Raw genomic sequence first — 55,580 nt, forward strand, 5'->3', positions numbered from 1 at the left:
TCTGAAAGCTTAATTGCTCATTTTCGTTGCTAGCGAGATTTTGCAATCTCTTTTTTGAACGATTTCTCGTTCGTGCTTACTCACTCGTTGTTCAGTTTTCAAAGATCAATTTCTTCCGTTTTGTTCGTCATCCGTTTAGCGGCGACTTTTTAAATATATCACAGTCTCACCGAAGATTGCAAGTCTTTTTTCGAAAGATTTTTGAGAACATCTTTTTCCGATCCGACTCACTAGCTTTGTTTCGAAGGGACGAGTTATAAAATAACACAGGTAGAGAGGGTAAGTCAAGCACTTACCCCCTATTTTTTCTGAGCTTGGTAATTACGGTTTCTGGCGTACTTCGATATTTCCTTTGGTGTCGCTAGGCGAGCGTACATCCTGAAGATAACCTTATATCTAGATTCTATAGCTCCCTTTATCTCTTGATCAATTCTCTTATCATTGAGATCGAATAGCATTTCGTCTAATTCTTTGCGTAATACATAATCTAATTCTCTGCATTCTCTCTCATTGAACAAAAATCCGAGCATACATCCATCCAAACCCCTCTCGACTGTAGAGATTCATGGCACTAACAGTTCGTTAGACAGATATGTGGGGCTAATCCTGCCCTTCTTCATTTCCGCCTTATTGTTATGCTCAGATTTTGCCAGTTTTATGACAATGAGACTGAAAATATTTTACAAATGCACCAACCAGTAGGTAAGCGTACTTTCAATTATAGCTGCAATCAAAAGAAGGAAGACGATTCCAAGACTGAGGGGTTTGGTTAATTGCAGAATTCTGACCATTTCACTTCGGGCATTACGTTTCTCAGCTGGGACAAGTAGCTGTATCCCCATCTTCCAAACCAGCATTCCTAATTTCAGCCCATAAGCACACGCAAGTAATATGACAGGGATCTCAATAATGCCATGAGGTAATATTCCCTTTAGAACAATAGATATTGTACTTTCATTCGTCTGTAACGAGAGTACATAACCTAATATCATGCCATTTGCAATTAACATAAAGAGCGGCAATACACCAAAGAAAAGCCCACAGAAAACAATAAGTACAGACTTAATCGCATTATTTAAGAAGATGAAAATGAATAGCCAAACCTGCGGATTTTCTTTGCCGCTTATTGATTTGATCATAGGTTGTAGTCCTTCTAACTGCTTTTCTAAGAAGTGTGAAAACTGCTCAGAGTTTGCCCAACCCATGTAAAAACTAAAGCCAAACACGAGTACAACCACGATGAAGTAATGCTTCATTTCTTTGAAATGTCTAAGTAATGCCTGAAAATTCATTTTCTAATTCCTCCAATTTCGGAAGCATAAGTACCATGTGTACGAGCATACATTATTTACTAAAGGTAATACAAGCTGCTCATTTGCTTGACATAAAGGAGGTACAAGCTATTCATGAACTATTTTTTTGTAATCAACGCACGGAAGTTTAAGCAATATTTATTCATTGCTCTCGCCATTATCTTCTCCGCGGCCATTGTATATTCCGAACAAAGCAATGTATCTGTCTTTATGAACTCCGAGCCCTCAGCCATTTACAGCGTACAAACCGAAAAGAAAGTCATTTCCCTTACCTTTGATATCTCCTGGGGGGATACTCGAGCTGAACCCATCTTGAAAATCCTAAAGGATAATGGTGTAAAAGATGCGACATTCTTCTTATCTTCCCCTTGGAGCAAGAGTCATCCCGATATTGTTTCACACATCAAAAGCTATGGCTTTGAGATTGGCAGCCACGGGAATAAATTTGACAATTATAGTACGCTTAGCGACGAGGAAATCCGTAACGAAATTTCTACAGCACATGGCATTTTGACAGAGTTAATCGGAAAAGAACCTAACCTCATTCGTCTGCCCAATGGCGATTTCGACAAACGTGTGTTACGGATCGCCGATGACCTTGGTTATTCAGTTATCCAATGGGATACAGATTCTCAAGATTGGTTGAATAAAGGTGTTGATACACTTGTAAACCGCGTTGTAAGTAAAGCTCATCCCGGAGATATTGTCTTACTCCATGCGAGCGACTCTTCTCAACAAACACATGAGGCATTGCCAACGATCATCCAGCAGCTTCGAGCAAAGGGTTACCAATTTGTAAGTGTCAGTGAGCTCATTAAACAAACTCAAGTTGAGACAACCCCTGTCGAGGATCAAGCAATGAAACAAATTCATTAAAATAACTTGAATAGATTTGAAAAAAAGAGCTAATTTGATTAGCTCTTTTTGGTATCCAATATTTTATGTAGGGTCAGTATTTGCCATGCATTACATACGAATAACGGTGCCAACATAAATAGACTTGATGCCGTGTTATCCAATTTCAATGCTGGTACAGCCTCAAGTACGGTGACTGCAGTCATGAAGAATAATGTAGGAATGAATGCATTCCGATTCGTCATTTTCACCTTCCAATAGCTAACTGCTAAGGAGATCACTAGTACGCAGACAGGTAATATGAAGTAACCAAGTAACGATTCCGAGCTGTTAAAATTAGTTTTCCTCAAGTAAACGAGATCGAATAAAACAACTATGACAACGGCAAGCTGTAACAGGTCCCAAACTGTTTTGGAGCGTATAATACCAACAGCAATGAACCTTACTATTAAATAAGCGAAGAAGCCCATTTGACTCAACACGCTTATAGTTGCCCCACCAAGAATCATATTAATCAGATTAAATCCAACCGCTGATAAACCCATTACTGAAAATTCTTTGTCTGAAAATTGAAGGATAAGTCCAACCCCAGTGGAAACAACTACACCTAAAACCAGTGTTGTCCAAAATAAGTGAAACCATTTACGTAATGTCACGTTTAATTACCTCCACACATCAACTCTAATTGTTAATTGTACCAACCTTTGCGATAAAAAGCCAATAATGTCCCCTTATATTCTGACCCTAACCACACATACTAACAGCATTAAAGTTAAGGGAAGGGAGCATGTAGTTATGTTAAAGACAAGACTTAGAAAGCTTCAAGTCCTACCGGTCATTTCAATGGCTTTTCTTCTCGCTTCATGTGGAACCGATAATTCTTCACAAGGGCAATCACAAGCTAATACGTACAAAGAACAGAAGACGATGATCCTGGATATTCTTAAATCAGATGACGGTAAAAAAGCGATCAGCGCAGCAAATCGAAGTATTATGAATGGCGACGTTGGGACAAATAGTGTTGCAGGTCAATCTCAAATTAAGCTGCTCTCTGCAAATGAATCCCTCCAGCTTCAAATGGCTGTCAAGGATGTGCTGACTGCTAAGGAAAATAATATGTTTTTGACTGATATGATGAAGGACCCTAAATTCGCAGGTGACTTCGCTAAAGCAATTCAAAAAGAAACCAAGCAGATGTTCAAGGAATTACTGAAGGATCCCACTTACCAAAAAGCGCTGATTGATGTCATGAAAAACCCGGACTATGAGAAAATGGTTCTTGATGTCATGAAAACAGCACCTTATCGCCAGCAAATGATGACTGTCATGGAAGAATCCATCCAGAGTCCACTCTTCCGTGCGCAACTGGTAGAATTACTTAAGTCTGCTATTGCCCAACAAAGCAAACCTGATCAAATGCCTTCTGCGAAAAGTACAGAAAAGAGTGAAGACAAAGCTAAAGAAGGAGAGAAAAAAGCAGAAGAAGGCGGGGATGAAAAGAAGAAAGATGACTCCTCAGGGGACTCCGAAAAACAAGGTGAAGAGAAGAAAGATGGCGGTTCTGATTCCGGTTCTTAAACGAAAAAGGAAGAGTTTGCAGAGTTATTCTGCTTCCTCTTCCTTTTTTACTATTTTTCTAGCTTCGCAATCATTCTATCTGCTATTTCCAAATAAATTTGCCCAGCTTTGGATTCTGCTTTATACACAGATGGTGAGTAATCCTTTTCGGATATATGGTTGTCAGGAGCTCCTAATGGGATTTGCGCCAACAGCTCACTATGTAAATCTTCTGCAAGCTTAGCTCCTCCACCTTTACCAAAAATGTAATCAATGCTGCCATCCTTACTTTCATAGTAGGACATATTCTCAACAATACCTAGAATTTCATGATTCGTTTGAATGGCCATCGCACCTGCTCTAGCGGCTACAAAAGCAGCAGTAGCATGTGGTGTCGTAACTATAACTTCTTTACTTTGCGGGATAAGCTGATGTACATCTAGCGCAACATCACCAGTGCCTGGAGGAAGATCTAGTAAGATGTATTCCACATCTCCCCAATTCACTTCATTGAAGAAATTACGCAGCATCTTACCAAGCATAGGTCCACGCCATACAACAGGTGCGTTATCTTGGACAAAGAACCCCATCGATATCACTTTTACCCCGAATTTCTCAACAGGAATAATCACATTCTCAACGAGCTGCGGCTGTTCTTCAATCCCCATCATATCAGGAATACTAAAACCATAAATATCCGCATCGATGATCCCTACCTTTTTCCCCTTACGAGCTAACGCGACTGCTAGATTAACCGTGACAGTTGATTTACCCACGCCACCTTTACCACTCGCAACTGCGATAAACTCAACCGTAGAGGATTGTCCAAGAATCGGTTGCTGAATAGGAGGTTGAACTGGCTTCGGCGGTGTTGCTTGATCCGACTGTTGCACAGGCCCTTCCAAACGACTCCGCTCATGGTCCGTCATCAATCTAAATCTGATATGAACTTGAGATACTCCTATATTTGCTAACGATTGTTGAATGAATGCTTTGGCTTGCTCCTTGTACCCTTCATCCTCTGTTACTACGATCAGACTTAAGGACACCGCATCTTCCTTCACCATTACATCACGAATCAAATTTAATTCTACTACACTTTTTTTGAACTGAGGTTCCATTAGCGTGTTCAACGCTTCTAGGATTTGATCTTTATGTACCATAGCCACATCACACCTTTATTGGGACATTGTCTTAGCGGCTTTTATTATAACACATTATGAAGCAGAACCCACTTTTTCCCCTGCAAAATATCTTAAAATCCCTTGATACACGGAAGCAGCCAGCATCTTCTGATAATTCTCGTCAGCAAGTAATTTGGCTTCTTCGGGGTTTGAAAGGAAGCCTACCTCAACGAGTGCGCTAGGGATTTTCAATGTTTTTAACAGATACACCGTCTTATCAGCTAACTTGGCAACACGATCGGTATTTTCCAGATTACGCTTAAGCTCAGCTTGAATTAATGCAGCTAAATTAGGATTATCAGGATTGTTCAAATAGTAGAACGTTTGTGCGCCTCTCCATTTTTCAGAAGGTATACTGTTCAAATGGATACTCAAAAACATATCGGCATTATTATTTTGAATCAAGTCCGCGCGGTTGTGGAGATCCTGCGTCTTACGCTTGCTATAGCCTTTCGTGCCGGACTCCGCAAGATCCGTATCCGTTTCTCTCGTTAAAACAACGACAGCACCGGCTTGTTGCAAATAATCACGCAGCCGCAGGGTAATTGCCAAATTGATATCCTTCTCAATAATACCATCCTTGCTCTCTGCCCCACCATCTGGCCCCCCATGACCGGCATCTAACGCAATTGTTTTACCCGATAAAGGGAGCGTCCAATCTGACCAGGTCTTCGTTGTAGGGAGCTCGTACGCATAAATAAAGACAACCAATGCAACCAACATGGCTGAAAGCATCAGCTTCAAACTACTGTGAAAGGTCAGCCATACCACTAACCTTTTCTTCCTTTTACGCATAAAAAAACCACCTCTGTTCCCCTATAGACTCTGTAACATCTATATGGGACAGGGTGGACAAATATACCAGGCTTACACTTGATATTCAGTATCTCTTAAAACTTCGATAAGTACTTCCGCGACTTCAGGACGCGTAGACTCCGGAGGCAAACATTGAACTTCTTGCTATAGACCACGAACAGAAGAAGATGTGCACAAGGAATAATGGGGTAATCCCATTTCTTCGCCCGTAAATTGCTGAAAATCTCTTGCGCTTCATACGTGCCGTACTAGTCACCAACGCCTGCGTGATCACGTCCAACGATGAAATGCGTGCAGCTATAGTTTCTACGTACAATCGCATGTAGAATCGCTTCATGAGGGCCTGCGTTGCGCACAGCAGACGGATCACGATAGACTTGGTGGCTAATAAGCTCTCCACCATGTGGTTTATAGTCCTAATCACCGAATCCTACATAATCCTATTCTAAGACTAAACCACCTCTAACTTACTTATGAAGACCACATTCTGTTTTTTCAATACTTGCCCAACGTCCTGCTCGCGGATCTTCACCTTCAGCTACAGGGCGCGTGCAATGTGTGCAACCAATACTTGGGTAGTTGCGATCATGAAGTGGGTTGTAGATTACATCGTTATCACGGATATATTGCCAAACATCTTCTGATGTCCAACCTGCTAGTGGATTGAATTTGATTAGACCAAATTTCACATCATACTCCACTCTTTTAGCATTCGCACGAGTAGGCGCTTGATCGCGGCGAATACCCGTAATCCAGGCATCATAGTTTTTAAGAATGTCTGTCAATGGATCAACTTTACGAATGTTGCAGCATTGGTTCGCATCACTCTTCCAAAGCTCATCCCCGAATTTCTCTGCTTGCTCTTCAAGCGTTAGTTTCGGCAAAACTTGAACGAATTTCGTGCCATAGTGTTTCTCAAGGCGTTCTTTCGTTTCATACGTTTCATCAAAATGTACATTGGTATCTAAATAGAATATATCTACATTTGGGTTAATTTTTTGTAGCATATCAACTAGGACAACATCTTCAGCCCCAAAACTACAAGCAAGCGTTAAGCTTTGAAAAGTATCTACAGCTAATTTCAATATGGCTTCAGGCGATTGATTTTCGAATTCTTCCGCAGCTTTCGTTACAAATGCTTCTTTTTCAAATAGATTCATCGTACGATTCCTCCAATAGTCGATAATCCCGACTGTTATTGTATGATTTATATTTTATTATATCCGACTTCTACAGGGTGTCAATGACTTTTTCTCATTTTGGTATTAACTTATATTTTACGGGTAAAAATACGACTTCTGAGGTAAAAAAAAAGAAAAACCCTTCCAGCATAAGCCGAAAAGGTTTTTCTCGCGTGCCAGAGGCACAAGATCTTAACGTTTGGAGAATTGAGGAGCACGACGTGCTGCTTTCAATCCGTATTTTTTACGCTCTTTCATACGGGAATCACGTGTTAGGAATCCAGCTTTTTTCAAGGATCCACGGTATTCCGGATCAGCCTTCAACAATGCACGGGAGATACCGTGACGAATTGCTCCAGCTTGTCCGCTGATTCCACCGCCATTTGCAAGAACTAGAACATCGTATTGACCGATAGTTTCAGTTAGAGCAAGTGGTTGTTTAACGATTAGTTTCAACGTTTCTAGACCGAAATACTCATCTAGATCACGTTTATTGATAATGATGCGTCCTTCACCCGGTATTAAGCGAACACGCGCTACCGAATGTTTACGACGACCCGTTCCATAATATTGAACTTGTGCCACGAAACGTTCCTCCTTATATTAACCGCGAAGATTCCAGACTTCTGGTAGTTGTGCTTGGTGCGGATGCTCTGCTCCACCGTAGACTTTTAGCTTAGTTTTCAAGCTGTCGCCTAGACGGTTCTTAGGAAGCATACCATGAACTGCGAATTCGATCATACGATCAGGCTTAGTGTTAAGTAGGTCCTGAGCGGAAGTCACTTTCAAACCACCTTGGTACAAAGAGTGACGGTAGTACATTTTGTTTTGCATTTTCTTACCTGTAAGCTTAATTTGGGAAGCATTGATAACTACTACGAAATCACCAGTATCTACGTGTGGAGTGAACTCCGGTTTGTGCTTACCGCGGATAATGCTAGCAACTTCACTTGCAAGACGACCAAGTGTTTGGCCTGCAGCGTCAACAATGTACCATTTACGCTCAACTTCATTTGGCTTAGCCATATATGTGGTGCGCATGCTTAATCCTCCTAAAAATATATCTGAAATACATAAGTTATAGTTGTGTTAATTTAACATAAGCGATGGATTGTTATGGTCATTTGTGATCAGGGGCTGTGGGGTAGCCGATCACGAAACGCCAAGTTATATTTTACACGATAACGTCTTAAGAATCAAGTGCTGATGTCAACTTTTTAATAGTCGACTTTCCACAAGGTCAAACCCATAGCTTCGGCTGTAGGACCCGCCTGAGACCGATCTCTGGCCTCGAGAACACGTTGCATGTCGCTAGATGGTCTCTTACCCTCACCGATCTGAATCAACGTCCCTACGATGATCCTCACCATGTTATAAAGAAAACCGTTGCCTGTTATAATCAACCGAATACGATCTACTTTACCAGTCGCCACCAACTCGTCGGATTCCGTCACCATACGAACCTCATATAAGGTTCTCACTTTGATTTCCTTATCCGTTCTCACTGTGCAAAACGAAGTAAAATCATGCTCACCTAGCAGGCAAGGGAGCGCCTCTCTCATGGCTTCCACATTTAAATGTGTGGGGTGATGATACTCGAAGTTGCGGTGAAAGACATCAGGGAAGCGCGCCGAACGAATCGTATAACAATAGGTTTTACGTTTCGCGGCTTTGCGAGAGTGAAAAGTAGGGAGGACTTCTTCCGCCGTATGTGCGACGATGTCCCTGGGTAGTCTAGCATTTAGAGCTAAGCACCATCGTTCCACTGGAATCTTAGAACTCGTTGTAAAATTGATAACTTGCGCCTTCGCATGAACACCAGCGTCTGTACGCCCTGATGAAATGACTTTCACCGTCTCACCTGTCAGCAAAAAGACAGCCTGTTCTAACCGATATTGTACCGTGTCTGATCTCGGCTGTATCTGGAAGCCAGAATAAGATGTGCCATCGTAGCTTATGGTAAAGCGTAGATTTCTCAAGGCTTGTTCCTCCATGAGACATCCTTTCTACCTAGTTCAAGTTGCTTGCGCAACTCTTTTCACTAGAATGCGATCCAAGACTGCAAAAAAAGGGCTTCACCAGAATCTAGTGATTCCGTCCACCCTTTCCCATCCGTCTTCTATGCGCGATCTACTAGCTCTAGGTAAACCATTGGTGCTGCGTCACCGCGGCGTGGTCCCAGCTTTAGGATACGAGTGTATCCACCTGGACGCTCGGAGTAACGAGTAGCCAAATCAGAGAATAGTTTTTGAATCGCATCTTGATTTTCGTTAGCAGCTTCTCTACGAACAAAAGCAGCAACCTGACGGCGTGCGTGAAGATCTCCGCGTTTCGCAAGAGTAATTAACTTCTCAGCGATTGAACGAATTTCTTTTGCTTTTGCTTCTGTTGTTTGAATGCGCTCATGTATGAACAGATCCGTTACCAGATCACGAAATAATGCTTTACGATTACTGGAATCGCGGTTCAATTTTCTGTAGTTCATTGAGTTAACCTCCTTCTGACAAGATTATTCCTCGGTACGTAGACCCAGACCCAGCTCTTCGAGCTTCTCTTGAACTTCTTCAAGGGATTTGCGACCTAAGTTCCGAACTTTCATCATGTCTTCTTCTGTTTTGGTAATCAGCTCTTGTACGGTATTAATCCCTGCACGTTTGAGACAGTTGTAAGAACGAACGGAAAGATCTAGTTCTTCGATCGTCATCTCAAGAACTTTTTCTTTCTTATCTTCTTCTTTTTCAACCATAATCTCAGCGTCTTTTGCTTCATCCGTCAATCCGACGAATAAGAGCAAATGTTCAGTTAAGATTTTAGCGCCCAAGCTTACTGCTTCTTCTGGACGAATACTTCCATCGGTCCACACTTCGAGGGTCAACTTATCATAGTTAGTCACTTGGCCGACGCGAGTATTCTCAATAGCATAGTTTACCCGAGTAATAGGCGTGTAGATTGAATCAATTGGAATTACACCAATTGGTTGCTCTTCATGCTTATTCTTGTCTGATTGGACGTAACCGCGCCCTCTGCCCGCATGAATCCTCATGTGAAGACGTGCATCTGGAGACAAGGTAGCGATGTGTAGATCCGGGTTAAGGATTTCAACATCACTATCACCACGGATATCAGCCGCAGTAATATTACCTTCTCCTTCTGCATCAATTTCTAGCACTTTCTCCTCATCGGAGTGAATCTTCAACGATAAGCCTTTGAGATTAAGGATAATTTCCGTAACATCCTCAAGCACGCCAGGAATCGTTGAAAATTCGTGCAAAACGCCATCGATTTGGACAGAGGTTACTGCTGCCCCCGGTAAGGAGGACAGTAAGATACGACGTAGTGAGTTTCCTAAGGTTGTACCGTAGCCACGCTCCAAAGGCTCAATGATAAATCTACCATAAGCGCCATCTTCACTTAATGCTACAGTTTCTATTTTTGGCTTTTCGATTTCGATCATGAAATGTACCCTCCATTCAATACGTCGGTTCCCTCTGGATACTTCGTTGAAAATTTCATAGTATGCCTATCCTTCAAACCATTATTCACGATTTTGGAATAATTATACTACAAAGTGATCCTGAATTATACGCGACGACGTTTTGGAGGACGGCAGCCATTATGAGGAACCGGCGTCACGTCTTTAATCAGGTTTACTTCAAGACCTGCTGCTTGCAAAGAGCGGATTGCTGCTTCGCGGCCAGCGCCTGGACCTTTAACCATAACTTCAACAGTTTTCAAGCCGTGCTCCATTGCTGCTTTAGCTGCTTTTTCAGCTGCCATTTGTGCTGCGAAAGGAGTGCTTTTACGGGAACCTTTGAATCCAAGGTTTCCTGAACTTGCCCAAGAAATTGCGTTACCATGCGGATCCGTGATCGTTACGATCGTGTTGTTAAATGTTGAACGGATATGTGCTACACCGCTCTCAATATTCTTCCGGTCACGACGTTTCGTACGGACGACTTTTTTAGGTTTTGCCATTAGCTCTAACCCCCTTTATTATTTCTTCTTATTAGCTACTGTACGACGAGGACCTTTACGTGTACGAGCATTTGTTTTAGTACGTTGACCACGAACAGGAAGACCACGGCGGTGACGAAGACCACGGTAGGATCCGATTTCGATTAGACGTTTGATGTTAAGGGAAATTTCACGGCGAAGATCGCCTTCTACTTTAAGGGTTTTGTCAATTACATCACGGATTTTGCTCACTTCATCTTCAGTCAAGTCACGAACGCGAGTACTCGCATCGATACCTGTGGAAGCAATGATTTTCTGAGCAGTTGTAGTGCCGATACCGAAAATGTAAGTCAACGCGATTACAACTCGTTTGTCACGAGGTAAGTCAACTCCAGCTAAACGTGCCATCTACAGAATGCACCTCCTTTTAACCTTGTTTTTGTTTGTGCTTAGGTGTTTCACAAATTACCATTACTTTGCCTTTACGGCGAATAACTTTACATTTCTCACAAATCGGTTTTACTGACGGTCTTACTTTCATTTTAAGCCCTCCTTTTCATCGTAAGCAACCATGTTGCGTTTTCGTTAGAAAACTTGCTTCGTAAGCATACGTCTTGAGAGAGTATTACTTCTAAGCCGAACATTTATTTGAAACGGTAGGTTATACGGCCTCTCGTCAAATCATAAGGCGATAATTCTACGGTAACCTTATCTCCAGGCAAAATGCGGATAAAATGCATTCTGATCTTTCCTGAAACATGGGCTAGGATTTTATGACCATTTTCCAATTCAACTTTAAACATTGCATTCGGAAGAGGTTCAATCACTGTACCTTCTACTTCAATTACATCTTCTTTGGCCACAGTCATTCTCCTTTCTCTTGTGCTTCAACTTGCATAAGTTCAACGAATTTGGCGATTGCAAAGCGCAATTTCCCATTAGTCACACGACCTGTATCCCTAATGCTTGACGCTACTTCACTGCTAATCGTTTCTTGTAAATGAAGATGATTCAGGTTCTTCTTCTTCGGTTGATCGAATTTGCGATGATCGCCGTCGGCAAGCCAGACAAAACGATGATCAACAATGCCAATCACGACCGCATATTCTCCGGGATCTTTACCGCGAAGCACCTTTACGATTTGACCCACTTGCGGAATCTTACCATCCACTCAATTCACCTACGATCTAGGCAAAGTTAATATTTCATAACCAGCTGCCGTTATAGCAACCGTATGTTCGAAATGAGCACAAAGGGTACGATCTGAAGTGACTACGGTCCAATCGTCTTCGAGTGTTTGGACAAATCTTTCGCCAACAACCACCATGGGTTCAATGGCTAGGACCATGCCTGGTTTGAGCCTGGGACCTTTGTCAGGTATACCATAGTTCGGAATTTGTGGTTCTTCGTGAAGATCCGTTCCAATACCATGACCGACATACTCTATAACCACGGAGAAGCCTGCGTCTTCAATACAAGTTTGGATTGCATGCGACAACGTGTAGAGTCTAGCATCCGGTTTAGCTTCTGCAATGCCTCGATAAAGTGATTCTTCTGTTACTTTCAGCAAACGCTGAGCAGTTTCAGAAATTTCACCGACAGGATATGTCCAAGCAGAATCTCCATGATAACCTTTATATTGAGCACCAATATCAATACTGATAATGTCGCCCTCAACGAGCTTTCTTGGACCAGGAATACCATGAACTAATTCTTCGTTGACTGAAACACATATGCTTCCAGGAAAACCATTGTAACCTTTGAAAGATGGAATTGCTCCCTGACTGCGAATGAATTCCTCTGCGATCTGATCAAGTTCTTTCGTTGTAATGTTCGGACGAATCGCCCTTGCCAATAAGCGGTGCGTTTCGGCTACGATACGACCAGCTTCTCGCATTAGGTCTAGTTCAACCTCGGACTTACAAATGATCATTACGCTAGACCTCGTAGCAGTGAGCTAATTTGTTCAGTTACCGCATGAATGTCTTGTTCCCCGTTAACCTCACGCAATAATTCCCTCTTTTGGTAGTAATCCAGAAGCGGAGCCGTTTTGTTGATATATTCATCCAAACGTGTTCCGACTTTCTCTTCCGTATCATCAGATCGTTGGTACAACTCACCGGAACATTTATCGCATACGCCTTCTTGCTGAGGTGGGTTGAAGATGACATGATACGTAGAACCACAGGATTTACAAATTCTTCGGCCGGTTAGTCGTGCCAACAGAAAACTGCGATCAACAGCAAGATTGATAACAATCTCAATCTTCTTACCAAGTGAATCTACGATTTCGGATAATGCATCTGCTTGAGCTACCGTACGCGGAAACCCATCAAGCAAAAATCCTTTATCGCAATCCGGCTGGGCAAGACGCTCTTTCACAATACCGTTCGTAATTTCATCTGGAACCAAAAGTCCCTTATCAACATACCCTTTAGCTTCAATACCCATTGGAGTACCTTGGCTCATAGCTGCGCGAAATGCGTCGCCTGTCGAAATATGTGGAATTTGAAATTCAGAAACGATTTTCTCTGCTTGCGTACCTTTGCCTGCACCAGGAGGCCCCATAAATATTACGTTCACAATTAAAACCTCCCCATCGCACTCGGCATTACGAACAGCACAATAGGTGCCGATGTCGCAGAACTTGCCCCATCAGAACCTATTAGCTATTTATTGATGAACCCTTTGTAATGACGCTTAATCAATTGGCTCTCGATTTGCTTCATTGTCTCAAGACCAACGCCTACTACGATAAGTAAAGATGTACCACCTATTTGAACCGAACTAGGCAATCCAGCGAGTCCTCCAAATAACATTGGAAGAATAGAAATTGCTGAGAGAAACAGAGCTCCAGAAAGAGTAATTCTAGTCATTACGCGTGTCAGATAAGTCGACGTCGTTTTACCTGGTCTGATACCTGGTATGTAACCGCCATTCTTCTTCATCTGATCAGCCATTTGAACTGGATTAATTTGTACGAAGGTGTAGAAGTAGGTGAAACCAATAATCAGCAGTACATAAAGTACAATCGCTAATGGTGCAGTTTGGTTAATACTCAAGTTGTTAATAATCCATTCTGCAACTACATTTCCTCTCCAGTAACTAGCAATGGTTGGAGGAAACATCAAAAGTGACAATGCAAAGATTACAGGGATAACACCAGCAGCATTCACTTTAAGAGGAATGTGTGTTGTTTGCCCACCATACATTTTACGACCAACTACTCGCTTAGCATATTGTACAGGTATCTTACGAACACCTTGTTGTACGAATATAACTCCAGCAATAATCAGAATAACAACTAAAGCAATAATGATAAGTTTCACAATGTTCAGGAACAGCGCTGCATCGGCTGTAAAGAGTGATTTGTAGATTTGTTGAATGCTCGTTGGAATCGCAGAGACGATCCCAGCAAAGATGATAATAGAAATACCGTTACCAATTCCGTACTCCGTGATTTGCTCACCTAGCCACATCAAGAAAGCTGTACCAGCGGTCAACACGATAGCGATTAAAGCAAAAGTTGTAAACCCAGCATCAATAACTAAACCACTGTAAAGGCGGTTAAAGCCAATTGATAAACCGAAAGCTTGAATCAACCCTAGAACAATCGTACCGTAACGAGTCACCTGCGTCATTTTCTTTCTTCCGACATCTCCTTCTTTCGCCCATTGCGCGAAGCGCGGGACTACATCCATGGACAAAAGCTGAACAATGATCGAAGCCGTGATATAAGGCATAATTCCCATCGCGAAGATGGAGAATTGGAAGAGCGCACCGCCGGAGAACGTGTTAAGCAAACCAAAGACATCGCTCTGATTCGCTTGATCTTGAAGTTTCAGAACATCTGTATTAATGTTTGGAACCGGAATGAAGGCACCCAAACGGTAGACGATTAGCAAGATAAGCGTGAAGAGAATCCTTCTGCGTAAATCTTCTACTTTGAAGATGTTGGCTATGGTATTGAACATTAAATCACCTCGGTTTGACCGCCGGCAGCTTGGATTTTCTCAATCGCTGATTGAGAGAACTTATTCGCTTTAACGGTTAATTTTACTGTGATTTCACCGTTTCCTAAAATCTTAATGCCGTCTTTAGGAGCTTTAACAATACCAGTCTCCATCAATACTTCTGGAGTAACTTCAGTACCAGCTGCGAAATTGTTCAAATCTTCAAGATTAACGATCGCGTACTCCGTACGGAAACGGTTCGTGAATCCACGCTTAGGTAAACGACGGTACAATGGGTTTTGTCCACCCTCAAATCCAGGACGAACGCCTCCACCGGAACGTGCGTTTTGACCTTTATGTCCGCGAGTTGATGTTTTACCCATGCCGCTACTTGTACCACGGCCAACACGTTTACGAGTGTGACGAGAACCAGTAGCAGAACTTAGCTCATGTAACTTCATCGTTGCACACCTCCTCTAGATCTTAAATTCGTATTTCTATGCTTCGATTTCTTTAACTTCTACCAAATGGCTCACTTGATTAACCATACCTCTGATTGCAGCATTATCTTGGTGAAGAACAGTTTGGTTAATTTTACGAAGACCAAGTGTTTTCACAGTAATGCGTTGCGTTTCAGGGCGGCCGATCAAGCTGCGTTTTAGGGTAACCTGTAATTGTTTAGCCATGTTTACCCCTCCTAACCTAATAGCTCTTGAACAGTTTTACCGCGAAGCTTTGCAACTTCTTCCGCTTTTTTCAAGCGGCTTAAGCCTTCAAGCGTAGCGTTAACCATGTTCATGGAGTTCGATGAACCTAGGGATTTTGTCAAGATATCGCCTACACCAGCAAGTTCAAGTACTGCACGAACTGGTCCGCCTGCGATAACTCCTGTACCTTGGGATGCTGGTTTCAATAGAACGCGTCCTGCGCCAAATTTACCAGTAACAAGGTGAGGAATCGAAGTGCCTACGATAGGAACATGAATCAAGTTCTTTTTCGCATCTTCAATACCTTTACGGATTGCATCTGGAACTTCGGAAGCTTTACCGATTCCTGCACCAACCCAGCCATTGCCATCGCCAACGACAACAAGTGCGCTGAAGCTGAAACGACGTCCGCCTTTTACTACTTTAGCTACGCGATTAATATTTACAACTTTTTCTGTTAGCTCTAAAGTATTAGGATCTACACGCAAGTCTTTTACCTCCTTATTAATGTATTTCTAGAATTCAAGACCAGCTTCACGAGCTGCGTCAGCCAATGCTTGAACACGTCCATGATAAAGGTATCCACCGCGGTCAAAAACCACTTTGTCTAAACCTTTTTCTTTCGCACGTGCTGCGATTAATGCGCCAACTTTACGAGCAGCTTCAACGTTACCACCGTTACCAATATCACTTTTCAGCTCTTTATCTTGAGTCGAAGCTGCAACGATTGTTACACCAGTTGTATCATCGATTAGTTGAGCATACATATGTTTGGATGAACGGAAAATGTTCAAACGTGGGCGAAGAGTTGTTCCTTCAATTTTCTTACGAACACGAAGGTGTCTTTTCAGACGAGCTTTATTTTTATCGCTTTTAGTAATCATCTATACTTACACTCCTTTCATCATCTTATGATGCGAGGCTTATGCTTACGTAGCAAGTTTTCATTCGAAAACTCTTAGCTATTACCCGCGATCTTTCGATCTTATTTCTTCTTACCAGCTTTACCTTCTTTACGAAGAATGCGTTCGCCTTCATACTTGATACCTTTACCTTTATACGGTTCTGGTTCACGTACGGAACGAACTTTCGCTGCCATTGCGCCAACTAGTTCTTTATCAATACCTTTAACGATGATTTTCGTGTTCGTAGGAACATCGAACTCAATGCCGTTTTCAGGGTTGATCTCAACTGGATGGGAGTACCCAACGTTAAGAACTAATTTGTCACCGCTTTTGTTTGCACGGTAACCAACGCCTACTAGATCCAACGATTTCGTGAACCCTTCCGTAACACCACTTACCATGTTGGCAACAACACTACGTGTTGTACCATGCAGGGAACGGTGGAGTTTGTTATCGGAAGGACGCTCAACGGAAATCTCGTTTTCTAGAACGTTAACTTTCATATCAGTATGAAGTACACGGGACAGGGAACCTTTTGGTCCACTAACCGTGATTTGAGTATTGTCTAGTGTTACATTTACACCACTTGGAATGGTGATTGGCTTACGACCAATACGAGACATGTTTGCACCTCCATTCAATTACAATTGTATTACCAAACGTAGCAGATAACCTCTCCGCCAGCTTTGGATTGACGAGCATCTTTATCCGTCATAACTCCTTGAGACGTGGAGATGATGGCAATCCCTAATCCGCCCAGAACACGAGGGACTTCTTGTGATTTAGTGTAAACGCGTAGACCTGGTTTCGAAATTCTTTTCAAACCAGAGATAACACGCTCATTGTTTGAACCGTATTTCAGGAACAAACGAATGATACCTTGTTTGCTATCTTGAACGTACTCAGCATCACGGATAAATCCTTCTTTTTTAAGGATTTCAGCGATCTCCCTCTTCACTTTTGAAGCTGGGATTTCAACTGTTTCATGACGTACGATGTTCGCATTACGAATGCGTGTTAGCATATCTGCAATTGGATCTGACATGACCATTTTGTGTAAACCTCCTTCCCGAAAATAGGGTGATTACCAGCTTGCTTTTTTCACGCCTGGAATCTGACCTTTATGTGCTAATTCGCGGAAACAAATCCGACAAATTTTGAACTTGCGAAGCACTGAATGCGGACGTCCGCAGCGCTCACAACGTGTGTATGCTTGCACTTTAAACTTCGGGGTACGTTGCTGTTTGACTTTCATCGAAGTTTTTGCCACTTAATATAACACCTCCTGATAGGTACGACTGGTAACCTATTTTACGAAAGGCGCTCCGAGTTGTGTTAAAAGCTCGCGAGCTTCCTCGTCGGACTTAGCCGTCGTTACGATAACAATATCCATACCACGAACTTTATCGATTTTATCATACTCAATTTCAGGGAAAATGAGTTGTTCTTTCAAACCAAGCGTGTAGTTACCGCGACCATCAAATGCTTTGTTGGAAATACCGCGGAAGTCACGTACACGTGGAAGTGATACGTTAAATAATTTGTCCAAAAAGTGGTACATGCGCTCACCGCGAAGAGTTACTTTCGCACCAATCGGCATGTTTTCACGAAGTTTAAAACCCGCGATCGCTTTTTTGGATTTTGTTACAACTGGTTTTTGACCAGAGATCTTTTGAAGATCTTCAACCGCAGTATCAAGTACTTTGGAGTTTGAAACAGCTTCACCAACACCCATGTTGATTACAACTTTCTCAATTTTCGGTACTTGCATAACTGTAGTGTAGTTGAACTTTTGAATTAATGCTGGTGTAATCTCGTTCAAGTAACGATCTTTCAATCTTACTGCCATGACTTAGTTTCCTCCTTTCCATACATGTGTGTATTAGTCGATAACTTCGCCGGATTTTTTCGCAATGCGAACTTTCGTTCCGTTATCCAATACTTTGTATCCTACGCGAGTAGGTTTGCCGCTCTTAGGATCAATCAGCATCACGTTAGAAACGTGAATCGCAGCTTCTTGATTCAAGATACCGCCTTGTGGGTTAAGTTGGGATGGTTTCGCATGTTTCTTAACCATGTTTACACCTTCAACAAGAACACGATTTTGACGAGGGTAAGCAGCGATAACGCGGCCTTTCTTACCTTTGTCTTTGCCAGTGATAACGAAAACAGTATCGTCTTTTTTCACGTGCAATTTATTGTTATGAGATTCTAGTCTCTTTTTAAGTCTTGGCATTAGCTTCTACACCTCCTGGGGTTCTCCGGTTCGGAAAACAACATCGTAACACGTCTTAGATAACTTCTGGAGCCAAGGATACGATCTTCATGAAGTCTCTATCGCGAAGTTCGCGAGCAACTGGTCCGAAGATACGAGTACCACGTGGGCTCTTATCTTCTTTCACGATAACAGCTGCATTCTCATCAAATGAGATATATGAACCGTCTTTACGGCGAGCACCGCTCTTTGTACGAACGATAACTGCTTTAACAACGTCACCTTTTTTGACAACGCCACCTGGTGTTGCTTCTTTTACTGAACATACGATCAAATCACCAATGTGACCAACGCGACGACCAGTACCACCCAAAACGCGGATACACATCAATTGTTTCGCACCTGAGTTGTCAGCGACAGCCAAACGAGTAAATGGTTGAATCATCGTATTCCCTCCTTTCGGGGTTCATATCTAGAATATTAGATAACAACTGCCACTTCAAGAATTTCAACCAGTCTCCAGCTTTTATCTTTGGACAACGGTCTAGTTTCACTGATTTTCACAGTGTCACCAATCTTAGCTTGGTTGTTTTCATCATGCGCTTTGAATTTCTTTGTAGATTTAATTCTTTTGTGGTAGAGTTCATGTTTTTTGTAAGTTTCAACAGCAACAACAATGGTTTTATCCATTTTATCGCTGACAACTTTACCGATCAGAACTTTACGATCGTTACGTTCAGTCATCTAAGGAACACTCCCTTCTAGATTTGGTTACCCAATACCCAGTTCTCTTTCACGCAAAATAGTCTTGGCACGAGCGATCTCTTTACGCAAATCACGAATCTGAGTCGGGTTGTCCAATTGACCAGTAGCTAGTTGAAAACGGAGGTTAAAGAGTTCTTCTTTAAAACCATTAACTTTTTGCTCGATTTCAGCAGTGGTTAAGTTCCGGAATTCACTACCCTTCATTTGCTTCACCGCCTACTTCTTCTCTTTTCACGAACTTCGTTTTGATTGGAAGCTTGTGAGCTGCAAGACGCATTGCTTCGCGAGCAACCTCTTCGCTTACACCTGCTAGTTCAAACAAAATTTTGCCCGGTTTTACTACGGCAACCCATTTTTCCACGCTACCTTTACCACTACCCATACGAACTTCAAGCGGTTTTTGTGTAACTGGTTTAGCTGGGAAAATTTTAATCCATACTTTACCGCCACGTTTGATGTAACGTGTCATGGCAATACGTGCTGCTTCGATTTGACGGTTGGAAACCCAAGCCGGTTCTACCGCTTGCAGACCATATTCGCCAAAAGCAACTTCCGTACCGCCTTTAGCGCGACCTTTCATGTTACCGCGGTGTTCTTTACGGTGTTTTACACGTTTAGGTACTAACATGATTTAATTTCCTCCTTCCGGCTGAGCCTTTTTCTTAGCTGTCGGAAGCACTTCTCCACGATAAATCCATACTTTTACACCAATACGTCCATAAGTAGTGGCTGCTTCAGCCGTACCATAGTCAATATCCGCACGAAGTGTATGAAGTGGAACAGTTCCTTCGCTATATCCTTCCGTACGAGCAATCTCAGCACCGCCAAGACGTCCGCTAGTTGCAACTTTAATACCTTTTGCTCCGGATCTCATCGTTCTTTGCATAGCTTGCTTCATAGCACGACGGAATGAAACACGACGTTCCAATTGAAGTGCAACAGCTTCAGCTACTAGGATAGCATCAAGATCTGGGTGTTTGATTTCAGAAATGTTGATATGAACTTTTTTGTTCGACATAGCTGCGATGTAGTTACGAATAACTTCAACTTCAGCTCCGCCTTTACCAATAACCATTCCTGGTTTAGCAGTATGAATCGTCACGTTAACACGGTTAGCCGCGCGCTCGATGTCGATATGGGAAACTGCAGAATCTTTAAGTTTATTCTTTAAGTATTCGCGGATTTTGACGTCTTCAAGCAGCAGAGTTCCGAAATCTTTTTCTGCGAACCATTTGGACTCCCAATCACGAATGACACCAATTCTAAAACCTATCGGGTGTACTTTCTGACCCACACGTTACCCCTCCTTATTTTTCAGATACCACGATTGTAATGTGGCTGGTACGTTTTTTGATCGCGCTAGCGCGGCCCATTGCACGTTGTTGGAATCTTTTCATTGTTGGCCCTTGATTTACGAAAGTCTCGGAAACAACAAGTTTGTTTGGATCAAGTGAATAGTTATGCTCTGCATTGGCAATTGCGGAATTCAATAGTTTCTCCAGAATTGGAGAAGCTGCCTTCGGTGTATGACGCAAAATTGCGATCGCTTCACCTACCGCTTTTCCCCGAATCAAGTCAACAACTAGCTTTGCTTTACGAGGAGCAATCCGAGCGTGGTTCAATATTGCTTTAGCTTGCATGGTAGTACCTCCTCTCGGTTAAAAATGAATTAACGTTTTCCGGTTTTCTTATCGTCATCGTGACCTTTATACGTACGTGTTGGAGCAAATTCGCCAAGCTTATGCCCAACCATATCTTCCGTTACATATACTGGCACGTGCTTTCTTCCGTCATAAACTCCGAAAGTGTGACCAACGAATTGCGGGTAAATTGTAGAACGACGGGACCACGTTTTGACAACTAGTTTCTTGCCAGAAGTATTCAAGTCTTCTACTTTTTTCAGTAAGTGTCCATCGATAAATGGACCCTTCTTTAAGCTGCGACCCATGGGTGTTCCTCCCTTCCTTGAACCTCAAGAGAATTCATATATCCTAGATTACTTCGTACGACGACGTACAATGTATTTATCGGATGCTTTACCTTTTTTACGAGTTTTGAAACCAAGCGTCGGTTTACCCCATGGAGACATAGGTGATTTACGTCCGATTGGTGCGCGTCCTTCACCACCACCGTGTGGATGATCGTTCGGGTTCATAACAACCCCACGAACTTGTGGACGATTGCCTTTCCAACGATTACGTCCTGCTTTACCGATTTTCACTAGTTCGTGATCTTCGTTACCAACAGAACCGATTGTTGCGCGGCATACTTTTAGAACTTTACGAACTTCACCGGAAGAAAGGCGAATTGTTACGTAAGACTCTTCTTTACCAAGCAATTGAGCTTCTGTACCAGCAGCGCGCACTAATTGTGCACCTTTACCAGGTTTCAACTCAATGTTGTGGATAACTGTACCAACTGGAATATTTTCCAATGGAAGTGCGTTACCTACTTTGATATCAGCTTGTGGTCCAGAAACGATACGATCGTCAACTTTAAGACCTTTAGGAGCGATGATGTATGTTTTTTCGCCATCAGCATAATGAATCAATGCGATGTTTGCGGAACGGTTAGGATCGTATTCAACTGTAGCAACGCGTCCTGGTATTCCATCTTTAGTACGTTTGAAATCGATAATACGGTATTTACGCTTGTGTCCACCACCGTGGTGACGAACCGTAATTTTACCTTGGTTGTTACGACCAGCATGCTTGAACAAAGGAGCAAGCAATGATTTCTCGGGTGTTGATGTTGTGATTTCTTCAAAAGTAGAAACCGACATCGCACGACGAGCTGGTGAGGTTGGTTTGTATTTTTTAATTGGCACTCTGTTTCCTCCTTACTTTAAGAAATGGGTTATACAGTTTCGAAGAATTCCAATTCTTTGCTTTCTGCGCTTAGGGACACGATAGCTTTCTTCCAGATGGAAGTGTAACCAGAGTGTTTGCCATAACGTTTAGGCTTAGCTGGCATTCTGAGTGTGTTTACATTTGTAACTTTCACTTTGAAGATTGCTTCGATAGCTTGTTTAATTTCTGTTTTGTTAGCGCGAAGATCCACTTCGAAAACATACTTTTTGTTAGCCATTAGGTCGCTTGTACGCTCAGTGATGATCGGGCGCTTGATAATGTCGCGTGGATTTTTCATTGTGCAAGCACCTCCTCAACTTTCTGTACAGCTTCTTGTGTTAAGATCAATTTGTCATACAACATGACATCAAGAACGTTAACTCCATCAGCAGCAACAAATTTCACACCTGGGATATTACGAGCAGACAAAGCAACATTGGAGTCGTTAGGAACGCCTACAACTAGTACTTTTGTATCTACTTTCAGGTTATTCAGAATAGCAACGAATTCTTTCGTTTTCGGAGCATTCATTTGTAGTTGATCCAGAACGATCAAGTTGTTATCGATAAGTTTCGAGGACAAAGCGGATTTGATCGCTAAACGACGAACTTTTCTTGGTAATTTGAAACCATAGCTACGAGGAGTTGGTCCGAATACGGTACCGCCGCCTTTCCACTGTGGAGCACGAATACTACCTTGACGAGCACGACCTGTACCTTTTTGTTTCCATGGTTTGCGACCACCGCCGCGAACTTCTGAACGACCCTTTGTTTTGTGAGTCCCTTGACGCACAGCTGCTTGTTGCAAAAGAACAGCTTCGTGAATCGCATGAACGTGAGGTTCAATTCCGAAAACAACATCAGACAGTTCAACTTCTCCTACCTGAGCACCTGTTACATTATATAAAGCTACTTTTGGCATCTGTCTTCCTCCTTTCTTACTTTTTCACAGCAGACTTCACGCTAACGTAGCTGTTTTTAGGGCCCGGAATGGAACCTTTAACTAGCAATACATTACGCTCAGCATCTACTTTAATGATTTGAAGATTTTGAAGTGTTACTGTTTCGTTACCCATATGTCCTGGCAATTTCTTACCTTTAGGAACGCGGTTTGCTTGAATGGAACCCATCGAACCTGGTCCGCGGTGATAACGCGATCCGTGTGCCATTGGCCCAGTGGATTGGTTATGTCTTTTGATGTTACCTTGGAAACCTTTACCTTTGGAAGTACCCGTTACATCAACGAATTCGCCCTCTGCGAACAGATCTGCTTTCAGTTCTTGACCTACTTCATAGTCACCCAACTGAATGCCACGAATTTCTTTAACGTAGCGCTTAGGCGTTGCCCCTGCTTTTTTCGCATGGCCAAGCTCTGGTTTAATGATACGGCTAGCTTTTACATCATCAAAACCGATTTGGATCGACTCATAACCATCGTTATCCACATCTTTCTTTTGCAGTACCACACATGGTCCCGCTTGAATGACAGTTACCGGAACAACATTACCCTCCGGAGTAAACAATTGTGTCATCCCAAGTTTTTTTCCTAAGATACCTTTCATCGTTGACACCTCTTTTCCTTCCAGTATTAACTCTATAGTTGTTTTACAGTTTGATCTCGATGTCAACGCCAGACGGTAAGTCCAGACGCATCAAAGCATCAACTGTTTGTGGTGTTGGATTCACAATATCGATTAGACGCTTATGCGTACGCATCTCGAATTGCTCACGCGAATCCTTGTACTTGTGCACCGCACGAAGAATCGTGATGATTTGCTTCTCTGTCGGAAGCGGAATCGGACCGGATACACCTGCACCGGAACGCTTGGCAGTTTCCACGATTTTCTCAGCTGATTGATCAATAATTCTGTGATCATACGCCTTCAAACGGATACGAATTTTTTGCTTTGCCATTTAAAAGTCCCTCCTTCTATCGCCCAATTTATTATCGGACATACTCCGCGAAAATTCTCCAACAGCCATCCCCATGGCAAAGGGGCCTGGTGTGTCGGCAACCTTTCGCATCATCGCAACGTCACAGACCAACGTTTAATATTATATAAAATTATAAAACGAAAAGCAAGTGAAATTTTAGGCTAATGCACAAAATTATTTACTAGTGAATTTTGCTTCTATATAACTAAGCTCATCTGTCGTTTCCTCAATCCGTTTCTACATTATAATAAAAGATTATTATTAAAACCACTGCATTCTGTTTCCAGTCTACCATTGAAAGAAGCAATACGTTATTAGCACCGCGGACAGCAGATAAAACAAAAAAACATCCATCGATAAATCGATGGATGTTCGATCTCTCAAAGAGAGATTATTTTTGAATTGTAGCAACCGCGCCCGCACCAACAGTACGTCCGCCTTCACGAATCGCGAAGCGAGTACCTTCTTCGATTGCGATTGGGTTGATTAGTTCTACAGTAACTGTGATGTTATCACCTGGCATAACCATCTCTGTTCCTTCTGGAAGGTTGATGATACCTGTTACGTCAGTTGTACGGAAGTAGAACTGTGGACGGTAACCAGTGAAGAAAGGCTTGTGACGGCCACCCTCTTCTTTAGTTAGAACGTAGATTTGAGCTGTAAAGTTCGTGTGTGGTTTAACTGAACCTGGCTTAGCAAGTACTTGTCCACGCTCGATATCTTTACGATCAACACCACGAAGAAGGGCACCGATGTTGTCACCTGCTTGAGCGGAGTCAAGCAATTTACGGAACATCTCTACGCCTGTAACTACGCATTTGCGAGTTTCTTCAGCGATACCAACGATTTCAACTTCTTCTTGTACTTTAACAGTTCCACGCTCTACACGGCCTGTAGCAACTGTACCACGACCAGTGATTGAGAATACATCCTCAACCGGCATAAGGAAAGGTTTGTCAGTTTGACGCTCAGGAGTTGGGATATAAGTATCAACTTGTTCGAACAATTCGATAATTTTATCAGCCCATGCGCCATCTGGGTTTTGAAGAGCTTCACGAGCTGCTCCACGGATGATTGGAGTATCATCGCCTGGGAACTCATATTCGTTAAGAAGGTCGCGAACTTCCATCTCAACCAATTCAAGCAACTCTTCGTCTTCAACCATGTCACATTTGTTAAGGAATACCACGATGTATGGTACGCCTACTTGACGGGAAAGAAGAATGTGCTCACGCGTTTGTGGCATAGGGCCATCAGCTGCGGATACAACTAGGATAGCGCCGTCCATTTGAGCAGCACCAGTGATCATGTTTTTAACATAGTCAGCATGTCCTGGGCAGTCTACGTGTGCATAGTGACGGTTAGGAGTTTCGTACTCAACGTGAGCTGTGGAGATTGTGATACCGCGCTCGCGCTCTTCTGGTGCTTTATCGATTTGGTCGAATGCTACTGCAGCTCCACCGTATCTTTTGGACAGTACAGTTGTGATTGCAGCTGTCAAAGTAGTTTTACCATGGTCGACGTGACCGATAGTACCGATGTTAACATGCGGTTTGTTACGTTCAAATTTAGCCTTTGCCATTTTAAACGATTCCTCCTTAGAGTGACTATTAGTTTTATATTAAGCGCCTTTGCCTTTTGCAATAATTTCTTCTGCAATGGACTTAGGTACTTCTTCATAATGTGAAAGTTCCATGGAGTAAACACCACGGCCTTGTGTTCTTGAACGAAGTGTTGTGGAGTATCCAAACATTTCGGACAAAGGCACCTTAGCACGGATGATTTGCGCGCCATGACGGTTATCCATACCTTCGATACGTCCACGACGGGAGTTAAGGTCACCCATAACATCGCCCATGTACTCTTCTGGTACAGTAACTTCAACCTTCATGATTGGCTCAAGAAGAACCGGTTTACATTTTTCTTTTGCAGCTTTAAGTGCCATGGAACCCGCGATTTTGAACGCCATTTCATTGGAGTCAACATCATGGTAAGATCCATCAACAACAGTAGCTTTGATATCCACAAGCGGGAATCCTGCGATTACACCGTTCTTCATGGATTCTTCGATACCAGCTTGAATAGGTGCGATATATTCTCTTGGAATAGATCCGCCCACTACTTTGCTTTCGAAAATGAAACCTGTGCCAGCTTCCTGAGGTTCGAACTCAACCCAACAATGTCCGTATTGACCACGACCACCGGATTGACGAACGAATTTACCTTCAACTTTAGCTGCCGCGCGGAATGTTTCACGATAAGCAACTTGTGGTTTACCTACATTGGTTTCTACTTTGAACTCACGAAGCATACGGTCAACGAGGATTTCAAGGTGAAGCTCACCCATACCTGCGATGATCGTTTGTCCTGTTTCTTCGTCTGTGGAAGCACGGAAAGTAGGATCCTCTTCAGCAAGTTTTTGCAATGCGATACCCATTTTATCTTGGTCGGCTTTCGTCTTCGGTTCAACAGCAAGCTGGATAACCGGTTCAGGGAAGACCATTTTCTCAAGAATAACAGGGTTTTTCTCATCACAAAGTGTATCACCAGTCGTTGTATCTTTCAATCCAACGGCCGCGGCGATGTCACCAGCGTATACAATGCTGATCTCTTGACGGCTGTTCGCATGCATTTGCAGGATACGACCAACGCGCTCACGTTTACCTTTTGTCGCGTTAGAGACATAGGAACCGGAGTTCAGAGTACCAGAGTAAACACGGAAGAACGTAAGACGACCAACGAAAGGATCTGTCATGATTTTGAATGCAAGCGCTGAGAAAGGTTGATCATCAGCAGACTTACGAACCACTTCAGTACCATCGTCAAGTACACCTTTGATATCAGGTACATCAAGTGGTGATGGCAGGTAGTTAATTACCGCATCCAACATCAATTGAACACCTTTGTTTCTGTAAGAAGACCCTACGATAACTGGGAAGATTTTCACTTCACAGACACCTTTACGTAGAGCTGCTTTAATCTCGTCAACAGTAATTTCTTCGCCCTCGAGATATTTCATTGTAAGCTCTTCATCAAGCTCAGCAACTTTCTCGATAAGTTCCAAACGAAGCTCTGCAACTTGATCTTTGAACTCAGCAGGAATTTCGATTTTCTCGATATCCTTACCAAGATCGTCTTTGTACATATACGCAACTTCATCAACCAAGTCGATGATACCTTTGAAATCACTCTCAGCACCGATTGGAAGTTGAATAGCTACAGCATTTGCACCAAGTTTTTGACGCATGGACTCAACAACTTGCAGGAAGTCTGCACCGATGATGTCCATTTTGTTTACGTAAGCAATACGTGGAACGTTGTATTTATCAGCTTGTCTCCAAACTGTTTCGGATTGAGGTTCAACGCCCTCTTTCGCGCTAAATACACCAACTGCTCCATCTAACACACGAAGGGAACGCTCTACCTCAACGGTAAAGTCAACGTGCCCTGGGGTATCAATAATATTGATGCGGTGACCTTCCCATTGCGCAGTTGTAGCGGCGGAAGTAATCGTGATTCCGCGCTCTTGCTCCTGCTCCATCCAGTCCATCGTTGCTGCACCTTCGTGCACTTCTCCGATTTTGTGAACTTTACCAGTGTAATACAAGATACGCTCTGTTGTTGTCGTTTTACCAGCATCGATATGAGCCATGATCCCGATGTTACGTGTGTTTTTTAAGGAGAACTCTCTAGCCATAGGTCGTTATGTCTCCTTTCTGTTAATTGTTTTAGAATTCTACCAACGGTAGTGAGCGAAAGCTTTGTTAGCTTCAGCCATTTTGTGTGTATCTTCACGTTTCTTAACGGAAGAACCTGTGCTATTGCTAGCATCGATAATTTCATAAGCCAATCTTTCTTCCATCGTCTTCTCACCGCGAAGACGGGAATAGTTAACCAACCAACGCAAACCTAATGTCGAACGACGGTCAGGTCTAACTTCGATAGGCACTTGATAGTTTGCTCCACCAACACGGCGAGCTTTAACTTCTAGTACTGGCATAATGTTTTTGATAGCAGCTTCAAACACTTCCATCGGCTCTTTACCTGTACGATCTTTCACGAGGTTAAAAGCGTTGTATAGAATCGTTTGTGCTACCCCTCTTTTTCCATCAACCATAATACGATTGATAAGACGAGTAACTAGTTTGCTATTATAAATAGGATCTGGCAATACGTCTCTGCGAGTAACTGGACCTTTACGAGGCATAGTTATCCCCCTTTCTTATAAGAATCATCCCTGATTATTATCTCTTATTTTTTAACTTTCGGACGTTTTGTACCATATTTGGAACGGGATTGCTTACGGTTGTTAACACCGGAAGTATCTAGAGCTCCACGCACGATGTGATAACGTACCCCTGGAAGATCTTTAATTCTACCACCACGGATCAATACAACACTGTGTTCTTGCAGGTTGTGACCGATACCTGGGATATAAGCTGTCACCTCTACGCGGTTCGTCAAACGAACACGTGCATATTTACGAAGTGCGGAGTTAGGCTTCTTAGGAGTCATAGTACCTACACGCGTGCAGACACCACGTTTTTGAGGAGCGCTCAAATCCGTTGCTTCTCTTTTCAAAGCGTTAAAACCTTTTTGTAAAGCTGGTGATTTGGACTTATCCACCTTCGCTTGACGACCTTTACGTACTAGTTGGTTAATTGTTGGCATATCGCCACCTCCTCCCTACATTCATAACATGATGTGCTTCTTGCAAGCCCACAGATCCAGGCGAGTCATAAATGAGCAAAGAGAAAGTCTTTGTTGTGGTGAGCTGTCAAAGTCACTAGTACTTACTCTAGCTTGATCCACTAACAAAAACGTCTTTAGCACTTATTCATTTACAACAGCTGCTACCGCAGCTCCAACTTCAATTCCACATGCTTTACCTAGCATCTTCATAGAATCTACGTAGGTTACAGGCACACCCTTCTGCGTACAGAGGGCTACCAGATTTATCGTCAATCGCGGATCTGCATCTTTAGAAACAAAAACTTCTATCGCTTTACCTTGCTCGACTGTTTTTGTAACTTTCTTCGTACCTACAGCTCTATTCTTCGCCTGTTTGACTATTTCATAAGACATTAGGCACCCCCTTCAAAGAAAGGTAAGAATATCGACTTAGGCACACTTCGATATATTAGCATTTTGAATGGCTAGTGTCAAGGGTTTGTTTGATTGATTCTATAAAAATAGCGAGCCTTATTTAATTAAAAAGAGGTAGCACCTCCATAATCAAGTGGCTACCTCTTTTTCTATATGCAATTACTCTACAGCAACTGTTTCTTTTTCCAAATCTTCATCTAAAACGACAACCTCATTCGGGTTCGTGATACGAATGTTACGGTATCTTGGCATACCTGTTCCCGCAGGTATCAGTTTACCGATGATAACATTCTCTTTCAAACCTAACAATTGGTCGACTTTCCCCTTAATCGCTGCATCCGTCAAGACACGTGTTGTCTCTTGGAAAGAAGCTGCAGATAAGAAGGAATCCGTTTCAAGGGAAGCTTTAGTGATACCGAGCAAGATTGGACGAGCAACCGCAGGCTCATTACCAGCGAACAAAGCAACTTTATTCGCAGCTTCATACTCATGAATATCAACAAATGAACCAGGTAGAAGTGTTGTATCACCAGCATCTACGATGCGGATTTTACGTAGCATTTGACGAACCATAACTTCAATATGTTTATCGTTAATTTCTACCCCTTGGTTACGATAAACACGTTGTACTTCTTGAAGAATATAGTTCTGAACGCCGCGAATACCTTTGATGCGGAGCATTTCTTTCGGATCGATAGATCCGTCCGTCAACTCGTCACCAGCTTCAACTTGTTGATTCAACGAAACACGTACACGAGACCCGTAAGGAACTGCATATACTTTGGATTCCGCTTCACCTTGAACTTCGATTTCACGACGATCCTTAGCTTCACGAATTTCCTTAACGACACCGTCGATTTCGGAAATGATCGCTTGACCTTTCGGATTACGTGCTTCAAAGAGCTCTTGAATACGCGGCAAACCTTGTGTAATATCGTCTCCGGCAACACCACCGGTATGGAACGTACGCATCGTCAACTGTGTTCCTGGCTCACCAATGGATTGCGCGGCAATAATACCAACTGCCTCACCAACCTCAACGAATTGACCAGTAGCCAAGTTTCGACCATAACATTTCTTACAAACACCATGATTGGTGCGGCAGCTAAGTACAGAACGAATTTGAAGTTTTTCGATACCAGCTTCAATTATACGATCTGCAATACCGGATTCAATAAGCTCATTACGTTGAACGATAACTTCACCCGTTTGTGGATGACGAAGCGTCTCATACGCGTAGCGGCCTTCAATACGATCGTAGAGATCCTCAATAACCTCTTTACCGTCCTGAATTTTGCTAACCATGAAGCCTTTATCTGTTCCACAATCGTCTTCACGAACGATAACGTCCTGCGCTACGTCTACGAGACGACGAGTCAAGTAACCTGAATCCGCTGTACGAAGTGCTGTATCGGCAAGACCTTTACGCGCTCCGTGCGTGGAAATAAAGTATTCCAAGATTGTCAGACCTTCACGGAAGTTCGATTTAATCGGCAACTCCATAATTTTACCGGATGGATTCGCCATCAAACCACGCATACCGCCAAGCTGTGTAATCTGTGATTTGTTACCCCGTGCTTTGGATTCAACCATCATGGAGATGGAGTTGTACTTATCAAGGGATTTCATCAGAATGTCTGTGATCTCATCCTTCGCTTTACTCCAAATCGCAATAACGCGGTCATAACGCTCTTCATCTGTAATCAAACCACGTCGGTATTGGTTCGTAACTACACGTACTTTCTCTTCACATTCCTTAAGGATTGCTACTTTTTCAGTTGGAACAACAACGTCAGAGACAGCTACGGTAATACCCGCTTTGGTCGAATACGTGAATCCAAGCTCTTTAATTTTATCAAGAATCATCGATGTTTGCGTCGTGTGGTACTTACGGAAGCACTCCGCAATAATCGATCCTAAATACTCTTTACCAACCGCTTTGTTCTCATCACGTTCCAACATGATCGCTTTCAGATCTGCACCTTTTTCAAATACAAAGTGTGCATCTGGAATACCGTTCAACAGGTTCGTTTTGGTCGGCTCATTGATGAATGGGAAATCAGCAGGATAGATTTCGTTCATAATGATTTTACCGATCGTTGTGATTAACATAGCGTTTTGTTGTTTCTCTGTGAAGCTTGTTTTGTTCAATGCTTTAGCAGGGATCGCTACACGTGCATGCAGTGCCATTTTGCCCGATTGGTAAGATGAAACTGCTTCGTGTACGGTTCTAATGATGGAACCAGCACCTTTAGCGAATTTGTTATCCGTTGTTAAGTAGAAACTTCCCAGAACCATATCCTGTGAAGGCGTAACAACCGGTTTACCGTCTTTTGGATTCAAAATGTTACCCGATGCTAGCATGAGCAAGCGAGCTTCCGCTTGTGCTTCAGAGGACAATGGTACGTGAACGGCCATTTGGTCACCGTCGAAGTCAGCGTTATAAGCTGTACATACGAGCGGATGAAGTTTAATAGCGCGGCCTTCAACCAGAATCGGCTCAAAAGCTTGAATACCCAATCTATGCAATGTCGGTGCACGGTTCAGAAGAACCGGGTGCTCCTTAATTACTTCTTCTAGAACATCCCATACATCTGGACTTACGCGCTCAACTTTACGTTTCGCACTCTTGATGTTATGAGCCAAACCTTTATTCACAAGCTCTTTCATTACGAAAGGCTTGAACAATTCAAGCGCCATTTCCTTCGGAAGACCGCATTGGTACATCTTCAGGTTTGGTCCTACTACGATAACGGAACGACCAGAGTAGTCAACACGTTTACCGAGTAAGTTCTGACGGAAACGACCTTGTTTACCTTTTAGCATATGGCTGAGGGATTTCAAAGGACGGTTACCCGGACCTGTTACTGGACGTCCGCGACGACCGTTATCGATCAATGCGTCAACCGCTTCTTGAAGCATCCGTTTCTCATTTTGAACAATGATATCCGGTGCGCCTAGGTCGAGCAATCTCTTAAGACGGTTGTTACGGTTGATAACACGGCGGTAGAGGTCATTCAAATCGGATGTCGCAAAACGACCACCATCAAGCTGTACCATTGGGCGAAGCTCAGGAGGGATAACTGGAAGTACATCCAATACCATCCAACCAGGCAAGTTCTTCGAATTACGGAATGCTTCCATAACTTCCAGACGCTTAATCGCACGGTTACGACGTTGACCTTGTGCTGTCTTGAGTTCTTCTTTGAGTGTGTCTACTTCGCGTTCGATATCAATATCGATAAGAAGCTTTTTGACAGCTTCCGCACCCATGCCTGCTTGGAAAGCATAGCCATACTTCTCGCGATAGCTACGGTATTCTTTCTCAGACAACAGTTGCTTCTTCTCAAGTGGTGTATCACCTGGATCCGTTACTACGTAGGAAGCGAAGTAGATGATCTCTTCCAATGATCTTGGAGACATATCTAATGCAAGACCCATACGGCTAGGAATCCCTTTGAAGTACCAAATGTGTGAAACAGGAGCAGCAAGTTCAATGTGCCCCATGCGTTCACGACGTACTTTTTGACGGGTTACTTCAACGCCACAGCGATCACAAACGACGCCTTTATAACGAACACGTTTGTATTTACCGCAATGACATTCCCAATCTTTCGTAGGTCCGAAGATCTTTTCACAGAAAAGACCTTCTTTCTCAGGTTTTAAGGTTCTGTAGTTAATCGTTTCCGGCTTCTTTACTTCCCCACGGGACCAAGAGCGAATTTTATCGGGTGATGCCAAGCCGATTTTCATAAACTCGAAGTTGTTAACGTCCATCAAGGAGCAACCCTCCTTTAAGAAATTTAAACCCACTTATAAAGTGAATCGTTCTCGTTCTAATGTGGTGTTACTATTCGTTGACTCCAAGCTCAGAGCCTTCAATGTTTAGGTTTAATTTATCGCTAGTCACTTCATCGTCATCGTCAGCTTCGCGCATTTCGATCTCTTCTTCATCGCCAGAGAGGATTTTAACATCCATACCTAAGCTTTGAAGCTCTTTGATCAAAACTTTGAAGGATTCCGGAACGCCTGGTTCTGGAACGTTCTCACCCTTAACGATGGACTCGTATGTTTTCACACGTCCAACTACGTCATCTGACTTCACGGTAAGGATTTCTTGCAATGTATAAGCAGCTCCATAAGCCTCGAGTGCCCATACTTCCATCTCCCCGAAACGTTGTCCACCAAACTGTGCTTTACCACCCAGCGGCTGCTGAGTAACAAGTGAGTAAGGACCCGTGGAACGAGCATGGATTTTATCATCAACCATGTGTGCGAGTTTGATCATGTACATAACGCCGACGGTTACTTCGCGTTCGAAGGACTCCCCCGTACGACCATCGTACAGAATCGTTTTACCGCTACGTTGCATACCTGCTTCTTCCATCGCATCAAATACGTCATACTCACGCGCTCCATCGAATACTGGCGTAGCTGCATGAATACCTAAGTACTTGGAAGCCATACCTAAGTGAACTTCAAGCACTTGACCGATGTTCATCCGGGAAGGAACCCCTAGTGGATTCAGAACGACTTCAACCGGCGTACCATCTGGAAGGAAAGGCATATCTTCTTCAGGGAGAATACGTGCTACTACCCCTTTGTTACCATGACGTCCCGCCATTTTGTCGCCTTCGGAAATTTTCCGCTTTTGAGCAATGTAGACACGTACAAGTTGGTTCACACCAGGAGGCAGCTCATCGCCGTTCTCACGTGTAAATACTTTTACATCGACAACGATACCGTCTGTACCATGCGGTACGCGTAGGGACGTGTCACGAACCTCACGAGCCTTCTCACCGAAGATCGCGTGCAGCAATCTTTCTTCCGCCGTCAATTCCGTTACACCCTTCGGTGTTACTTTACCAACAAGGATATCGCCAGCGCCAATTTCAGCACCGACACGAATGATTCCGCGCTCATCAAGATTCTTAAGTGCGTCTTCCCCTACGTTCGGGATATCGCGAGTAATTTCTTCAGGTCCAAGCTTCGTATCACGTGCTTCGGACTCGTATTCCTCAATATGAATGGAGGTGTACACATCTTCTTTGACAAGCTTTTGGCTTAGCAAGATCGCATCCTCATAGTTGTAACCTTCCCAAGTCATGAAAGCTACGACTACGTTACGTCCAAGCGCCAATTCACCTTGCTCAGTTGATGGTCCATCAGCAAGGATATCCCCTGCTTTAATCAATTGACCCTTTTTAACAATAGGACGTTGATTAATGCAAGTACCTTGGTTAGAACGCATAAATTTGTGAAGCTTATATTTGACGATGTTGCCGCTGACCAGCTTGCCATCAACCATCTCTTGGCGACGCAACCAAATTTCATTCGCAGCAGCCTTCTCAATAATTCCATCAAATTTGGAGACAATACATACTCCTGAGTCCTTAGCAACTTTGTGCTCCATACCTGTTCCTACAAGTGGTGCTTTAGGAATAAGAAGTGGAACAGCTTGACGCTGCATGTTGGAACCCATCAACGCACGGTTGGAGTCATCATTTTCAAGGAACGGGATCAACGCTGTCGCAACAGAGACAACTTGTTTCGGTGAAACGTCCATGTAATCGACACGTTCAACCGGAAGTGTTAAGTTATCATCTTTGTAACGAACGATAATCGCATCTTCAACGAATTTGTTATCTTCCGTCAACTTCGCATTCGCTTGCGCGATAACGTAGTTATCTTCTTCATCCGCTGTCAGGTAAGCGATTTGATCTGTTACCAAACCTGTCTTCGGATCTACCCAACGGTACGGAGCTTCAATAAAGCCATACTCGTTAATACGGGCAAACGTAGACAAGGAGTTGATCAGACCAATATTCGGTCCCTCAGGCGTCTCAATTGGACACATACGGCCATAGTGAGAGTGATGCACGTCACGAACTTCCATCCCTGCGCGCTCTCTCGTCAAACCGCCGGGTCCGAGTGCAGACAGACGTCTTTTGTGCGTCAATTCAGCAAGCGGATTCGTTTGGTCCATAAACTGAGAAAGCTGGGAGCTACCGAAGAACTCTTTGATCGATGCGATAACAGGACGAATATTAATCAATGCTTGCGGCGTGATCACATTAGCGTCTTGAATCGACATACGTTCACGAACAACACGTTCCATACGGGAAAGACCGATACGGAATTGGTTTTGAAGCAATTCACCTACAGAACGAAGTCTACGGTTACCAAGATGGTCAATATCATCCGTATTTCCAATACCATGAAGTAAGTTAATAAAGTAGTTAATGGATGAAATGATATCGGCAGGCGTGATGTTTTTGACAGCTTTATCAATAACACCGTTAGAAATAACCTTAACTACCTTGCCTTCTTCTGTTGGTGAGTAAACATTAATGCACTGAACAGGGATGGTATCCGCGCCAGTTACACCTTTAGGAATCGTAAACTCTTTATATCCCGCACCTTTTTCGATAAAAGGAAGGATTTCATCTAGTACACGGCGATCCAACAATTGTCCAGCTTCAGCAATGATTTCTCCCGTTTCGGAATCTACCAAAGTTTCAGCCAAACGTTGATTGAACAATCGGTTTTTGATGTGTAATTTTTTATTGATTTTGTAGCGACCTACGTTAGCCAAATCATAACGCTTCGGATCAAAGAAACGAGCAACAATCAAGCTTCTTGCATTATCAAGTGTAGGTGGCTCACCCGGACGAAGACGCTCATAGATTTCGATTAACGCTTTTTCCGTAGAATCCGTGTTATCTTTATCGAGCGTATTACGAATATATTCGTTATCGCCAAGTAAATCTAGAATTTCAGCATCCGTACCAAATCCTAATGAGCGAAGCAATACAGTAACTGGAATTTTACGCGTACGATCGATACGAACATAGATGATATCTTTCGCATCTGTCTCTAACTCCAGCCATGCTCCACGGTTCGGAATCACTGTTGCTGTGTAAGTTTTTTTGCCGTTTTTATCCACTTTCGTGCTATAATAAACACTGGGAGAACGAACTAGCTGGGAGACGATTACACGCTCCGCACCGTTAATAATGAACGTTCCCGTATCAGTCATAATAGGGAAATCCCCCATGAACACTTCTTGTTCCTTGACCTCACCGGTTTCCTTATTAATCAAACGGACTTTGACTCTTAACGGCGCCGCATATGTTACGTCGCGTTCTTTGGACTCATCAACAGAATACTTAGGATCACCTAAGCTATAGTCGATAAACTCCAGTACTAGGTTCCCTGTAAAATCCTGAATCGGGGAGATATCCTGAAACATCTCACGAAGTCCCTCTTCCAAAAACCACTCATACGATTTTTGCTGGATTTCAATCAGGTTTGGAATGCCCAGAACCTCATTAATTCGTGCATAAGTCCTGCGTTTACGTCGTCCAAATTGAACAAGATGTCCCGCCAACTTTCATTCACCCCTCAACTCTACTCAATAAATAAAAAGAAAGAAGAAAAACTTCGACCGACGTACACTCAGGACGCCTCCGTTAGTGGAGCCCGTCCGAATTAAGCGACTGTATGGATGAAGGTTTTTTTCTGTATTCAACAAGGCTTTATCAAGAATTTCTTCCCATCCTGTTAGAATTTCCCAAAATTCAAACATTATACGTTACTGGTTCGAATTTTATTCATAACGGCTAAAAAAAAGACTTGACATTTTTACCAACTAAAGACATGTGTCCCATCTTAATACTGACATTTTTTAATAATATCACATTTGAAATGTCAAGTCAAACAAATTCCCACGTATATTCACAAGACCTTATTTGGTTGCTTTGAGAATGCGGTAGCCTTTATCTTTCGATACCTCTACCACTTCGCTATACATAGTTTCCAGTTTCTTCACTGCTGATGGCGCCCCTTGCTTCTTCTGAATGACAAGCCACAGTGAGCCTCCATCTTTCAAACAATCATACGCCTCTTCGAAAATCCGATGAACCGTTTCTTTCCCGGCACGAATTGGCGGATTGGTCAATACAGCATCAAACTCTTGATCCTTTACACGTTCCAACAAATCACTCTGCAGAATCGTGACATTCGCAATCCCATTTCGCCGCGCATTTTCTTTTGAAAGTTCAACTGCTCGCTCATTGATGTCGACCATTGTCACATGACCTTTCGGACATATAACCGCAGCACTCAACCCCATGGGCCCGTAGCCACAGCCAACATCAAGAACACTTGCATCATCCGACAGTTCCATTGTTTCTATTAAATGCTTACTTCCGTAATCGACACCTTTTTTCGAAAACACACCCGCATCCGTAAGAAACGTAAATGCCTTACCACGAAGTGTCTCTTGCGTTGTAAGGACATCGCTCTTTACGGTTGGTCGCTGTGTGTAGTAATGCTCTGACACGCTTGAATTCCCTCCTTTTCTACCTATAGGAAAATCAAATAACCACGTGCGTTCCTAAGGCTTTCCTAAGGGTAAAAACTTAGGCACAATAAACGACTACGCCGTCCATAAAGGACAGAAGCGTTTATCTAGACAATGTTGAAAAAAACCTCTTGAAGTCAAGCTTCAAGAGGTTTCCTAAGAAAAAGAATTACTTAACTTCTACAGAAGCGCCAGCTTCAGTAAGCTTAGCTTTAACAGCGTCTGCTTCTTCTTGGCTAACTTTTTCTTTAACTGCTTTTGGAGCTCCGTCAACAAGGTCTTTCGCTTCTTTCAGGCCAAGACCTGTGATTTCGCGAACTACTTTGATTACGTTGATTTTGGATGCGCCAGCACTTGTCAAGATAACGTCAAACTCAGTTTGAGCTTCTTCAACTGCTACTGCTGCGCCGCCGCCTGCTGCTACTGGAGCTGCTGCTGTTACGCCAAACTCTTCTTCAATTGCTTTAACCAGGTCGTTCAATTCCAAGATTGTCATGCCTTTGATTGCTTCTAGGATCGTTGCATTTGTGCTCATGGTTAAACCTCCATTATCATTAATAAATTAGTTTTTTTGTTTGTAAAACATGTAGTACCTTGTAATTAAGCTTGACCTTCAGCTTCTTTTTTCTCTGCAACTGCTTTAACAGCAAGTGCAAAGTTACGAACTGGAGCTTGAAGAACGCTAAGCAACATGGAGAGAAGACCATCTCTGGATGGAAGTTCTGCAAGTGCTTTGATTTGATCGTATCCAACTACGCGGCCTTCGACCACGCCAGCTTTTACGCTCAATTTATCGTTCTTTTTCGCAAATTCAGTCAAGATTTTAGCTGGAGAGATTACATCGTCTTTGCTGAAAGCAATAGCTGTTGGTCCTGTTAGGAACTCATCCAACTCAGTCAGTTCAGCGTTAGCCGTTGCGCGTCTCGCTAGGGAGTTCTTGAGAACTGTAAATTCGATACCAGCTTCACGTAAGCTTTTGCGCAGCTGAGTTACTTGAGCTACGTTCAAACCACGGTAATCTGCTACGATTGTACAAGTGCTAGCTTTAAACTTTTCAGTTACAACAGCTACTGCTTGTTCTTTCTCTGCAAGAATTTTCGCGTTTGCCATAGTACACCTCACTTCTTATGCATTTATCTTTCAAGATCGCAAACAGTAGGAGCATTAGCATTTCTTATCTATGAATAAGAAATGCCTTCGTAGACGCTACGAAGGCATGATGTGTTCACTTTTTCCCTGATGTACAAAGAAATCGTTATATATATCATAACACCTCGGTAGGAAATTAAGCTGTTAAGCACCTACTGTCTACGGTTTGCATATTCATTTTTAGGACCTTTGATAGAGTATCACGCCCAGTAACCGAAGTCAACTGGAAGCTATTTCTTATCTAAAGGATGACAGGTTCACACGTACGCTTGGACCCATTGTGGACGATACAGCAATGTTCTTAAGGTATACACCTTTAGCTGCTGCTGGTTTCGCACGAACAAGTGCATCAACCAATGCTTTGAAGTTTTCGTTCAACTTGTCTGCATCGAAAGATACTTTACCAAGTGGAGCATGGATTTGGCCTGCTTTATCAAGACGGTATTCGATTTTACCAGCTTTGATCTCTTGAACAGCTTTAGTAACGTCGAAAGTAACTGTTCCTGCTTTAGGGTTTGGCATTAAACCTTTACCCCCGAGGATACGACCCAGTTTACCAACTTCGCTCATCATGTCAGGAGTAGCTACGCAAACATCGAACTCGAACCAACCTTGTTGAATTTTGTTGATCATATCTGCATCACCAACAAAATCTGCACCAGCTGCTTCAGCCTCTTTTGCTTTCTCGCCTTTTGCAAATACGAGAACGCGTTTTGTTTTACCAGTACCGTGTGGAAGTACAACGACACCACGAACAGCCTGATCTTGTTTTCTTGGGTCTACACCCAGACGAACTGCAACATCTACAGTTTCATCAAATTTAGCAGGAGCTGTTTTCTTAACAAGCTCGATAGCTTCTGACGGATCATACAAAGTTTCAGCATCTACAAGCTGAGCTACTTCGCGGTATTTTTTACCGTGTTTAGGCATAATATTTATCCTCCTTAGTGGTATTAGCGGATAATCCTCCCACCGAGCGACTTCCATGTTTTCGTAGAAAACATTTCTGTAGGCTTCGAGCTTACACAGTCGCATTCCTTGCGGAATTAATCTTCGATGACGATTCCCATGCTGCGAGCAGTACCTTCAACCATACGCATTGCAGCCTCAACGGATGCAGCATTTAGGTCAGGCATTTTTTGTTCAGCGATTTCGCGAACTTTAGCGCGTTTCACAGTTGCAACTTTCTTTTTGTTTGGTTCACCGGATCCTTTTTCGATACCAGCAACGACGCGAAGAAGAACTGCAGCCGGAGGCGTTTTAGTGATGAATGTAAAGGAACGGTCTTCGAAAACTGTGATTTCAACCGGAATGATTAGACCAACTTGATCAGCAGTACGAGCGTTAAACTCTTTACAGAAAGCCATGATGTTCACACCTGCTTGACCCAATGCTGGACCGATCGGTGGTGCTGGATTTGCTTTCGCAGCTTGAACTTGTAGCTTCACGATTTTAATAACCTTTTTTGCCATGATAGACACCTCCTTGCAGTAATATAGGAGTCTTCGAAGAATCAAAGTCTCACTATTCAGGAAAATAATGCGATCCCACTAACGTAGGTCTATCCCAAGGAATAGACCTGGTAGAACCTTTTGGTTGTCATGTTCTTAGAGTTTCTCTACTTGGTCGAAATCGAGCTCAAGCGGTGTTTCTCTTCCAAACATGTTGACATGTACCTTCAGTTTACCCTTATCGGCAATAATCTCTTCAACAGAGCCAACAAAGTTTGCAAATGGACCCACTTTGACGCGTACGGTTTCTTTCAGTTCGAAGTCAATAACTTCCTTCGGTTCTTCCATTCCCATATGCTTCAGAATCGATTCAACTTCCTCAGGTAATAATGCAGTTGGTTTAGAGCCAGACCCTGTAGAACCTACGAATCCAGTTACTCCTGGCGTATTACGTACTACGTACCATGAGTCGTCGGTTTGAATCATTTCCACGAGGACATACCCTGGGTAAACTTTACGCATGACGACTTTTTTCTTGCCGTCTTTGTTCACCAGTTCTTCTTCCATAGGCACAAGCACACGGAAGATCTTGTCCGTCATTTCCATAGACTCAACACGCTTCTCTAAGTTGGCTTTCACTTTGTTCTCATACCCTGAATAGGTATGTACGACGTACCATCTTTTTTCCATGAATAAATTCACCTATAGTCCTGTTTATTTAAAAACAAGGCGCAGCAACTCAGAAATTCCTAGATCCAGCACAAAAAAATAAATAGCAACAAAAGTTACTGTACCTATAACGACAAGCGTATAAGTAGTCATCTCTTTGCGACTTGGCCACTTGACCTTTTTGAGTTCTGTCCAACTGTCGGTGAAGAAGGAAAAAGTGGATCCGAAGCTTTGTCTCATTCTAGCCAAGAACGCCACAAACTACACCTCCAAAGAACTACCTAGTCTCGCGATGAGCAGTATGTTCATTGCAAAATTTGCAATATTTCTTCAACTCAATACGGTCGGGATTGTTGCGCTTATTTTTAGTGGATGCATAGTTTCTTTGTTTGCAATTTGTGCACGCTAATGTGATGATGACCCGCATGATGTACACCTCCTACAGACACTTTCTAATTAAAGCCCTTCTAAGCGCATCAAAAAGAAAGCGACTTTTAGGGCTACCTGAAACACTTTATCACAACTGTCCCCCGAGTGTCAAGGTAGAAGTCTCACAAAAGCAAGAGTATCACCAGTATAGGCTCTCACACGGGTTACTAAACATACAAACAAGAAAAACACCCGTACAGCTCAAGCGGCACGGGCATTCCTACAAATCTCTGACTTCTAAATACCGCTCAAGCTTCCGCTTGACACGTTGGAGAGCATTGTCAATTGACTTCACATGGCGATCGAGATCCACAGCAATTTCTTGATAGGATCTGCCATCGAGATAGAGCATTAACACTCTACGCTCTAAGTCACTTAAAATCTCTCCCATTTTATCTTCAAGTCCCGTAAACTCTTCTTGATTAATTACAAGTTCTTCAGGGTCCGTGACCCTGGAACCGCTAATGACATCAAGCAGCGTCCGATCAGAATCTTCATCATAGATGGGCTTATCCAGTGACACGTAGGAATTAAGAGGTATATGCTTTTGACGAGTTGCTGTCTTAATAGCCGTGATGATCTGCCGCGTGATACACAGTTCAGCAAAGGCTTTGAATGAAGCAAGCTTGTCTCCTCGGAAGTCGCGGATAGATTTATATAAACCTATCATACCTTCCTGCACAATATCTTCTCGGTCTGCACCTATCAAAAAATAAGAACGTGCTTTGGCACGAACAAAATTCTTATACTTGTTGATAAGATATTCCAAAGCTTCGCTACTGCCTTCACGGACTGCTTCGACAATGTCTTCATCTGGCTTGAGGTCATAATCATACATTCTCAGTTCTTTGAGGTCGACACTCACCAACAATCCCTCCGGCCTGCAAGACTACCCAGATTTCACTATAAAAGTTAGGTTAAGTATACATGATGAAATCTCACACCGTCAACGGGGAACCCCACCATTTCTAGCATTTGGAGGATTTACTCCCCTCTTCGCCACCGTTCAAACTTCGCTTTCATCTCGTCGCTCAGTTTGCCGTCGAATGGATTGCGTTTGGTTGTCGTCTCTGGCACAATGCGTTCGCGGACCTCTTTACGATTCTGTTTGATTTTCACTAGCAATTCCTTCGCTGGCATGCGGAGCGCCCCTTTGCCAAATATGACATGCTGCTCAATCATATCCGATGTCGCCACGAATATTTCCTTGCGCCGCCCCATCAGATTCGTAACCAGTCGTTCGATTCGCTCATCTGCGGTTTCCTTCTCTTTGGTATAGAGCACAGCCAGCTTATTCTGCACATATTTCTTACCCAGCCCAGGCACCATGTAGGCATCAAAAACCAGATAGACCTTCATTCCCGAAAAGGATTGAAATTCAGCAAGCATATGGATCAGACCGTCACGTGCGCCTTCAAGATCAGTATCCTTTAGTTTACTTAACTCGGGCCAGGCTCCGATAATGTTGTAGCCATCTACAATTAGGATCTGTTCCATCCTATTTAGCTCTTATTGCGCTGTCTTACCACTTCATACATCAAAACACCCGCGGCAACGGAGGCATTCAACGAATTAACATGTCCGGCCATCGGCAGCTTGACTAAGAAGTCGCATCTTTCTTTAATAAGTCGACCTACACCTTTACCCTCGTTCCCAATAACTAGGGCAATCGGAATCGAAAAGTTAGCTTTATACACGTCCTGAGCAGCCGAGACATCCGTACCAGCAACCCACACACCTTGCTCCTTCAATTGCTCAATAGTTTGGGCAATGTTCGTTACACGTGCAACAGGTACATACTCAACGGCGCCTGCCGAGGTTTTGGACACTGTCGCAGTTAAGCCTACGGAACGGCGCTTCGGTATAATCACCCCATGAACCCCCGTACAATCTGCTGTACGCAGTATGGATCCTAGGTTATGCGGATCTTCAATTTCATCCAGAATCAAAATGAATGGCTCTTGTCCAAGCGCTTTCGCCTTGGCTAAGATATCCTCAACTTCCACATAGGCATACGCTGCAACTTGTGCAACAACGCCTTGATGTTGGAGCCCCTCAGCCATTTGATCCAGCTTACGCTTGTCCGTGAATTGGACAATAATACCTAGATTCTTGGCTTCTGCCACAATCGGGCCTGCGAATTGCTTCTGAGCACCCTCGGCAATCCATATTTTATTAATCGTCCGTCCAGCACGAAGGGCCTCCAAAACGGAGTGCTTCCCGCCGATAATGTCTTCATCCATCCTAATTCCTCCTAAAAGTACGTGCGAATGCTTGTCTATTTCCTGTTCTATTTCTGCTTCTGATCATGCGTGATGGCGAAGTCTAATATCTCTTTCAATCGCTCAAAAGATTGTTTGTAATATAAATATCCGATTAAGCACTCAAACGCGGTGCTGTGCCGATATTCCAGCACATCCGCGTTTTTGGCTGTTGTTCCTGACTTGGCGTTACGCCCCCGCTTCACGATGTCTACTTCTTCTTCTGTTAGCGTGGGCATCAAAGCAGTCAACAATTTGGACTGCGCTTTGGCAGAGACAAATCCCGTAGAAGCTTTATGCAAGTGGTTCGGGCGATGGTTAGCTCCAGATATGACATATTGCCGGATGTAGACTTCATACACAGCATCCCCAATATACGCCAACACAAGCGGATTTAATAAATTCGGACTTTTTGAAGGCGGGAAAGCAAATAGGTTAGCAAAATCCTGATTCTGTTCACTCATTTGCGGCGCCAACGTATACCTTGTGGTGTATCTTCAAGGAATATCCCCTTCTCTGTTAGCAAATCACGAATTTCATCCGCGCGTGCCCAATTCTTCGATTTACGCGACTCCGTACGTTCAATGATCAGTTGTTCGATCTCCTCATCCAGCAATTCATCGGCTTGTTGTGAAAGAATGCCCAGCGTTACATCGAATGCCTCTAACTGCGCCATGTATAGCTTCAATGCATCCGCATTGACCCGCTCCTGTTGCAGGTACAAGTTCGCTTCCGCAACGAGATCGAATACCGCGGTAATCGCATCCGGCGTATTGAAGTCATCATTCATTTTATCTACGAATTGGTTCGAAATCGCCTGCAATTTATCTGCAATTGCAGCTTCAACTTCACCTGTCGCAGATGCAGTAGCAAGGCGGTGCTTCATATTATCGTACGCATTCTGAATCCGTTCCAACGCATTCGCCGCTTGCTTCAAGCTTTCATCGCTGAAATTTAGCGGATTCCGGTAGTGCGCGGATAACATAAAGAAACGGAATACTTCCGGTTTAATTTGTTTAACGAGATCTCGGATTAAAATACCGTTTCCGAGTGATTTCGACATTTTCTCATTGTCGATATTAAGGAACGCGTTGTGCAGCCAATAATTGGCCATTGGATGACCTGTTACCGCCTCGGTTTGAGCAATCTCACATTCATGGTGAGGGAATGTTAAGTCTTGCCCGCCGCCATGAATATCAATGGTTTCGCCCAAGTATTTACGCACCATGGCGGAGCATTCAATATGCCAGCCTGGACGGCCTTGGCCCCAAGGGCTATCCCAATAAATCTCACCTGGCTTCGCAGCTTTCCATAGGACAAAGTCCTGAGGATTCTCTTTACGCTCATCCACCTCAATACGAATTCCGTGCTGAAGTTCTTCCAGATTTTGCTTAGAGAGCTTGCCGTAATCCGTGAATTTCGACGTTCTATAATACACATCGCCGCGCGCTTCGTATGCGAAATCTTTCTCCACAAGCGCAGCAATGAAGTCGATGATTTCTTGAATATTCTCTGTTACACGCGGATTCAGCGTAGCATCATGAACACCCAAGGATTGGATATCTTCTAAGAATGCCGCGATGAACGTTTCGGCTAGCTCTGGCACGGAAACCGCCATTTCCTCGGCTTTTCGAATCATTTTATCATCCACATCGGTAAAGTTCGTGATATACGTGACTTCATACTGCTGCGATTCCAAATAACGACGAACAACGTCGAAAAATATAACAGGCCGGCCGTTACCAATATGAATGTAGTTATACACCGTTGGGCCACATACATACATCTTCACTTTACCAGGCTCAATAGGAACAAATTCTTCCTTCTTACGCGTTAACGTATTGTATACTTTGAGTGTCATGTTCTCCTCAATTCTCCATTCTTCTTCCGTTCTTCTTCAAGTTGGTATTTCAAGTCATTAATTTGACTCTGTAATTCTTGGAAAATATCGACGATCGGATCGGGCAAATTACCATGATCCAATCTATTCACACGGACACCGTCTCGCTTCACAAGTTTAGCGGGAATCGTGACGACTGTGCTATTGGAAGGAACCTCCTGAATAACAACCGCATTAGAGCCAATACGTGAGTTTTCACCTACAAGGAAGGATCCGAGAATTTTGGCACCAGAACCAATAACTACATTATTACCAATTGTTGGGTGTCTCTTACCTTTCTCTTTCCCCGTTCCACCTAAAGTTACTCCTTGATACAGGATGACATCATCCCCGATCTCACAGGTTTCCCCGATAACAACCCCCATACCGTGGTCAATAAACAATCTTTGACCGATTGTCGCGCCCGGATGGATTTCGATCCCTGTCATGAACCGGCTTATTTGAGAAACGATACGTGCCAGGGTATACATCCTTTTTGTATAAAACCAATGCCCAATTCGATGCGACCAAATCGCATGAAGTCCCGAATACGTAAAAACAACCTCAAACCAACTGCGCGCTGCAGGGTCGTTATCGAATACGGCGGATATATCAGATTTGATCGTTGACCACATATGCTCACCTTCTTGCTTAGGATGATGTTGGTATGAAATAAAAAAAGCCCCTGCAGCCCTAAGGCTGCAGAGGCGTGGTAATCGCGGTTCCACTCTGCTTGGTGACTCGGAAGTCTCCCAACTCAAACCCGTAACGTGGGTGTTCCGGCTGCGCCTACCCTACTCGGTGAGTATTCGGCGCGGCTGCTCCCAGGTGCATTTCTGATTACAAGGATTGGATAACTCACAGCCAAAGCCTCACGGCCTTGATTATCCTCTCTGACAAATCCTCACTTAACCATACTCTCCTGATCATGGCATTTCGTATTTCATTGAGTTAAGTATAGCGAAAAGAACCCCGCTTTACAATAAGCTCTGAAGACGTGAAACGACTTTTTCTTTCCCAAGAAGGAAAAGGGACACATTCAGATCCGGTCCATGGACTTGACCTGTCAACGCGGAACGAACAGACATGAACAATTGCTTCCCTTTGAAGCCTGTTTCCTTCTGCACAGCTTTAAGCAGTGCCGGCATCGCTTCAACCGTGAAAGCTTCTGCTTGCTCGACTTGAGCTAAGAAGCTCGTCAAAACGACAGGGACATGCTCTTCTTTCAATACGGCCGATGCTTCCTCGTCGATGACCAGTTCTTCTATGAAGAAGAGGCTAGACAATTCCACGATCTCAGCCGCGAAGCGCATTCTTTCTTGATTGAGGCTAACTAATGCCTCCACCCACGCTTGTGCTGTTGCATCCAAGTCACCTTGGATGTACCCAGCTTTGCGCAAATGCGGCAAGCACAAATCCACAACGCGGGAAAGCGGAGCCTTTTTCAGATACGCATTGTTCATCCAATTCAATTTATCCATATCAAACACAGCAGGACTCTTGGATACACGATCCAGATCAAACTGCGCGATCAATTCTTCCTTCGTGAACATCTCTTCTTCCCCGCCAGGAGACCAACCTAGCAGCGCGATAAAGTTCAGCACCGCTTCCGGCAAGTAACCAAGCTCTTTGTACTGCTCAATAAACTGAATGATGGACTCATCCCGTTTGCTCATCTTCTTACGATCGGGATTCAAAATCAAAGATAAATGCGCGAACTCAGGAATTGGCATATCCAGCGCTTCATACATCAGGATTTGTCTCGGCGTATTAGATAGATGCTCTTCACCACGAATAACCAAGCTGATTTTCATCGTGTAGTCATCCACAATAACAGCAAAGTTGTAAGTCGGGATCCCGTCCGGACGTGCAATAATGAAATCGCCAATCCCATTGGAATCGAACTCCACATGTTCGCGTACTTTATCTTCTATTGCAATGATGCGATCTGCAGGAACACGGAAACGCGTTGAAGGCACACGACCTTCAGCTTGATACGCAGCGATTTGCTCAGGCGTCAAGTTACGGCATTTGCCGGAGTATCCGCCCATTTCCCCGCTAGCCTCTTGCTCAGCGCGCTCTTGCTCTAGATCCGCTTCAGAGCAATAGCAGCCATAGGCGTGACCACTTTGCAGCAGTTTATCGAGGTAGGTCTTGTAGATATCAAGTCTCTCCATCTGACGGTAAGGGCCGTAAGGGCCGCCGATATCCACACTCTCATCCCATTCAAGGCCAAGCCATCTCAGACCATTCAACTGATCTTCGACGCCAGACTCCTTGTGACGGGTTTGATCCGTATCTTCAAAGCGCACAACAAATGCGCCGCCACCCTTGCGAGCTAATAAATAATCAAACAGTGCCGTACGGGCACCGCCAATATGTAAATGTCCAGTCGGACTAGGTGCATAACGCACGCGTAAAGGCTGACTCATAGTAGTATCCCCTTTTCTTCTTCCATGCATGAATATCTGCTATTTTATCACATCACGAATTAAACAAACAACCGATTGTGCCGCGATTCCCTCGCCTCGCCCCGCAAACCCAAGCTGTTCTGTCGTTGTCGCTTTCACGTTCACTTGATCTGGCTCTGCTTCTAACGCAGCAGCAATAATATCTACCATTTGCGGAATATACGGCAGCATCTTCGGTTTCTGAGCGATAATCGTGGAATCTGCGTTCCCCAATTTGTAGCCCTTCTCCTTCGCTAATTGCCATACCCGCTTCAACAAGACTAAGCTATCCGCATCTTTATACTCGGCAGCTGTATCCGGGAAATGCTTCCCGATATCGCCAAGACCTAGTGCGCCTAAGATCGCATCACTAATCGCGTGCAACAGCACATCCGCATCGGAGTGCCCCAGCAACCCTTTTTCATATGGAATCGTTACGCCTCCAATAATGCATTTACGGCCTTCTACCAATTGATGAACATCAAATCCATTTCCTACACGAATCATATGCAATCCTCTCCCCTTACGTTATGTAAAATCCAATCAGCCCAAGGTAAATCTTCAGGGGTCGTAATTTTAATATTATAATAGTCCCCTTCTACCACATGCACCGCAGCGCCTAAACGCTCCACTAAACTCGCATCATCAGTCCCCATAAACTTGGCCTCCAAGGCCTTCTCATGCGCCTCCCGTAGGAGAGAAAGACGAAAAGCCTGCGGCGTTTGGATGGCCCACAAGCTTCGTCTGTCCGGTGTTGATTGAATGCGCTTATCCGCTGCATCCACAACCTTAATTGTATCCTTGACGGGAACGGCTAGGACAGCTGCCCCTACTTCTTGTGCCTTTTCAAGACACTCGAACATATGTTCTTTTTTCACGAAAGGGCGAACACCGTCATGCACAAGCACCCATTCTGTTCCCACTTGCAAGGCATGAAGACCACGTCTAACGGAATCTTGACGCTCTGCGCCTCCTGCTAGCACGCTCGTTACCTTGGTAAGTGCATAACTCGTGAGATAGCCATTACAGCGACTCACATCATCTGCACCAACAACGAGAACAATCTCATCCACTTCATGTATGTTTTGAAATAATTGCAAGGTATGTACCAGAATTGGCTTCTGTCCCAGTTGCAGGTATTGTTTGCTTTCTGCTGTACCCATGCGCGAACCCTTGCCCGCTGCTACAATAATAACCCCTAGCTTCCCCATAAGTCCTCCAACTTGGCGCTTTCAAAGGCGAAAGCTTTCTTCGTAAGCATAGGCCCAAGTCAACTTGAAAGAGCTATGTTACATCTCCTTATCATACTGGTTTTATTGTGCTTTTTCCAATAGTTTTGGTTTCGCAAAAATCATTCGACCAGCCGACGTCTGGAGCACACTCGTTACCATCACTTCCAACGTCATACCGATGAAATCACGTCCGCCTTCGACTACGATCATCGTACCATCATCGAGATAAGCTACACCTTGTCCATGTTCCTTGCCGTCTTTAATGACTTGAACAATAATTTCTTCTCCCGGTAGGACAACTGGCTTCACTGCATTCGCAAGATCGTTGATATTGAGCACCGATACACCTTGCAGTTCACACACTTTATTAAGGTTAAAATCGTTCGTAATCACTTTCCCTTGAAGTACCTTGGCTAAGCGCACCAGCTTGCTGTCCACTTCGGCAATTTCTTCGAAATCCCCTTCATAGATGAGGACCTTCACTTCAAGTTCTTTTTGGATTTTGTTCAAAATGTCCAGTCCGCGACGACCACGGTTTCGCTTCAGTAAATCTGACGAGTCTGCAATATGCTGCAGCTCTTCCAAAACGAACTCCGGAATAACCAGGGTCCCTTCGATAAATCCCGTTTTGCAAATATCTGCGATCCGGCCATCGATAATGACACTCGTATCCAAAATCTTATGTTCCTCGTACGGACGATGCGTCTGCTTCTCAGGGCCTCCAGATCGACTCTTTGCAATGACCTGCACGAGCTCTTCCCGCTTGCTGTAGCCGATACGGAAGCCCATAACGCCCAATACAGCCGAAACGAGGAATGGTAAGAATGGCCCTGCCCATTTGGCTTGCTCAAGCACAGGGAATAACATAACCGAAACTAGCAGCCCAATCACAAGACCTAGAGTACCGGAAAGCAAGTCCGACACGGGAATATCCGTGACATTGCGTTCCCCTCTCATCAGCAAATTCATGCCGACATTCGCTACCCACGCGGAAATCAAAAACATCCCTACTGCACATAAACTATTAATCCAAAATACTTGTCCTGCTTGACTTATGACATCCGTCGTTGAAAGGAACGAATCGCTCCACCTATAACCTAAACTGCCACCCATGATGGCCAAAATGATTTGTACCCATTTCTTCATCACAGATTCACCTCCTGCATCAACTTTTTTTGAGCCTTATTACAATTATGTTCCAATTTATGCAACGTTAATCACTTCTTTAGTCGGAAAATTGAAATATTAGAGGGCATCCATTATAATGAAATGGAAGTTACCAACCAACCAGAGGTGGATGGAATGAGCTCCTTGACTTTAAAGCAGTTTCAAGATCAAGTGTCCGAATTGTTACTCCGTCACCGTAGTCTGCTTGATGTCTTATCCAAATTTCAACAGTCAGGCGCAGCTGCCAACCGTTCCGTGGTGAAATCCATTACTGAATGTGGATGTATTCAGGTTCATGCAGCCAAGCAAGAGTATCATCCAGAGATGACCTTGGATGAGGCTAAGGATGTTCTTCGCACCCACGTATCTGGTCACTTATGTGAGCAATGCATTGAGGTCGTTAGTAGCGAACTAGGTAGGAATCTTTTCTACATGTCTGCGCTAAGCAACATTCTTGATATTAATTTGGAGCAAGTCGTTGAGAACGAATCAAAGAAATGTACAACACTGGGCCTATTCAACATGTCATGATGATGAAAACAAAAAAAGCATTTATTCTTCCTGAAGGTTCAGGAGAGAATAAATGCTTTTTATTTTCGAACAATGTGTTTAAACGTCAGACTTGACCGAATTGTTATCGTCTACGCCACGTCTTTTGTTCTTTCTGCGAAGATTACGGAGACGGATGAAGTATCCATCAACGTTTTTTTTTAGGCCGTAAAGAGCGTACATCAAAAGCGGTACGAAAATCATTTTGGAAATGGATTCTGGCCATTTGATCGCAATCAAAATTGCGGCTGCAACGATAATTGGTGTAATCCAAATCGCTGCTTTAGGAATACCCGCTTTTTTGAAATTCGGATATTTCACTGTGCTGACCATTAAGTATGACAATAGAACTGTACTTACAAGAAGTACATATACGTTGATATCGTTCACGAATAAAGCTAATGTACAAAGAACACCGCCTGCTGCTGGAATCGGTAAACCGATGAAATAGCCAGGCGTACCGGCAACAACATTGAATCGAGCTAACCGCAGCGCTCCACAGATCGGGAAGATCGCTGTTACTATCCAAGCAAATGCTGGACTAATGACGGTAGGGTCGTTAAATGCAACTACATACATGATAAAAGCAGGAGCGACACCGAAAGAAATAACATCGGATAAGGAGTCTAATTCTTTACCGAACTCACTTTGAGCGTTCAACGCTCGCGCAACACGTCCATCGAGTCCATCTAATAGCATTGCGACAATGACAAGCACAGCAGCGATGCCATGTTCTCCACTGAAGGCTAAGATAATCGATAGTACGCCTAGGAATAAGTTCCCTACTGTAAAGAGACTGGGAATTGATTTCGTTAACATATGTTTTTGTCCACCTCTGGATTTACTATACCCTAAACTTGACTTCATGAAACCTCAACAATGATACTTTATGATTGTATCCACTTTAAATATGTCTGTCAATGAACACTTGTTCCTGAATTCTTTTGAGACCTTCCTTAATGGCGCGGGCTCTCACTTCTCCGATTCCGTCAACTTCATCCAATTCTTCGATCGTCGCCATCATCATGTGTGGCAAGTAGCCAAACTTCTCCACTAGATTACCAATAATGATCGATGGTAACCGCGGAATTTTGCCTAAAATGCGGAAGCCACGTGGGGAAACCGGCTCTTCAGCAATCGAATTGGTATGAGAATACCCAAGCAAGCGAATAATTTGCTGGGGCTCAAGCAGCTCATCAGATGACAGACGCTTCAAACCAGCCTGCATCTCCTTGACTCTTTCCTCGGATAATTCTCTTACATAATCTTTTACGAGCAAACGCGCCTCAAGTTCCGCATTCCCAACAAGTTCTTCTAATTGCATGCTAATTAAGCGTCCCTCATTGCCAAGTTCGTTAATATAACGATTAATTTCAGCCTTGATGCGTAAAACCATCTCAAATCTAGCAATGACATTGGTAATATCATGAAGGGTGACTAACTCCTCAAATTCTGATGCACTCAGATTCGTAAGGGACTGATCCAACACAACCTTGTATCTCTCCAACGTTTGGATCGCTTGGTTTGCTTTGGTCAGAATGACACCAATATCTTTCAGCGCATATCTTAAATTACCTTGATAAAGCGTAATGACATTCCGCCGCTGTGAAATGGAAACGACTAATTTATTCGTTTGCTTCGCCACACGCTCCGCTGTTCGATGTCTAATCCCCGTTTCGGACGAGGCAATCGACGAATCCGGAATTAGCTGTGTGTTCGCATAGAGGATACGCTTGATGTCCTCGCTGAGAATTATGGCACCATCCATTTTGGCAAGCTCATACAAATAGTTAGGTGAAAAGTCGCAATTTATGGAGAACCCACCATCCACGATTTCAGTTACCTCGGAACTGAAACCTACAACAATCAGTCCACCTGTTTTGGCGCGTAAGACATTCTCCAAACCATCACGAAATGGCGTACCAGGTGCTACCAATTGGAGCAATTGGCTCATCACATCTCGTTTCATCTCTTCTTTACTCATCATTTTCCTCCTGAAGGCTTATAGCTTGCAGAACTCACGTTAACCCAGTGCTGCTTTCAATGCCTCTGCCACCGTGTTTACCCCAATAATCTCCATCCCTTTCGGATGTGTCCACCCCTTCAAACTTTTCTCAGGCATAATCACTCTACGGAAACCAAGCTTCTCTGCTTCCTTCACACGTTGATCAATCCGAGATACGCCGCGGACTTCTCCTGTTAAGCCGATTTCTCCGAACACAACATCAAAAGGCTGCGTCGGTTGATCTCGGAAACTGGATGCGATACTAATGGCGATCGCCAAGTCCACAGCTGGTTCATCCAGCTTGATTCCACCTGCCACGTTGAGATAAGCATCTTGATTTTGTAAGAACATGCCCATCCGTTTCTCTAATACTGCGATAATTAAGGAGAGACGATTGTGATCAACACCCGTCGCCATCCTTCTTGGGGAAGGGAAGTTCGTCGAGGAGACGAGTGCTTGAATCTCCACTAAGACGGGACGCGTCCCCTCCATACTAGCTACAACGGCAGAACCAGCCACACCAAGCGGTCTTTCTGATAGAAATAGCTCAGATGGATTATTGACTTCTACGAGCCCAACCTCTTGCATTTCAAAGATACCGATTTCATTTGTCGAGCCAAAACGGTTCTTCACCGCTCTTAACACACGATAGGAATGATGTCGTTCCCCTTCAAAGTAGAGCACACAATCAACCATATGCTCCAGCATTCTAGGCCCCGCTATTGCCCCTTCCTTCGTCACATGCCCGACTAGGACCGTTGCAATTCCCTTACCCTTAGCTATTCTCATAAAATGGCCTGTGCATTCCCGAACCTGCGATACGGTTCCAGGTGCCGAAGTAATCGCTGGGTGAAATACCGTTTGGATCGAATCGATCACCAGAAAATCAGGATTCGTTTCTTGGATAGCTTCCTCGATAAGTTCGAGATTCGTCTCACATAATACATATAGCAGCGGAGAGGAAGCATTTAACCGATCGGCGCGAAGCTTCGTCTGCTTAATCGATTCTTCTCCTGATATATAAAGGACTTTTTGCTGGGCTTGTGTGAGTTCGAAGGACGTTTGCAAAAGCAAGGTTGATTTCCCAATACCAGGATCTCCACCAACGAGGATGAGTGACCCAGGGACAATGCCTCCGCCTAGGACACGATTTAATTCTTTGTTGCTTGTGACAACTCTCGGTTCAGAGCTGCTTTCTATATGTATGATGGGAATCGCTTTTTCTTTCGTTTTGGGGATTGAAGATGTCATACCCTGCGTACGAACGACTGTTTCAATTTCTTCCACCATCGTATTCCAAGACTGACATCCTGGGCATTTGCCCATCCATTTCGGTGAATCATAGCCACATTCTTGACAGCTAAATTTAGTTTTTTGTTTACTCATAGAAGAAATTGCTCCTTAACATGGGGATATCCTTTTTGGTTATCCTTACCAATAAAGTTTACCATTTTTATGTTTCTCATGAAAGTGCCGAAAGAAATAAAAAGCATCTCACTCCACCCTCATCGGATGAAGTGAAATGCTTCTTCACTTTCTCTTACTTCGCTAATGAAACGCCTTCGCCCTTCAGGACAATTAACTCACCTTCATTCTCATCAATCGTGAGTGAATCACCTTTGGAAATATTGCCTCTCAGCAATTCTTCCGACAAGCGATCTTCGATATGCTTTTGAATCGCTCTGCGCAATGGACGCGCACCATAGGTTGGATCAAATCCTTCCTTGGCCAGGAACATCTTCGCTTTATCCGTTAACAAGAAATCAACCTCTTGCTCTTTCAGACGCTTGCGCAGATCATCAGCCATTAAGGTAACGATTTGTGCAATGTGTGCTTCATCTAAAGAGTGGAATACGATGATTTCATCGATCCTGTTAAGGAACTCAGGACGGAAGCTTTTCTTCAACTCGCCCATAACCTTGTCTTTCATATTCGTATAGTCTCTTCCAGCATCCAATGCAGCTGTGAAGCCAAGCGAGGAGTTTTTCTTAATCATGTCCGCGCCGACGTTGGAAGTCATAATGATTAGCGTGTTACGGAAATCAACGGTACGACCTTTGGAATCCGTTAAACGACCATCCTCTAACACTTGCAACAGGATGTTGAACACTTCTGGATGCGCCTTCTCAATTTCATCGAGGAGGACGACAGAGTAAGGTTTGCGGCGGACTTTCTCTGTAAGCTGACCACCTTCTTCATAACCCACATATCCTGGAGGCGCCCCTACTAAACGGGAAGTTGAATGCTTCTCCATATACTCGGACATATCGATACGAACAACGGCATTGTCATCTCCGAAGAGGGATTCTGCTAACGCGCGTGCAAGCTCGGTTTTACCAACACCCGTTGGTCCAAGGAAGATAAAGGACCCCATCGGACGCTTCGGATCCTTCAAACCTGCTCTTGCGCGGCGGATCGCACGACTCACGGCTTTAACCGCTTCTTCTTGTCCAATGACGCGTTCATGAAGGATATCTTCCATCTTGAGCAAGCGATCTGTTTCTTCTTCAGCAAGCTTGCTAACCGGAATTCCCGTCCAGCTCGCTACGATTTGCGCGATGTCATCCGGCGTAACTTCCGTATCCAGACGACCTTGTTTCTCTTTCCACTCGTTCTTCGTCGAGTCTAGCTCTTCGCGAAGCTTTTGCTCCGTATCACGAAGCCCTGCTGCTTTCTCGAA

72 protein-coding genes, 1 pseudogene and 1 other annotated feature (1 of these 74 running past the window's edge) are annotated in these 55,580 nt (G+C 43.7%); of the genes and pseudogenes, 3 read left to right on the forward strand and 70 right to left on the reverse strand.

Going from position 1 to position 55,580, the window contains the following annotated elements:
- Positions 1 to 299: 299 nt before the first annotated feature.
- Together AC58QG_RS35210 and AC58QG_RS35215 are read right to left on the reverse strand one after the other, a co-directional pair.
- Complete coding sequence (locus AC58QG_RS35210) at positions 300 to 530, reverse strand: hypothetical protein (RefSeq protein WP_056618222.1); 231 nt, start codon at positions 528 to 530, stop codon at positions 300 to 302.
- Between the two features lie 150 nt (positions 531 to 680).
- Positions 681 to 1,292 (reverse strand): stage II sporulation protein M, encoded by a 612-nt coding sequence (locus tag AC58QG_RS35215; RefSeq protein WP_497366654.1) that lies wholly within the window; start codon positions 1,290 to 1,292, stop codon positions 681 to 683.
- Between the two features lie 114 nt (positions 1,293 to 1,406).
- Here AC58QG_RS35215 and pdaB point away from each other — a divergent pair, with 114 nt between their 5' ends.
- Positions 1,407 to 2,189: a polysaccharide deacetylase family sporulation protein PdaB gene (gene pdaB / locus AC58QG_RS35220; protein ID WP_497366655.1), complete on the forward strand. Its 783-nt coding sequence runs from the start codon at positions 1,407 to 1,409 to the stop codon at positions 2,187 to 2,189.
- 38 nt (positions 2,190 to 2,227) lie between these two features.
- Here the strand turns inward: pdaB and AC58QG_RS35225 are convergent, their stop codons facing one another.
- Positions 2,228 to 2,824, reverse strand: coding sequence for a KinB-signaling pathway activation protein (locus tag AC58QG_RS35225; protein WP_497366656.1), 597 nt, complete (start codon positions 2,822 to 2,824; stop codon positions 2,228 to 2,230).
- A 67-nt stretch (positions 2,825 to 2,891) separates the two neighbouring features.
- Between AC58QG_RS35225 and gerD the strand changes: the two genes are divergently transcribed.
- The gene (gene gerD, locus AC58QG_RS35230; protein ID WP_497366657.1) at positions 2,892 to 3,746 is read left to right on the forward strand and encodes a spore germination lipoprotein GerD; all 855 of its coding nucleotides are present in this window, start codon (positions 2,892 to 2,894) and stop codon (positions 3,744 to 3,746) included.
- 50 nt (positions 3,747 to 3,796) lie between these two features.
- Here the strand turns inward: gerD and salA are convergent, their stop codons facing one another.
- The 63 genes and pseudogenes from salA to AC58QG_RS35545 all read right to left on the reverse strand — a co-directional run bounded on the left by salA (position 3,797) and on the right by AC58QG_RS35545 (position 50,328).
- Entirely contained in the window at positions 3,797 to 4,888 is a 1,092-nt protein-coding gene (gene salA / locus AC58QG_RS35235; protein ID WP_497366658.1) for an iron-sulfur carrier protein/transcriptional regulator SalA, read from the reverse strand.
- A gap of 54 nt (positions 4,889 to 4,942) precedes the next feature.
- Positions 4,943 to 5,704: an N-acetylmuramoyl-L-alanine amidase CwlD gene (gene cwlD / locus AC58QG_RS35240; RefSeq protein ID WP_497366659.1), complete on the reverse strand. Its 762-nt coding sequence runs from the start codon at positions 5,702 to 5,704 to the stop codon at positions 4,943 to 4,945.
- A gap of 72 nt (positions 5,705 to 5,776) precedes the next feature.
- A pseudogene (gene sat, locus AC58QG_RS35245) lies at positions 5,777 to 6,090 on the reverse strand (sulfate adenylyltransferase); the annotation flags it as partial.
- A 102-nt stretch (positions 6,091 to 6,192) separates the two neighbouring features.
- A complete protein-coding gene (locus tag AC58QG_RS35250) occupies positions 6,193 to 6,885 on the reverse strand; it encodes a phosphoadenylyl-sulfate reductase (RefSeq protein WP_497366660.1) in 693 nt (230 codons plus the stop codon).
- 213 nt (positions 6,886 to 7,098) lie between these two features.
- Complete coding sequence (gene rpsI / locus AC58QG_RS35255; RefSeq protein ID WP_028557465.1) at positions 7,099 to 7,491, reverse strand: 30S ribosomal protein S9; 393 nt, start codon at positions 7,489 to 7,491, stop codon at positions 7,099 to 7,101.
- Positions 7,492 to 7,509: 18 nt separating this feature from the next.
- On the reverse strand, positions 7,510 to 7,947 hold the full coding sequence (gene rplM / locus AC58QG_RS35260) for a 50S ribosomal protein L13 (RefSeq protein ID WP_497272906.1): 438 nt from the start codon (positions 7,945 to 7,947) through the stop codon (positions 7,510 to 7,512).
- 176 nt (positions 7,948 to 8,123) lie between these two features.
- Positions 8,124 to 8,885, reverse strand: coding sequence for a tRNA pseudouridine(38-40) synthase TruA (gene truA, locus AC58QG_RS35265; protein WP_497289195.1), 762 nt, complete (start codon positions 8,883 to 8,885; stop codon positions 8,124 to 8,126).
- A 140-nt stretch (positions 8,886 to 9,025) separates the two neighbouring features.
- A complete protein-coding gene (gene rplQ / locus AC58QG_RS35270; protein WP_057304263.1) occupies positions 9,026 to 9,391 on the reverse strand; it encodes a 50S ribosomal protein L17 in 366 nt (121 codons plus the stop codon).
- Positions 9,392 to 9,415: 24 nt separating this feature from the next.
- Positions 9,416 to 10,360 (reverse strand): DNA-directed RNA polymerase subunit alpha, encoded by a 945-nt coding sequence (locus tag AC58QG_RS35275; protein WP_056618255.1) that lies wholly within the window; start codon positions 10,358 to 10,360, stop codon positions 9,416 to 9,418.
- 125 nt (positions 10,361 to 10,485) lie between these two features.
- A complete protein-coding gene (gene rpsK / locus AC58QG_RS35280; protein WP_028557470.1) occupies positions 10,486 to 10,881 on the reverse strand; it encodes a 30S ribosomal protein S11 in 396 nt (131 codons plus the stop codon).
- 18 nt (positions 10,882 to 10,899) lie between these two features.
- Entirely contained in the window at positions 10,900 to 11,268 is a 369-nt protein-coding gene (gene rpsM, locus AC58QG_RS35285) for a 30S ribosomal protein S13 (protein WP_028557471.1), read from the reverse strand.
- Between the two features lie 19 nt (positions 11,269 to 11,287).
- Positions 11,288 to 11,401, reverse strand: coding sequence for a 50S ribosomal protein L36 (gene rpmJ, locus AC58QG_RS35290; protein ID WP_171632730.1), 114 nt, complete (start codon positions 11,399 to 11,401; stop codon positions 11,288 to 11,290).
- A gap of 103 nt (positions 11,402 to 11,504) precedes the next feature.
- Complete coding sequence (gene infA / locus AC58QG_RS35295) at positions 11,505 to 11,723, reverse strand: translation initiation factor IF-1 (RefSeq protein ID WP_009676800.1); 219 nt, start codon at positions 11,721 to 11,723, stop codon at positions 11,505 to 11,507.
- Positions 11,724 to 11,725: 2 nt separating this feature from the next.
- The gene (locus AC58QG_RS35300; protein WP_497366661.1) at positions 11,726 to 12,031 is read right to left on the reverse strand and encodes a hypothetical protein; all 306 of its coding nucleotides are present in this window, start codon (positions 12,029 to 12,031) and stop codon (positions 11,726 to 11,728) included.
- Positions 12,032 to 12,040: 9 nt separating this feature from the next.
- A complete protein-coding gene (map, locus tag AC58QG_RS35305; protein ID WP_497366662.1) occupies positions 12,041 to 12,793 on the reverse strand; it encodes a type I methionyl aminopeptidase in 753 nt (250 codons plus the stop codon).
- The gene (locus AC58QG_RS35310; protein ID WP_497366663.1) at positions 12,793 to 13,443 is read right to left on the reverse strand and encodes an adenylate kinase; all 651 of its coding nucleotides are present in this window, start codon (positions 13,441 to 13,443) and stop codon (positions 12,793 to 12,795) included. Before AC58QG_RS35310 ends, map begins: the two co-directional genes overlap by 1 nt.
- A gap of 86 nt (positions 13,444 to 13,529) precedes the next feature.
- Positions 13,530 to 14,834 carry a preprotein translocase subunit SecY gene (gene secY, locus AC58QG_RS35315; RefSeq protein WP_497366664.1) on the reverse strand — a complete coding sequence of 435 codons (1,305 nt, stop codon included), beginning with the start codon at positions 14,832 to 14,834 and terminating at the stop codon, positions 13,530 to 13,532.
- On the reverse strand, positions 14,834 to 15,274 hold the full coding sequence (gene rplO / locus AC58QG_RS35320; protein WP_047683177.1) for a 50S ribosomal protein L15: 441 nt from the start codon (positions 15,272 to 15,274) through the stop codon (positions 14,834 to 14,836). Before rplO ends, secY begins: the two co-directional genes overlap by 1 nt.
- Positions 15,275 to 15,310: 36 nt before the next feature.
- On the reverse strand, positions 15,311 to 15,499 hold the full coding sequence (gene rpmD, locus AC58QG_RS35325) for a 50S ribosomal protein L30 (protein WP_056618272.1): 189 nt from the start codon (positions 15,497 to 15,499) through the stop codon (positions 15,311 to 15,313).
- Positions 15,500 to 15,510: 11 nt separating this feature from the next.
- Positions 15,511 to 16,008, reverse strand: coding sequence for a 30S ribosomal protein S5 (rpsE, locus tag AC58QG_RS35330; RefSeq protein ID WP_056618277.1), 498 nt, complete (start codon positions 16,006 to 16,008; stop codon positions 15,511 to 15,513).
- Between the two features lie 27 nt (positions 16,009 to 16,035).
- Positions 16,036 to 16,404, reverse strand: coding sequence for a 50S ribosomal protein L18 (rplR, locus tag AC58QG_RS35335; RefSeq protein WP_497366665.1), 369 nt, complete (start codon positions 16,402 to 16,404; stop codon positions 16,036 to 16,038).
- Positions 16,405 to 16,505: 101 nt separating this feature from the next.
- Positions 16,506 to 17,048 (reverse strand): 50S ribosomal protein L6, encoded by a 543-nt coding sequence (rplF, locus tag AC58QG_RS35340; protein ID WP_028557480.1) that lies wholly within the window; start codon positions 17,046 to 17,048, stop codon positions 16,506 to 16,508.
- A gap of 29 nt (positions 17,049 to 17,077) precedes the next feature.
- Positions 17,078 to 17,476, reverse strand: coding sequence for a 30S ribosomal protein S8 (rpsH, locus tag AC58QG_RS35345; RefSeq protein WP_028557481.1), 399 nt, complete (start codon positions 17,474 to 17,476; stop codon positions 17,078 to 17,080).
- Positions 17,477 to 17,509: 33 nt separating this feature from the next.
- On the reverse strand, positions 17,510 to 17,695 hold the full coding sequence (locus tag AC58QG_RS35350; RefSeq protein WP_029196455.1) for a type Z 30S ribosomal protein S14: 186 nt from the start codon (positions 17,693 to 17,695) through the stop codon (positions 17,510 to 17,512).
- A gap of 36 nt (positions 17,696 to 17,731) precedes the next feature.
- A complete protein-coding gene (gene rplE / locus AC58QG_RS35355; RefSeq protein ID WP_056618284.1) occupies positions 17,732 to 18,274 on the reverse strand; it encodes a 50S ribosomal protein L5 in 543 nt (180 codons plus the stop codon).
- Between the two features lie 33 nt (positions 18,275 to 18,307).
- Positions 18,308 to 18,661, reverse strand: a complete 354-nt coding sequence (gene rplX, locus AC58QG_RS35360) for a 50S ribosomal protein L24 (RefSeq protein ID WP_081787661.1) — start codon at positions 18,659 to 18,661, stop codon at positions 18,308 to 18,310.
- A gap of 55 nt (positions 18,662 to 18,716) precedes the next feature.
- A complete protein-coding gene (gene rplN, locus AC58QG_RS35365) occupies positions 18,717 to 19,085 on the reverse strand; it encodes a 50S ribosomal protein L14 (RefSeq protein ID WP_028557485.1) in 369 nt (122 codons plus the stop codon).
- A 35-nt stretch (positions 19,086 to 19,120) separates the two neighbouring features.
- Positions 19,121 to 19,384, reverse strand: coding sequence for a 30S ribosomal protein S17 (rpsQ, locus tag AC58QG_RS35370; RefSeq protein WP_028557486.1), 264 nt, complete (start codon positions 19,382 to 19,384; stop codon positions 19,121 to 19,123).
- Between the two features lie 27 nt (positions 19,385 to 19,411).
- Positions 19,412 to 19,609 (reverse strand): 50S ribosomal protein L29, encoded by a 198-nt coding sequence (gene rpmC / locus AC58QG_RS35375; protein ID WP_028557487.1) that lies wholly within the window; start codon positions 19,607 to 19,609, stop codon positions 19,412 to 19,414.
- Positions 19,599 to 20,033 carry a 50S ribosomal protein L16 gene (rplP, locus tag AC58QG_RS35380; protein ID WP_028557488.1) on the reverse strand — a complete coding sequence of 145 codons (435 nt, stop codon included), beginning with the start codon at positions 20,031 to 20,033 and terminating at the stop codon, positions 19,599 to 19,601. Before rplP ends, rpmC begins: the two co-directional genes overlap by 11 nt.
- 3 nt (positions 20,034 to 20,036) lie before the next feature.
- Entirely contained in the window at positions 20,037 to 20,699 is a 663-nt protein-coding gene (gene rpsC, locus AC58QG_RS35385; RefSeq protein WP_028557489.1) for a 30S ribosomal protein S3, read from the reverse strand.
- Between the two features lie 13 nt (positions 20,700 to 20,712).
- Positions 20,713 to 21,045: a 50S ribosomal protein L22 gene (gene rplV, locus AC58QG_RS35390; RefSeq protein ID WP_028557490.1), complete on the reverse strand. Its 333-nt coding sequence runs from the start codon at positions 21,043 to 21,045 to the stop codon at positions 20,713 to 20,715.
- A gap of 29 nt (positions 21,046 to 21,074) precedes the next feature.
- Positions 21,075 to 21,353, reverse strand: coding sequence for a 30S ribosomal protein S19 (rpsS, locus tag AC58QG_RS35395; RefSeq protein ID WP_028557491.1), 279 nt, complete (start codon positions 21,351 to 21,353; stop codon positions 21,075 to 21,077).
- Positions 21,354 to 21,401: 48 nt separating this feature from the next.
- Complete coding sequence (rplB, locus tag AC58QG_RS35400) at positions 21,402 to 22,232, reverse strand: 50S ribosomal protein L2 (protein WP_068661879.1); 831 nt, start codon at positions 22,230 to 22,232, stop codon at positions 21,402 to 21,404.
- Positions 22,233 to 22,261: 29 nt separating this feature from the next.
- Positions 22,262 to 22,552: a 50S ribosomal protein L23 gene (gene rplW, locus AC58QG_RS35405; RefSeq protein WP_056618288.1), complete on the reverse strand. Its 291-nt coding sequence runs from the start codon at positions 22,550 to 22,552 to the stop codon at positions 22,262 to 22,264.
- Positions 22,549 to 23,175: a 50S ribosomal protein L4 gene (gene rplD, locus AC58QG_RS35410; protein ID WP_028557494.1), complete on the reverse strand. Its 627-nt coding sequence runs from the start codon at positions 23,173 to 23,175 to the stop codon at positions 22,549 to 22,551. The genes rplW and rplD overlap by 4 nt, the downstream gene beginning before the upstream one ends.
- A gap of 16 nt (positions 23,176 to 23,191) precedes the next feature.
- Complete coding sequence (gene rplC / locus AC58QG_RS35415; protein WP_056618299.1) at positions 23,192 to 23,815, reverse strand: 50S ribosomal protein L3; 624 nt, start codon at positions 23,813 to 23,815, stop codon at positions 23,192 to 23,194.
- A gap of 43 nt (positions 23,816 to 23,858) precedes the next feature.
- Entirely contained in the window at positions 23,859 to 24,167 is a 309-nt protein-coding gene (gene rpsJ / locus AC58QG_RS35420; protein WP_028557496.1) for a 30S ribosomal protein S10, read from the reverse strand.
- Between the two features lie 412 nt (positions 24,168 to 24,579).
- Positions 24,580 to 25,770 (reverse strand): elongation factor Tu, encoded by a 1,191-nt coding sequence (gene tuf / locus AC58QG_RS35425; protein ID WP_068661877.1) that lies wholly within the window; start codon positions 25,768 to 25,770, stop codon positions 24,580 to 24,582.
- Positions 25,771 to 25,809: 39 nt separating this feature from the next.
- On the reverse strand, positions 25,810 to 27,885 hold the full coding sequence (gene fusA, locus AC58QG_RS35430) for an elongation factor G (RefSeq protein ID WP_056618302.1): 2,076 nt from the start codon (positions 27,883 to 27,885) through the stop codon (positions 25,810 to 25,812).
- A 39-nt stretch (positions 27,886 to 27,924) separates the two neighbouring features.
- A complete protein-coding gene (gene rpsG / locus AC58QG_RS35435; protein ID WP_028557499.1) occupies positions 27,925 to 28,395 on the reverse strand; it encodes a 30S ribosomal protein S7 in 471 nt (156 codons plus the stop codon).
- A gap of 44 nt (positions 28,396 to 28,439) precedes the next feature.
- Positions 28,440 to 28,859, reverse strand: a complete 420-nt coding sequence (rpsL, locus tag AC58QG_RS35440) for a 30S ribosomal protein S12 (RefSeq protein ID WP_028557500.1) — start codon at positions 28,857 to 28,859, stop codon at positions 28,440 to 28,442.
- A 162-nt stretch (positions 28,860 to 29,021) separates the two neighbouring features.
- On the reverse strand, positions 29,022 to 29,273 hold the full coding sequence (locus tag AC58QG_RS35445) for a ribosomal L7Ae/L30e/S12e/Gadd45 family protein (RefSeq protein WP_497272887.1): 252 nt from the start codon (positions 29,271 to 29,273) through the stop codon (positions 29,022 to 29,024).
- Between the two features lie 180 nt (positions 29,274 to 29,453).
- Positions 29,454 to 33,074 carry a DNA-directed RNA polymerase subunit beta' gene (gene rpoC, locus AC58QG_RS35450; protein ID WP_497366666.1) on the reverse strand — a complete coding sequence of 1,207 codons (3,621 nt, stop codon included), beginning with the start codon at positions 33,072 to 33,074 and terminating at the stop codon, positions 29,454 to 29,456.
- Between the two features lie 70 nt (positions 33,075 to 33,144).
- The gene (rpoB, locus tag AC58QG_RS35455) at positions 33,145 to 36,684 is read right to left on the reverse strand and encodes a DNA-directed RNA polymerase subunit beta (RefSeq protein ID WP_497349609.1); all 3,540 of its coding nucleotides are present in this window, start codon (positions 36,682 to 36,684) and stop codon (positions 33,145 to 33,147) included.
- A 357-nt stretch (positions 36,685 to 37,041) separates the two neighbouring features.
- Positions 37,042 to 37,638, reverse strand: a complete 597-nt coding sequence (locus AC58QG_RS35460; protein WP_497366667.1) for a class I SAM-dependent methyltransferase — start codon at positions 37,636 to 37,638, stop codon at positions 37,042 to 37,044.
- A gap of 190 nt (positions 37,639 to 37,828) precedes the next feature.
- Positions 37,829 to 38,194: a 50S ribosomal protein L7/L12 gene (gene rplL, locus AC58QG_RS35465; protein WP_057313458.1), complete on the reverse strand. Its 366-nt coding sequence runs from the start codon at positions 38,192 to 38,194 to the stop codon at positions 37,829 to 37,831.
- Positions 38,195 to 38,259: 65 nt separating this feature from the next.
- Positions 38,260 to 38,769, reverse strand: a complete 510-nt coding sequence (gene rplJ / locus AC58QG_RS35470; protein WP_497366668.1) for a 50S ribosomal protein L10 — start codon at positions 38,767 to 38,769, stop codon at positions 38,260 to 38,262.
- 68 nt (positions 38,770 to 38,837) lie between these two features.
- Positions 38,838 to 38,991 (reverse strand) — a sequence feature (ribosomal protein L10 leader region).
- Between the two features lie 54 nt (positions 38,992 to 39,045).
- Positions 39,046 to 39,738, reverse strand: a complete 693-nt coding sequence (rplA, locus tag AC58QG_RS35475) for a 50S ribosomal protein L1 (RefSeq protein WP_057313460.1) — start codon at positions 39,736 to 39,738, stop codon at positions 39,046 to 39,048.
- Between the two features lie 116 nt (positions 39,739 to 39,854).
- Complete coding sequence (rplK, locus tag AC58QG_RS35480; protein ID WP_028557508.1) at positions 39,855 to 40,280, reverse strand: 50S ribosomal protein L11; 426 nt, start codon at positions 40,278 to 40,280, stop codon at positions 39,855 to 39,857.
- A gap of 135 nt (positions 40,281 to 40,415) precedes the next feature.
- Positions 40,416 to 40,949, reverse strand: a complete 534-nt coding sequence (gene nusG, locus AC58QG_RS35485) for a transcription termination/antitermination protein NusG (RefSeq protein WP_028557509.1) — start codon at positions 40,947 to 40,949, stop codon at positions 40,416 to 40,418.
- A 24-nt stretch (positions 40,950 to 40,973) separates the two neighbouring features.
- Entirely contained in the window at positions 40,974 to 41,186 is a 213-nt protein-coding gene (gene secE, locus AC58QG_RS35490; protein WP_497366669.1) for a preprotein translocase subunit SecE, read from the reverse strand.
- Between the two features lie 19 nt (positions 41,187 to 41,205).
- Positions 41,206 to 41,355 carry a 50S ribosomal protein L33 gene (gene rpmG / locus AC58QG_RS35495; RefSeq protein WP_079418041.1) on the reverse strand — a complete coding sequence of 50 codons (150 nt, stop codon included), beginning with the start codon at positions 41,353 to 41,355 and terminating at the stop codon, positions 41,206 to 41,208.
- 222 nt (positions 41,356 to 41,577) lie between these two features.
- A complete protein-coding gene (gene sigH, locus AC58QG_RS35500; protein ID WP_028557511.1) occupies positions 41,578 to 42,222 on the reverse strand; it encodes an RNA polymerase sporulation sigma factor SigH in 645 nt (214 codons plus the stop codon).
- Positions 42,223 to 42,341: 119 nt separating this feature from the next.
- Positions 42,342 to 42,854 (reverse strand): NYN domain-containing protein, encoded by a 513-nt coding sequence (locus AC58QG_RS35505; RefSeq protein WP_497366670.1) that lies wholly within the window; start codon positions 42,852 to 42,854, stop codon positions 42,342 to 42,344.
- A 5-nt stretch (positions 42,855 to 42,859) separates the two neighbouring features.
- Positions 42,860 to 43,600 carry a 23S rRNA (guanosine(2251)-2'-O)-methyltransferase RlmB gene (gene rlmB / locus AC58QG_RS35510; RefSeq protein ID WP_497366671.1) on the reverse strand — a complete coding sequence of 247 codons (741 nt, stop codon included), beginning with the start codon at positions 43,598 to 43,600 and terminating at the stop codon, positions 42,860 to 42,862.
- 47 nt (positions 43,601 to 43,647) lie between these two features.
- The gene (locus AC58QG_RS35515; protein WP_497366681.1) at positions 43,648 to 44,082 is read right to left on the reverse strand and encodes a Mini-ribonuclease 3; all 435 of its coding nucleotides are present in this window, start codon (positions 44,080 to 44,082) and stop codon (positions 43,648 to 43,650) included.
- The gene (gene cysS / locus AC58QG_RS35520; protein ID WP_497366672.1) at positions 44,079 to 45,479 is read right to left on the reverse strand and encodes a cysteine--tRNA ligase; all 1,401 of its coding nucleotides are present in this window, start codon (positions 45,477 to 45,479) and stop codon (positions 44,079 to 44,081) included. Before cysS ends, AC58QG_RS35515 begins: the two co-directional genes overlap by 4 nt.
- The gene (gene cysE, locus AC58QG_RS35525) at positions 45,476 to 46,132 is read right to left on the reverse strand and encodes a serine O-acetyltransferase (RefSeq protein ID WP_497366673.1); all 657 of its coding nucleotides are present in this window, start codon (positions 46,130 to 46,132) and stop codon (positions 45,476 to 45,478) included. The genes cysS and cysE overlap by 4 nt, the downstream gene beginning before the upstream one ends.
- A gap of 342 nt (positions 46,133 to 46,474) precedes the next feature.
- The gene (gene gltX / locus AC58QG_RS35530) at positions 46,475 to 47,929 is read right to left on the reverse strand and encodes a glutamate--tRNA ligase (RefSeq protein ID WP_497366674.1); all 1,455 of its coding nucleotides are present in this window, start codon (positions 47,927 to 47,929) and stop codon (positions 46,475 to 46,477) included.
- A 39-nt stretch (positions 47,930 to 47,968) separates the two neighbouring features.
- Positions 47,969 to 48,454: a 2-C-methyl-D-erythritol 2,4-cyclodiphosphate synthase gene (gene ispF, locus AC58QG_RS35535; RefSeq protein WP_497366675.1), complete on the reverse strand. Its 486-nt coding sequence runs from the start codon at positions 48,452 to 48,454 to the stop codon at positions 47,969 to 47,971.
- The gene (ispD, locus tag AC58QG_RS35540) at positions 48,451 to 49,158 is read right to left on the reverse strand and encodes a 2-C-methyl-D-erythritol 4-phosphate cytidylyltransferase (RefSeq protein WP_497366676.1); all 708 of its coding nucleotides are present in this window, start codon (positions 49,156 to 49,158) and stop codon (positions 48,451 to 48,453) included. The genes ispF and ispD overlap by 4 nt, the downstream gene beginning before the upstream one ends.
- 102 nt (positions 49,159 to 49,260) lie before the next feature.
- A complete protein-coding gene (locus tag AC58QG_RS35545) occupies positions 49,261 to 50,328 on the reverse strand; it encodes a PIN/TRAM domain-containing protein (protein ID WP_497366677.1) in 1,068 nt (355 codons plus the stop codon).
- Positions 50,329 to 50,481: 153 nt separating this feature from the next.
- On the opposite strand from AC58QG_RS35545, the gene AC58QG_RS35550 reads away from it, so the two are divergent.
- Positions 50,482 to 50,877 (forward strand): nucleoside triphosphate pyrophosphohydrolase family protein, encoded by a 396-nt coding sequence (locus AC58QG_RS35550; RefSeq protein ID WP_065858819.1) that lies wholly within the window; start codon positions 50,482 to 50,484, stop codon positions 50,875 to 50,877.
- Between the two features lie 78 nt (positions 50,878 to 50,955).
- Here AC58QG_RS35550 and pssA read toward each other — a convergent pair whose 3' ends face one another.
- The 4 genes from pssA to clpC all read right to left on the reverse strand — a co-directional run.
- Positions 50,956 to 51,714 (reverse strand): CDP-diacylglycerol--serine O-phosphatidyltransferase, encoded by a 759-nt coding sequence (pssA, locus tag AC58QG_RS35555; protein WP_497366678.1) that lies wholly within the window; start codon positions 51,712 to 51,714, stop codon positions 50,956 to 50,958.
- 85 nt (positions 51,715 to 51,799) lie between these two features.
- Positions 51,800 to 52,879, reverse strand: coding sequence for a DNA integrity scanning diadenylate cyclase DisA (gene disA / locus AC58QG_RS35560; protein WP_497366682.1), 1,080 nt, complete (start codon positions 52,877 to 52,879; stop codon positions 51,800 to 51,802).
- Between the two features lie 39 nt (positions 52,880 to 52,918).
- Positions 52,919 to 54,286, reverse strand: coding sequence for a DNA repair protein RadA (radA, locus tag AC58QG_RS35565; protein ID WP_056618365.1), 1,368 nt, complete (start codon positions 54,284 to 54,286; stop codon positions 52,919 to 52,921).
- A gap of 154 nt (positions 54,287 to 54,440) precedes the next feature.
- Positions 54,441 to 55,580, reverse strand: partial view of an ATP-dependent protease ATP-binding subunit ClpC gene (gene clpC / locus AC58QG_RS35570; RefSeq protein WP_497366679.1) — the 3' portion only. The gene runs 1,305 nt beyond the window's last position; 1,140 of the gene's 2,445 nt are visible here — the last part of the coding sequence; its start codon lies beyond the right edge, outside the window; the stop codon is at positions 54,441 to 54,443.

The organism is Paenibacillus sp. J22P169 (genome assembly GCF_059691995.1).

What these genes read in the sequence shown, in the direction of transcription:
- rplM (WP_497272906.1), bottom strand. Translation starts at nt 7,947, where the DNA reads ATGCGCACCACATATATGGCTAAGCCAAATGAAGTTGAGCGTAAATGG.
- disA (WP_497366682.1), bottom strand. Translation starts at nt 52,879, where the DNA reads ATGAGTAAAGAAGAGATGAAACGAGATGTGATGAGCCAATTGCTCCAA.
- rpsL (WP_028557500.1), bottom strand. Translation starts at nt 28,859, where the DNA reads ATGCCAACAATTAACCAACTAGTACGTAAAGGTCGTCAAGCGAAGGTG.
- rplC (WP_056618299.1), bottom strand. Translation starts at nt 23,815, where the DNA reads ATGAAAGGTATCTTAGGAAAAAAACTTGGGATGACACAATTGTTTACT.
- rplR (WP_497366665.1), bottom strand. Translation starts at nt 16,404, where the DNA reads ATGATTACTAAAAGCGATAAAAATAAAGCTCGTCTGAAAAGACACCTT.
- rpsQ (WP_028557486.1), bottom strand. Translation starts at nt 19,384, where the DNA reads ATGACTGAACGTAACGATCGTAAAGTTCTGATCGGTAAAGTTGTCAGC.
- rplN (WP_028557485.1), bottom strand. Translation starts at nt 19,085, where the DNA reads ATGATTCAACCATTTACTCGTTTGGCTGTCGCTGACAACTCAGGTGCG.
- rpsS (WP_028557491.1), bottom strand. Translation starts at nt 21,353, where the DNA reads ATGGGTCGCAGCTTAAAGAAGGGTCCATTTATCGATGGACACTTACTG.
- pdaB (WP_497366655.1), top strand. Translation starts at nt 1,407, where the DNA reads ATGAACTATTTTTTTGTAATCAACGCACGGAAGTTTAAGCAATATTTA.
- rplO (WP_047683177.1), bottom strand. Translation starts at nt 15,274, where the DNA reads ATGAAGTTACATGAGCTAAGTTCTGCTACTGGTTCTCGTCACACTCGT.
- rpmD (WP_056618272.1), bottom strand. Translation starts at nt 15,499, where the DNA reads ATGGCTAAACAATTACAGGTTACCCTAAAACGCAGCTTGATCGGCCGC.
- map (WP_497366662.1), bottom strand. Translation starts at nt 12,793, where the DNA reads ATGATCATTTGTAAGTCCGAGGTTGAACTAGACCTAATGCGAGAAGCT.
- rplL (WP_057313458.1), bottom strand. Translation starts at nt 38,194, where the DNA reads ATGAGCACAAATGCAACGATCCTAGAAGCAATCAAAGGCATGACAATC.
- rpsH (WP_028557481.1), bottom strand. Translation starts at nt 17,476, where the DNA reads ATGGTCATGTCAGATCCAATTGCAGATATGCTAACACGCATTCGTAAT.
- rlmB (WP_497366671.1), bottom strand. Translation starts at nt 43,600, where the DNA reads ATGGATGAAGACATTATCGGCGGGAAGCACTCCGTTTTGGAGGCCCTT.
- ispD (WP_497366676.1), bottom strand. Translation starts at nt 49,158, where the DNA reads ATGGGGAAGCTAGGGGTTATTATTGTAGCAGCGGGCAAGGGTTCGCGC.
- AC58QG_RS35215 (WP_497366654.1), bottom strand. Translation starts at nt 1,292, where the DNA reads ATGAATTTTCAGGCATTACTTAGACATTTCAAAGAAATGAAGCATTAC.
- rplP (WP_028557488.1), bottom strand. Translation starts at nt 20,033, where the DNA reads ATGTTAGTACCTAAACGTGTAAAACACCGTAAAGAACACCGCGGTAAC.
- rplV (WP_028557490.1), bottom strand. Translation starts at nt 21,045, where the DNA reads ATGCAAGCTAAAGCAATATTGAACCACGCTCGGATTGCTCCTCGTAAA.
- AC58QG_RS35445 (WP_497272887.1), bottom strand. Translation starts at nt 29,273, where the DNA reads ATGTCTTATGAAATAGTCAAACAGGCGAAGAATAGAGCTGTAGGTACG.
- cysS (WP_497366672.1), bottom strand. Translation starts at nt 45,479, where the DNA reads ATGACACTCAAAGTATACAATACGTTAACGCGTAAGAAGGAAGAATTT.
- cysE (WP_497366673.1), bottom strand. Translation starts at nt 46,132, where the DNA reads ATGTGGTCAACGATCAAATCTGATATATCCGCCGTATTCGATAACGAC.
- AC58QG_RS35250 (WP_497366660.1), bottom strand. Translation starts at nt 6,885, where the DNA reads ATGAATCTATTTGAAAAAGAAGCATTTGTAACGAAAGCTGCGGAAGAA.
- rpmG (WP_079418041.1), bottom strand. Translation starts at nt 41,355, where the DNA reads ATGCGGGTCATCATCACATTAGCGTGCACAAATTGCAAACAAAGAAAC.
- AC58QG_RS35210 (WP_056618222.1), bottom strand. Translation starts at nt 530, where the DNA reads ATGCTCGGATTTTTGTTCAATGAGAGAGAATGCAGAGAATTAGATTAT.
- rplF (WP_028557480.1), bottom strand. Translation starts at nt 17,048, where the DNA reads ATGTCTCGTATTGGTCGTAAGCCAATCACCATTCCAAGTGGTGTAAAT.
- radA (WP_056618365.1), bottom strand. Translation starts at nt 54,286, where the DNA reads ATGAGTAAACAAAAAACTAAATTTAGCTGTCAAGAATGTGGCTATGAT.
- rpmJ (WP_171632730.1), bottom strand. Translation starts at nt 11,401, where the DNA reads ATGAAAGTAAGACCGTCAGTAAAACCGATTTGTGAGAAATGTAAAGTT.
- secY (WP_497366664.1), bottom strand. Translation starts at nt 14,834, where the DNA reads ATGTTCAATACCATAGCCAACATCTTCAAAGTAGAAGATTTACGCAGA.
- AC58QG_RS35275 (WP_056618255.1), bottom strand. Translation starts at nt 10,360, where the DNA reads ATGATCGAAATCGAAAAGCCAAAAATAGAAACTGTAGCATTAAGTGAA.
- AC58QG_RS35505 (WP_497366670.1), bottom strand. Translation starts at nt 42,854, where the DNA reads ATGGAACAGATCCTAATTGTAGATGGCTACAACATTATCGGAGCCTGG.
- pssA (WP_497366678.1), bottom strand. Translation starts at nt 51,714, where the DNA reads ATGTTAACGAAATCAATTCCCAGTCTCTTTACAGTAGGGAACTTATTC.
- rpmC (WP_028557487.1), bottom strand. Translation starts at nt 19,609, where the DNA reads ATGAAGGGTAGTGAATTCCGGAACTTAACCACTGCTGAAATCGAGCAA.
- cwlD (WP_497366659.1), bottom strand. Translation starts at nt 5,704, where the DNA reads ATGCGTAAAAGGAAGAAAAGGTTAGTGGTATGGCTGACCTTTCACAGT.
- AC58QG_RS35515 (WP_497366681.1), bottom strand. Translation starts at nt 44,082, where the DNA reads ATGAGTGAACAGAATCAGGATTTTGCTAACCTATTTGCTTTCCCGCCT.
- fusA (WP_056618302.1), bottom strand. Translation starts at nt 27,885, where the DNA reads ATGGCTAGAGAGTTCTCCTTAAAAAACACACGTAACATCGGGATCATG.
- rpsJ (WP_028557496.1), bottom strand. Translation starts at nt 24,167, where the DNA reads ATGGCAAAGCAAAAAATTCGTATCCGTTTGAAGGCGTATGATCACAGA.
- rplQ (WP_057304263.1), bottom strand. Translation starts at nt 9,391, where the DNA reads ATGAACTACAGAAAATTGAACCGCGATTCCAGTAATCGTAAAGCATTA.
- gerD (WP_497366657.1), top strand. Translation starts at nt 2,892, where the DNA reads ATGTCCCCTTATATTCTGACCCTAACCACACATACTAACAGCATTAAA.
- rplD (WP_028557494.1), bottom strand. Translation starts at nt 23,175, where the DNA reads ATGCCAAAAGTAGCTTTATATAATGTAACAGGTGCTCAGGTAGGAGAA.
- salA (WP_497366658.1), bottom strand. Translation starts at nt 4,888, where the DNA reads ATGGTACATAAAGATCAAATCCTAGAAGCGTTGAACACGCTAATGGAA.
- rpsM (WP_028557471.1), bottom strand. Translation starts at nt 11,268, where the DNA reads ATGGCACGTTTAGCTGGAGTTGACTTACCTCGTGACAAACGAGTTGTA.
- rplW (WP_056618288.1), bottom strand. Translation starts at nt 22,552, where the DNA reads ATGAAAAATCCACGCGACATTATCAAGCGCCCGATCATCACTGAGCGT.
- tuf (WP_068661877.1), bottom strand. Translation starts at nt 25,770, where the DNA reads ATGGCAAAGGCTAAATTTGAACGTAACAAACCGCATGTTAACATCGGT.
- rplX (WP_081787661.1), bottom strand. Translation starts at nt 18,661, where the DNA reads ATGCCAAGACTTAAAAAGAGACTAGAATCTCATAACAATAAATTGCAC.
- rplK (WP_028557508.1), bottom strand. Translation starts at nt 40,280, where the DNA reads ATGGCAAAAAAGGTTATTAAAATCGTGAAGCTACAAGTTCAAGCTGCG.
- rpsG (WP_028557499.1), bottom strand. Translation starts at nt 28,395, where the DNA reads ATGCCTCGTAAAGGTCCAGTTACTCGCAGAGACGTATTGCCAGATCCT.
- rpsK (WP_028557470.1), bottom strand. Translation starts at nt 10,881, where the DNA reads ATGGCAAAACCTAAAAAAGTCGTCCGTACGAAACGTCGTGACCGGAAG.
- ispF (WP_497366675.1), bottom strand. Translation starts at nt 48,454, where the DNA reads ATGATTCGTGTAGGAAATGGATTTGATGTTCATCAATTGGTAGAAGGC.
- rplE (WP_056618284.1), bottom strand. Translation starts at nt 18,274, where the DNA reads ATGGCAGTAAGATTGAAAGATCGTTACTTGAACGAGATTACACCAGCA.
- AC58QG_RS35550 (WP_065858819.1), top strand. Translation starts at nt 50,482, where the DNA reads ATGAGCTCCTTGACTTTAAAGCAGTTTCAAGATCAAGTGTCCGAATTG.
- nusG (WP_028557509.1), bottom strand. Translation starts at nt 40,949, where the DNA reads ATGGAAAAAAGATGGTACGTCGTACATACCTATTCAGGGTATGAGAAC.
- rplJ (WP_497366668.1), bottom strand. Translation starts at nt 38,769, where the DNA reads ATGGCAAACGCGAAAATTCTTGCAGAGAAAGAACAAGCAGTAGCTGTT.
- rplA (WP_057313460.1), bottom strand. Translation starts at nt 39,738, where the DNA reads ATGCCTAAACACGGTAAAAAATACCGCGAAGTAGCTCAGCTTGTAGAT.
- gltX (WP_497366674.1), bottom strand. Translation starts at nt 47,929, where the DNA reads ATGAGTCAGCCTTTACGCGTGCGTTATGCACCTAGTCCGACTGGACAT.